We start from the raw sequence: 57,671 nt of genomic DNA, 5'->3' as shown, positions 1-57,671 counted from the left end.
TATTGTGGATGTCAGAACCCGTCCGGAGTATGTTCTGGTTGGACATCCGACTATTGCATATCATGTTCCGGTAAAATTTTGGACAGGAAAACATGCCAGCAAAGGGTACGGTATGGCAATTAATGAAAATTTTACAGAGGACCTTAAAAAACATTTCAATCCTGAAACCGATACGCTTATCTTTATGTGCAGAAGTGGCAGCCGCTCCTGTGATGCGGCAAACGTCGCGGCTTCAAATGCCAGCTGGCCGATTGATAAAATATATAACATGATGGGCGGGTTTGAAGGAGATAAAGTAAAAGACGAAAATAGTGTGTATTATGGGAAGCGTGTGCTGGGTGGTTGGAAGAATGAAGGGCTGCCATGGACGTATGAAATAGACCCAACGCTTGCTTATCCCGAGGCCGATTAAAAAATATAAAGGTTCTTATAGAATAATTCATGTCCGATTATCGTTATCAATACAGCTTGTGCAGTGTGCCGGCCTGGGTCATTGGTTCCCTGGAATTCAACGCCAATCCTACGTCGTTAAGTGTCCATGGTGTACGGACGACCCATGCCCATTTTTTCAAACAGTTGGACAACCTTTCCAGCTGGGAGGAAAGGGCAAGAATATTTCAAGATTATATGGAAGTTGCGTTTCATCTTCATCAATGGCAGGAAAAAAGTAACGTTGGTGAGCTACTCGGTATAAAACACAGCTACTTAAGATTTCTCCGGGGCTGGCTTTTTGATGCCGATTCCATTGAAGGGGCTGTTTTGAAGGGATGGGTGCAAACCCGGATGGGGTTGCCCCCAACCTATCATTGCGGCCGGATCAACGGGAAAGAGAGCGACGAGTATTTATCATATATGAAGGATCGCATGAAGGGTTCCGCGCGAACCAATGGCATATTTAACCAGCTTGATCTTCTTTATGAATTTGTTCAGTACGAGTTGAACCGCCGCGATCCCGACACCACTCACATCACCCTTTTCAGAGGTGTTCATGGGTTTTACGATCATGAACTGCTTGAATGGGATGCCAAGACGGGTAAGGGGGTGGTGCGGCTCAATAATCTAAATTCCTTTACCCATGATTTTGAGCGGGCCTGGGAATTTGGGACATTCGTTATTGAAGCCAAGGTGCCTGTTTCCAAAATTTTTTTTGATGGCGCTTTTCTTCATTCCGGGATACTAAAGGGGGAGGAGGAAGTGTTGGTCATTGGCGGTTTGTACGATATCTCCAGACGAATCATATAATAGGAAAGTCATCATGCAATCGGTTCGGGTACCTGACAGAAAGCAAATTGTGGAGAAGGCAAAAGGGGCCTTTGTCGGCCTTGCCATTGGCGATGCCTTGGGGGCAACGACCGAGTTCATGACGCCCGGGGAAATCAAATTACAATATGGTGTACATAAACAGATCATCGGGAAAGGATGGCTGTACCTCAAAGCCGGTCAAGTGACCGATGACACTGAAATGTCAATTTGTATCGCACGGGCCATTCGAAATTCCCAAGGATGGAATCTTACTGCCGTTGCCGATGAATTTGCCGATTGGGTAAAAGGCCGCCCGGTTGATGTCGGCTCCACATGTGCCAGGGGAATCAGAAATTACATTCTCCACCAAACCCTTGAAGCGGCACCAAGCCGTTGGAGTGCCGGAAACGGGGCTCTGATGCGCATGCTTCCCGTTGCCCTATATACCTTGGGAAATGACGACCTCCTTGCCCAATATGTGGTGGAGCAGGCTCATATTACGCACAATAATCCGTTGTCTGATGCGGCATGTATTTTTTTTGGCCGTCTGCTTCATGAGACCATGATGGGTGCCCAATTATTTGGTCAGCTTCTGATGCAGACCAAAGGTTTTGTGAATGAATATCCGGATTTTTGTTATGAACCGTATCCAGGTAAGAGCTCTGCCTTTGTTGTTGATACGGTGCAGACTGTTTTACATTTTTTATTTTCAACCGACAACTTTGAAGATTGCCTCGTCGGTACCGTAAACCAAGGGGGGGATGCGGATACGACCGGCGCATTGGTCGGTATGCTTGCCGGTGCGGTTTATGGGGTCGAGGGCATACCGAAGCGCTGGCTAAAACGACTGGATCCCCGTGTTTATGCTGAGGTCGATGAGCTTGCCGAATACTTGGTGGACCACTCGCCGGCGTTTTTGGCGTTGAAGGACTGATAACATTGTTTGGAAATGACGCCGAAATAACTTAACCTGGGAGCGAGGGCGTCCCGCCCGCATCTTTACTGCGGGCGGGACGCCCTCGCTCCAAAAGAACAAAAGGTAATTATGACATATCAGCATATATTTAACGACGGGTCTGTGTGCGGCCTGCCGGTGGGAAAGGTGGTTTGTGTCGGTCGCAATTATGTGGATCATATCAAGGAACTGGACAATCCCATGCCCACGGAACCAATTTTATTTATCAAACCGGCAACATCGCTGCAGTCGATCAGTCAGCCCATTGTTATTCCTGATTTTACTAAGGATTGCCACAATGAGACGGAATTAGCAGTGTTGATCGGCAAAAAGATCAGCAGGGCAAGCCGGGAAGAGGTTGAGGCCGCTGTTGCAGGTTATGGGATTGCTCTGGATTTGACCCTGCGGGATATCCAGAAATCGCTGAAAGAGAAAGGGCTGCCCTGGGAGAAGGCAAAAGCGTTCGACGGGTCCTGTCCGATCTCCCCCTTTATTGGACCTGACGACCTTGCAACCCCCCAGGATACACGGTTGAAACTGGAAGTGAATGGCCAGGTGCGCCAGGATGAAAGTACCAAGCTGATGATTAACGGGATCTTTGACTTGATTGTTTACATGTCCGGTTTTTTTACTCTGTTGCCTGGGGATGTGGTGCTTACCGGAACCCCGGCCGGTGTGGCGGGGTTGAAATCAGGTGACAAACTGGCGTTGGAACTTGACGGCCGGTTTGGCTTTTCCGCATCCGTTGCCTGAGATGGCTTTTCTTGTTCCCCATTGTAGGACGCACGTTCAAGAAACTCATTGAAATGAAAGAAGATTCAAAGCGAATCGTTTGAATCTTCTTTCATTTCAATATACCAGGCCTCTTTTCCATATAATTTGTCGCCGCAATTAGAACAAATACTATGGGTGAAAGATGAATACGAATATTTTTCAATATATGCTTCAAGGCTTTTCCAGTAACCGTTGACATCCCTGACTTTTTTACATACAGAGCAGATGGGAATAAGGTGTCTTAAATGTTTCATTTCTACATGGGTTTTGACCCGGGCCAGCAGCTCTTCGGGGATAAAGGGCTTGGAAACATAATCAACGCCGCCCACGTTGAATCCTTTTACAATATCACGGGTTTCTGTTTTTGCCGTTACAAAAATAACCGGTATGTGGCTGGTTCTTGAGTCCTTTTTCAGTTTTTCGCAAAATTTATAACCATCCATCTGCGGCATGATGACATCCAGTAAAATAAGATCCGGCAGTTTATTTTTACAAAAGGTCAATGCTTCAATACCATTATGGGCCACACCCACTTCATAATTATTGGACATTAATAAACTGCCTAAAAATTGGATGTTTTCCGTATTGTCATCAACAATCAGGATTAACGTGTTTTTATCACTCACTGGACGCCTCCAGGCTGCGGATGGATGTTTTTATAATCTTAGCATAATTGTTGAGACACGCTTGCATTTTTTTGATGTCAAAAGCGGTTAAAAGATCAAGCATATGATTGCCCATATCAGACATCTCTTGTATGTTAAACGCTTCACCAATTGTGCTGAGCATTTCACCAAGCATTTTGAAATCATTTGCGATAAAGGCATTTTTCAGGTTGTCAAAACAGGGCAATATGTCATGTTGCAGCTGCCGGTACAACAGATCCGGCTGATCAACCTGTTCCAGGGGAAGCAGCTTGTTGAATTTTTCCTTTTCAAAAGGTGTATTATCAATGATTTTATATGTCACATATTGGGAAATTACAGACAACAGTGAGCCCAGATGTAGAGGCTTTGTTAAATAACCGTCAAACCCTGAATTAAGGGCCGCTTTTTTTTCTTCTGTGGTGGGGGAGGCGGTTAAGGCGATAACAGGAATCCGGCCGGTATCCTGGCGCGTTTTTAATATGCCGGCAACCTTAAAACCATCTAACACCGTCATTTTGATATCCATGAGAATAAGTTCAGGTTGAAGTTCAATGGAAAGCAATATGGCTTCAGGTCCATTATTGGCCGTCATCACTTCCAGGTTCATTTTTGACAACGCCTCCTGGAGAAATAACCGGTTGGATTCTATTGTATCCACAACAAGAATTCTTTGCCGGTTAAATACGATGTTCTCAAGGGGGGTGGCGGATATTTCAGGTCCCGGATCCCGGGTTTTGCTTGCCTCCACATTAAAAAAACGGACCTCAAACCGGCTTCCTTGGCCGGGGGTGCTTGTGACCGATATGCTGCCTTTCATCAGCTTAACCAATCGCCGGGTGATGGCAAGGCCAAGGCCGGTCCCGCCATATTTGGCTGGGTCCTGTTTTTTTTGTTGTTCAAAGGATTGAAAAATCATTTCCTGATCCGCTGCAGGAATACCAATACCGGTATCCTGAACCGATATGGTTAATTCCAGTTTGTCTTCATTGGTTTTTTCAACATGAGAAGAAAGGGTCACCCCGCCGTTATCGGTGAATTTTACAGCGTTTCCCACAAGATTTAACAGAATCTGCCTGATCCTGATTTCATCCAGATAGAGCCGGTCCGGCAGATCCGTACAATGGGATATGACCAGTTGCAGTTTTTTTGCCTTGCATTTCATTTTAAAGATCTGTTCAATTTCCATGAATATGGTTTTCAGGTTCACCGGGGAAAAAGTGATGTCCATTTTCCCAGCCTCAATCTTGGACAGATCAAGCACATCGTTTACCAGGGTGACCAGATTTTTTCCGGCGGTTTTGATGGCGTCCAGATAGCTTTTTTGTTTGGGATCGGACACCAAAGTGGACAAAAGTTCACTGAAACCGGTTACGGCAATTAGCGGGGTGCGCAGCTCATGGCTCATGTTATTTAAAAATTCAGATTTGGCCTCATTGGCCTGATCCGCTTTTCTGCGGGCGATCTTAAGTGCTTCGTTCTGTGCAGCCAGTTCTTTGGTCCGTTCCTGGACACGCAGTTCCAATTGATTGTATATTTTTGCGTTGTTCAGTGAGATGGCGATCTGCGTGGACAACAGCCTGACCGTCTCCTGGCGGCTTGCCGTGAATATATTCTTGATTCGCCTATGTTCCAGGTAAATCACTGCAATAATTTGGGAACTGACAATTGCCGGAATCGCAATCAGGGATTTCGGCTTTACCCGGGTCAGATATGCACTTTCCGGCTGAACTGGAAACTGCTCGAGATTGGCGGGCTGACCGGTTCTAATCACGTAATTTACCATATCAACATAGAGCATCTCCCCGTGCAAGGGCAGGCTTTCCATGAAAATTTCTTTACCTTCTGTGTTTTTGAATGCTTCTACATACCAATCCTTTTTTTTAAGAATCAAAAAAACTCGTTCGGCACCGGATACCTCAAGAAGAATCTGCATCATCTGTTTTAACAATGCCCTTATATCGGTCTCCTGGGCCAGGATATTCTGGGCATTGATGACACTTAACAGATCCAGGTCATGAAACTGGGTTTCAAAATGGATATTATGGTATTTTTGCCGAAGCTGGTGACTTTTTCCTGTTGCGCCCCAGAGCTCATAATCTTGGATCGCCTTTTTAACGTAATACTCGCATAGCTCGGTGTTATCCTGTTCCTCCCAAAAAGAGGCAAATCGCTCATATATCAGGGCTTTTTCGTGTAGGAACCGGTTTTGCCTGACGGCTACAATCGCCTGGATATAACAACGGATGGCCAAAGGAAGATCATTTTTCCTTCTGGCACTTTCTGCTTCCAGAAAGTGAAATTTATGTTTGAAATTGTCGGCAGACCCCTGGCTCCATTGGTGCATCTGGTCCAATGCCCGGGTGACAATATCCCATTGTTCGTCGGCAGGATCCAGTACCGCACAGGCGCCTAACGCGGCATAGAAAAGCCCTGTCTGGGCTGAAACGAACCCGGTGATATAAAGCAGACGCGTGTTTGCTTCGCACCCAAGTGTATAGGCCTGTTTAAACGCACCACCCATATATGCAAGCTGGGTTTTATATACGAAAAACAAACTAAGGGCCATGGGATTTTTTTTATTTGTCTCAATGTAGTCCGCTTCATTGAATCCATCCTGGCGGAAATTGCATAAATCGCCATCGTCGCTCATCAATGTTTTTACCATCTGAAGAAAAGGTAAAATGATGGCGGTACCATGAAGATTTTGGGTTTTTTCATTAAACTCTATTGTTTTTTGAATTTCTGCCAGAACCTTTTGGAGGGTGTCTCCGCGCTCCCACATATATGAGACCGTATCAAAGTAGGTATATCCCGCCATCTGGATATCACCACCCTGCACCAGCAGGTGATGGGCGTCCATGGCAATTTCCAGGGCGGTATCATCTTTCATGGATTTGCACCAATGCCAGGTAAGCAGAACCAATATATGTTTGGCATTTCCCAGCGCCCGTTTATTGGCGGCGGCTACCTGCACTGCAAATTTTGCATATTGGTGTGCGGATTTGTAGTCGTTTCTGATCAGGATAAATGGCGTGGATACAATTGAAAGTGCATAGGCCATGCCCTCAAACACACCATTTTTTATGGCCAGCTGAACGGTGGCAAAGAACAGCAGGCATGAGATTCTGGGATTATAAAAAAAAGAGGCCGGCACCATGGCCATAATGATCTCGCAGATAAAGGCCATTTCATCCTTATTTTTCCGCTCAATTTTCAAAAGATCTGAAATGGTGGTCACCCCCGCCTGGGCCAACCCCAATGCCATCTCATCCAGATGCCGGTTCAGGTCATCAATACTGGGATCAATATCCAACTCAATCCCAAAGGGTTCTAAAACAGACATACCTAATTCCATAGCTTGTTTATACTTTTTGAGCATGCTGTCCTGGGAGACTTTGGCAAAATAATTTTCCCTGAGTGCCAGATGATTTTGAATCCGGGTAAGTTTTTCCGTGAAAAAGGCATCGGCCTCTTTAAACCGGCTGTTCAGGTAAAGGGCAATATGATATTGGCAGTATACGTGGTCCCGCACGGTATCGGGATGGCCCTTTCGCAGCAGAGACAGGGCTTTTTCAACATAATTCAACAGCTCATTGTATGCTGATATCTCTTTGCTTTTCATCGCGGCTTTCATGTAAATTCTGATATAGTTTTCAAAGTTACCGGATATATGCTCAAACCCTTTATCCAAATGGCCCACGAGGTTGAAAAGATCATCAGGTTGTTGGTATAGCTCATTATGCATGAGCGTGTTTGCAATGGTGAAATGTAAAAGGGGCAGTTCTTCAGGCGGATTGAGCTGGTAGCAGGCCTGCTGGATTTTATCATGGGTAAAATAGAGATGATTTTCTTTTTGGCATAATAACCCGTATTCAAAGGGCTGTTTTAGTATCCGGCGGATATCTTCCAGCCTTTTTTTTGTGACAATGGACAGCACACTAAAGTCCACATTGTGCCCCACAGCGCCTATAATTTTTATCAGATCCGTCACCTTGACAGGCAGGCGCTTCAGTCTGGTCTGCATAAGTTCCACCACGTTGCTGGAAATTTCTAATGACGAGACTTTTTTGAGATCAACCTGCCAGGTTTTATTTTTAACATCTCGGATAAAGCAGCTGTCATCTGCCATTTTGTTTAACAACTGATGGACAAAAAAGGCGTTTCCATTGGTTTTTTGACATGCGATTTTGCTTAATTCCGGGTTGGACCGGCCTAAACTGTCTGCCACAAGAGCTGAAACATCTTCCGGCCGTAAATCCGTTACTGTTATTTTGTCATACGGAATTTGAAGCGTGCCGACATCATGGAGCCATTGCCAAAAGGGGTGATGCTGATCCACTTCATTGGAGCGATAGCACAGAATCACGAGCAAAAAGCCTGCGTTGTTCTGGAGGACGGCACGCAGCACATTCAAGGAGACCAGATCTGTCCATTGAAGATCGTCCAGAAAAAGAACCAAAGGACGTTCCCGGGTGGCAATAATGTTGATGAATTTTATAAAAATATAATTAAAATGGTTTTGGGCGTTCTCCCCCATCAACGTTTCCACAGGTTTTTGTTTGCCCACAATCAGTTCAAGCCTGGGAAAGACGGATATCAGGATTTGTCCCTGATCCCCAATGGCCGTTTTAAAAGAGCTGCGAAATTCATCCAGCACCGCCTGTTTTGATAACAGCAGTATGTCAAAAAGGCTGTTAAAGGCTTCTATTAATGCGAAGTAGGGGGTGTCTTTTTTATATTGCTGAAATTTGCCTGAAATGAACCGGTACTCATGGGCTCCAAGGGATTTTTGAAACTCAAGCACAAGGGTGGACTTCCCCACGCCCGAATACCCTGAAATGCAGACCAAGCGGACTTTTCCAGCTTTAAGGGATTCAGCCGCCTTTTTCAGCCGGTCTGTTTCTTCTTTTCTGCCGTATATTTTGGCAGAGACCTTAAACTTCGGATCCATATCCATGCCAGCCGGCAGGAATTTGGGATCGGAAAAATGGTCTAAATCATATAAAATACCTTCAATGGATTTGTATCGGTTTGACGGTGCCTTCTCCAGCATTTTTTCAACGACCCTGGAGAGGTTTTCAGGGATTTGTGCATTTACAAGAGAAGGCCGGGTGGGTTGCTGGGCCACATGAAGTAGGATCAGTGCAGGCAGATCATCTGCAGTAAAGGGCAGTTTTCCGGTGAGAACCCGGTACATAAGGATGCCGAACGAATAGTAATCGCTACTGAAGGAAGGCATCCCTTCCATTCTTTCCGTACGTTCGGGTGCCATAAAAAGTGGGTTTGTCAGGTTGTCAAAGCCGGGGGAAGGTGAATCCTCCAACAGGATTGCCGGTAAAAAATTATGCAGCATGGCCTGGCCGGATTGATCAATGGTGATGTTCTCCAACGATAGGTTGTTGTAGATCACCCCGGTTTCATGAATTTTTTTAAGTATGGATAACACGGACCGGACAAAATGAATTTGTGCCTGCAGCAAATTCGGCTTCAAAGATTGATCGTTGAAATATTGGACTGCAGATAACCCTGTAAAGGGCTTTTGGACTAACAGGCTTTTTTCTTTATCTTTAAACGAATCTATGAATTGATCAACATGGCACCCTGTAAGACAGTCGGTTATTTTATGCTCATGATCCGCCATTGTTGAATTTGAATATTCATGTACGAAAAAAGTCTTTCGGCCGCATTTTGCCAAATATATTGTTTTATATTTTTCCGTTTTAAGAATTCTTAAGATCTTATATTTACCCAGCTTCATGGCGATCTTCCCGTATATTGATAGGCGTCTTTACCTGGCAACGCCTGTTGATTCCATGGCATGCAGTTTAAATCATTCAGATAATCATGTGGTTTTTATAAGAAAGTCTGGGTAAGTTACTCAGATCTTTCAAGCTTTGTTGTGGGCTATGCCTGGCAGTTGATATGTCAGGTCAGCCCATGGCTGTTATTCAGGCAGACTATCAAAAAGGACGGACTCTTTTCGATGATAGTGTTTGAGATGAGATCTCCATGTAAAGGTGGAATCTAAAGGTAGGATACAGAAAAAAATGCGTAATGCAAACAGAAGACGACAAATATTTCCCGAGCAATCACTAAAAAAACTTATCAATGATTGTTATAAACATACCCGGCCAAAGGATTGGCGCGCGACAATCCATTTGTGCTGTTTTATGTGAAAAACTTAAATTTTGTAAACTCTAACCTAACGCCAGGTGCACATAATCCCTTGTATGTGCAATAAAATTTACCAAAAATTCGGCCACTATTCTTTTCATGCGACATTATTATATAGGGATGATCTTTTGGGGGGCTCCAATTTAAAAAGGCCCTAAGACTGGTACCACCTAAGGCCCTGAAATACAACATGAGCCAACGTTTAATGCAACCCAACCGTTTCCAACAGGTAATGATTAATCATTTTACCCAGTTCATAAGAACTAAAGGGAATGCCCCGGGTTCCGAAATATAGGTTAAATTCCAGCACATATATTCCATGGCTTGTCACGGCAATATCAAATCCGGCATGGTTCACCTCCAGAGCCTGGGCAACCTGCAATACTTTATCTACAATATCTGTGGGAACATCTGTTCTGCAGATCATCCCGCCCCTGGATACATTATTATGAAAATGATCAGTCCCGCCCACCCGCCAATATGCGCTGACCACGCGTTCGCCAATAATAACGATCCTTAAATCACGCTCCATAGGAACATATTCCTGGGCATATATCACCGGATTCATCTGCGCATAACATACATAATCGTTTAAGGATCTGATCAGGAAAACCCCCAGTCCGGATGAACTTCTAATTTGCTTACAGACAAAGGGCAACCCAAATTGCGCTGCCAGTTCTTCAAAACAGATATTTTCATTTGAAAAAATACCTGTTTTAAGCACATTTTCCGGACACAGCATTTGGAGGCTTCTTGTCATTTCAACCTTGTCATGGCCGAGATGGTAAGTGGAAACACTTGGAAAGATCCTTTTTTTCAATGCATAGACCAACGGATTTATCTGCCAGTATTCCGGGAATAAAACGGCTATGGCATTTTTAACGGCATGTATGGAATGCACCATGTCTCCAGGTTTTAGATAAGCAACACACGGAATGCCAATGGAGCGTATGGGATTAAACGATATATATCTTGGTGTCATACTTACCCCAGGGTTGATTGTAAATGATTGCCTTCCTGTATCGTACAATTTCCCTTATCCGTTAATTGGGGTATGACTGTTTTGAAAAAAGGACTAAACGTTTTTCCGTTTCGTTCGGTATGTAATTCATTATAAAGCAAATGCTGCCAGCCAATAGCTTTTCCCATGGGCATGTTCAGTCTTTCCAAAATGGTGAATCCATCCTTTTCTTTGGAAATGGGACAGGTATCATCAATTCCTATGATTTCTGTTTCCGTATACATATATGGATGCAATTGACAGACAAGGGGTCTGGATTCAAAGGGTAAAATGCATCCTGTTTTTGTCAGCATTCCACAGCTTTTGTCCGGGTTTCGTTTAAGAACCCTGAATAGTCCTTCCGGATTCAATACCAGGGGCAGCCAGGCCGGATCGTAGAAAGGATCAAGATACCAGGGTTCCGGTTTCTCCATCACAAAAAAATTGTGGTGCCCTGCATAGGCACTGATTCGCTGTACATCTCCTAATGTCAAAACAATTTGCCTGTTAAGGCAGCAGGAACCGCCCGCCAACACACATGCGATACAAGGTATATCGTTCATCGAAGCAATTTAACTCCTGTATGGATATAACGGCCATGGGCCGTCCTTGGTCTATCTACACCCAGGCTTCGGCCCACAACAAAGATAGAAAAAATCCAGATAGTTGTTGGAGACTTTCATATAACAGCCATGGGCTGACCTGACATATCAGCACCGAGGTGTAGCCCACAACAAAGTAAGAAAGTAATTCAACAACTTATTGGAACTTTCTTATAAAAAAAGGGCACAATTCTCAAATGTGGCCTTGATGGGTCTATGCATCAGCAAAGTTTATACCAACACAGATTTGGGAGAAGAATCGGACTTCGAATGTCCTTAAAGCAATAATACTGTATGCTTTATTCGGACATCAGGCGTCTTTTGGGGGTTTGAATTGTTTTTTATCCAGCCTGTGCCGGGTCAGCAGGCGGTTGAGCTGCCGGGGAGTAATACCGGCTTTCTGTGCTGCTTCATTAATTCGGCCGTTGGTTTGCGCCAGCAGACTGGTCAGATAGGAAACTTCACAGGCATTGACCGCATACTGGCGCGCCTGGGTCAGGGTCTGTCCGGTGCCGGGGGCTGGGATATCCCGGATCACAGCCATCTGGGTTTCGATGGGTAAATTATCGGTCGTTAGCACAGTGGAAGTTTCGAGAATATAGGCACGTTCAAGGATGTTCTCAAGCTCCCGGATATTGCCGGGCCATTCATAGTGGCGGAATCCTTCCAGAACAGACGAATGAACCGTTTGAATATTTTTCCCGTACTTGACGTTTAATTTTTTTAAAAATACATCCACCAGATATTCCAGGTCTTCCATCCGTTCTTTGAGGGGCGGAATTTCAATGGGAAACACGTTGAGACGGTAAAACAGGTCTTTTCGAAATATCCTTTTGCTGACAGCGTCTTCCAGGTCTGAATTGGTAGCCGCGATGATGCGTACATTGGCTTTGAGGACGGCATCGCCTCCGATCCGGCTGAAGGTACCGTCCTGGAGCACCTGGAGCAACTTAACCTGGGCGGACGGGGATATTGTTCCAATCTCATCTAAAAAAATTGTGCCGCCCTCTGCCATTTCAAACCGGCCTGGTTTTTTTCGTTCCGCACCGGTAAATGAGCCTTTTTCATGGCCGAACAATTCGCTTTCAATGAGGGTATCCGGGATCGCACCGCAATGGATGGAGATAAAGGGCTTTTCGAATCGCCGGCTGTGCCAGTGGATCAGCCGGGCCAGGGTGCCTTTCCCTGTGCCGGTTTCGCCCAGCAGCAGGACGGTGGCAATGGTGGGTGCAACAGACCGGATATTCTCAAAAATCTTTTTCATGCCCGCATTTTGGGACCGGATGATGTCCAGCCATTCAGTCTTCCAGAAATGATCCCGCAGGTAATCCAGTTCAAAGTCCTTGGAACGGGATTGGTTTAAGGCGGGAAGCAGCAGATGGATATCCCGTTCCCGTACCGGAGACAGCAGGTATCCCACAGCACCGGCTTTCACCGCCTCAATGGTTTGGCGGGTGTTGGATCGGTTGCACAGTACAATAAACTGAACAAATGGATTGACCGAACTGAACGCCGGCATACCCGGATGGGCCGCCAGCAGTTCGATGTCGGCCAGGATCAGATCAAATGGGGACTGGGTATGCATTGCCAGCGCCGCATTGAGATCTGGTGCCCGGCGGATGTTGCCGACATCGGACAGGGCGTTTGAAATCAGGTGCCATTCATCTTCCGCATGGGTCAGAACCAGTATGTCTTTCATTTAAAACCCCACAAAGGATTTCTGCCGCTCTGCCGTAGGATAGATGCTGATCCGTCAGAGGTGGTATTTATTAACAACACCCAGTGGTTATGTCAACAGGGCCAAAGCAGGATCGGTATATACCGGTTTCACGTTTTTAACGTTGGTATTTTTATTGCATACCTTTGCGTTAAAAATATTTTCGGGGGGAAGGGTAATCATCTTTCTCAATAAGAAACCCGTCGTCTTTGATCGGGATTCTATCTGCCCTTCCCCCCTTCCTTTACTTTGATAAAAACAACCGGATCATCAAGAAAGAGGAAGAGAGGAGTTTGACAGAATGCGTGCTGTTCTTGTTTTCCCACCGAAAGCAGGTGCCACATACGTGCCATTAGGTATCGCATCGCTTGCACCCTATATTAAGGCCCGGGTGCCTGATGCCGACGTTCGATTAATTGATTTAAACATTGCACTTTGGCACCTCCTGGCAATAGAAGACCCTGAAGGCCATGATCTCCTTGCATTTACCCAAGGAAAGGCCGGGCAATTTCTCGACCACGGACAAACCCGATACTATAAACAAGTATGGGACCGGCTTCGGCGCCGGATGACCCATGTGGGTGAGCAAGCCAGGTTATATCTTGAGACCGGTGAAGCCGATCAAGAATTCCTGTCCATACTTGGGAGTCAGGTAGATCCGGTTCTCTCATTAGAGGCTGGATTCGTGGGGATTTCAGTTCTTTTTCCGGAACAAGTCTCGTTTGCTGCCGCACTTGCCAGAGCACTCAAACATACCCTGAATATCAAAGGGCTTTCCCGGGTCAGGATTGTTTTAGGCGGGGCTATGATGTCGGCGATGCCGGTAACAGAGCTACTTGAAGCGGTGCCTGAAATTGATGCCGTGGTCTGCGGTGAAGGAGAAGAAGCTGCTGCTGCGCTCTGTGAGGGTCGTCCATTAAATGCAATCCCCGGCCTGATTTACCGGGAAGGCGATCATATCCGTATCAATAAGAAAGCCCAAACCCTTTCATTGAAAGGATTGTCGGCCCCTGATTTCTCAGAACTTCCTCTTGACAGGTATTTTAATCCGGTTCCGGTACTCCCGGTTCTTTTCTCAAGGGGATGTGCCTGGCGGCGGTGCCGTTTCTGCTCACACAATTTTTCCTTTGGCGGGCATCGTAAAAAAGAGGTTCGTGACTTTGTGGCCGAGATGGCCATTTATACACAATCGCTTGGCGTCCGCCACTTTTATTTTGCCGATGAGTATATTACGCCCGACGATATGGATGCCATCTGCCAGGAAATCATGGCGCAGAAGCTCAATATTCATTTTCATATACTGGGCAAGCCGACTGCCGATTGTACCCAGGCGCGCCTTGCACTCTGGTTGGCCGCCGGTTGCCGCTGGATCGGCTGGGGAATTGAAACCGGGTCCCAGAGACTGCTTGATCTCATCAATAAAGGCACACGCGTTGAGGAGATAGAATCCGTGATCAACCATTCAGCGTCTGTCGGTATTTCAAACCTCGGTTTGATGATCTTCGGCCTGCCGACCGCAACAGATGAAGACCTGGACCTGACTCTGGATTTTTTGTCCCGGACATACCCAAGTTTCAGCGGGTTGACCGCCAGTGCTTTTGTTTTGTTTGAAAAAACGTATTTTGCGCGAAATGCCGGGCATTTCGGTATGCGCATTGAAGGCAGAACACCGTTGATTAACAGTCAGGGAAGGGTTGTCCGCAGTTTTCGGCTTAAATTCAAAGAAATCTCTTCGGACAGATCATTGAGGACACCGCGCGGAGCGCTCGAGGTTGCCCGGTGGCAGCGGTTCAGGAAATGGCTGGGAGATCTGCCGTTGTTTGAACAGCTTCCCACAGAGCACTATCTGATCCATGTGTCGGCATCCGAATCTCCTCTGAAAGATCCCTCACAGGATGAAACCGATGCCCAGCCCATTTGATCCAGGATAGGAGGTCTCGGGCATTCAAGTGTTGCCGAGGTCTCTGGATGTCCGGGGAAAAAATCCAATGTATGTTTTGAAGATTGAAGTCTTCCGCGGAAAACCGGAAGCAGACTTTTTTGAACCCGTACAGGCTCTATATCATGGTGGAGACATCCAACAAGGCCTTGTCCAGGCGTTTGGCTGAAATTTTGAACCGGGTTTTCAACTCCTGGGCATATACGGAAATTTTATACTCCTCCAGCATCCAGAAAAACGCTTCCACTGCGTTGGTTTTTTCCTTTGAAGAGGCCTGGTCAAGGCTTGAAATCAGGTGGGCAAGTTTTCGTTCATAGGGTGCGACAAGTTCTTTTTTCTGGGCTTCTTTGGCCGGGTTGTCAACCCAGCGCCTGGCACGGATGGAGAGGCATTCCAGATTTTTTGGCAGCAGTGCAATCCGGTTTAAATCATAGAGTTCCAGATAATTGGCCGGACACAGGTTTTTAAGTTCATTGAATATTGCTGTTAATGCTTCAAAAATCACCGGTCGGTCTTTGGCCGCAAGACTTAAGTTTTGCAGCAGATCAAAACAGGCGGCGTATTCCCGGCCAACAGTTAAAATGTTTTCCATGGCTTTCAGGCCAAGGGTATACAGCTTCGGACGAATCGTCTGCACATGGGCGTCAAACGCCGTTTGAGTAAAAATTTCTTTTTGAAAAAAGGCCTTTGCCATGGCATTGTATGCCATTGCGGCAAAGGTCGGGCGGTCATTGAAGTAGGGTGCGATCCGGCCTAAGCCCTCGGTTCTGTTTATATCTTTTTTCAATGCCTTGATATCATCGGGGAACATGATTTCAAACAGGCGGCCCACCCCTTGGAGGTGGCTTTCCAAGGCTGCTTCCCTTGTTTTAAATAAGGTTAACGTCACCCCATCGTTGTCTTGCCCGCAGCAAAGACCTGGAAAGGCTTTGCGCCGGGTGCCGTTGCCTTCGTCCAGCGGGATTTCCCGTTCAATGTCAGCAAAATTCCATTCCCGGATCCCTGTTTTTTCAAATGCCTTTTTTGCCTGTTCAAAGGCATTTGTCTTTGGGGCAGGGCGCTGGGTGGCAAATGCCCCTAGTTTGGATAAGTCCCTTAGGGATTTGATCTCCTTGTCTTTGTGGTCCCGGATGGAAATCCGCATTTTCAAGTGATCCGCAAGATCCGCATCCGACCAGGCTGAGGCGGGGATCACAAGGTTGAAATGTTTTCGAATGACACCGGAGAGCTTTGAGTATAAAGGCACATCCGAGTCGGGCAGATGGTCTGCAATAAAATCCGCCCGCTGCTGGATGGGCATCAGCTTTACCCGATGGGCTTTGGGCAGTGCTTTGATCAAGGCGGCGATCTTCTCCCTGAGCAGTCCCGGCACCAGGGTCTCCACCTGGTGGGGGGAGATCAGGGCCGCATCCTGGCTTGGCACTTTAAGGGTCACCCCGTCTGTCTTTGCCCCGGGGTTAAATTCGTAATCCAGGGCAAACTCCCCCTGGTCCGTGGCAAGGGTGTCTGGGAACCGGGCCAGCAACGCCTGGTCCACATCGGTTTTCTGCAGGTCTTCACGTGTCATGCGTAAGAAGGCATCATCTTTTTTATCTTTGATGAATTTGGCAAAGGTTCGGATGTTGTAAAAGGGTTTGGGCAACCGGGACTGGTAGAACAGATAGATTTCATCTTCCGAAGCCAGGATGTCCCGCTGCCGGGTTTTGTCCTCCAGGGTTGAGATCTCCTCAATGAGATTTTTGTTGTGGGCCATGAAGCCGAATTCCTGGAATATCTCCCCCTGGACCAGGGCATGGCGGATGAACAGTTCCCCGGACTCCTCGGGATTGATTTTGCCATAGGCTACGGATCTGCCGCTTGCAAGGATAAGGCCGAACAAAGAGACCTGTTCGGATGCCACCACCTCCCCGCGTTTTTTTTCCCAGTGGGGATCGCTGTAGGTTCGGGTGCAAAGGCTTTGGCCGATCTCTTCAATCCAGGCCGGGTCAATATTGCCCACACACCGGGCAAAAAGCTGGCTGGTCTTGACATATTCGGCAGCCACAATCCAGTTGCCGGCTTTATTAAACAGGCCGGAACCCGGAAAAATGACAGCCTGTCTTCCCTTGGCTGCCGTGAAAATGTTTTTCTCTTTTTTCTGGGCAATGCCGGCCAGATATCCATGCAGAAGGGCCTTGTGGATAGCAGCATACAAGGGACCGCCATGCTCAAACTGGCCGGCCTTGAGATCAGGGGAGGCTTGGGCGGCAACTGAAGGTTCGGTCTGTTCAATGCCATGCTCTTTGATCATCCTTGTAATCTGACCATGGATATCCTGCCACTCCCGCAGCCGTTTGAAGGAAAGAAAATTTTCAATGCACCATTTGCGTAGGGCCGAACGTGATTTCAGCCGCCTTCTGGCGTCTATGCATGCATTCCAGATATTGAGCAGGGTAATAAAATCTGATGCCGGGTCCTTGAACTGGGCATGTTTCTGGTCTGCGGCCTGGACCTTGTCTGTTGGGCGCTGACGGATGTCGGACACGGTCTGGGCCGTGGTAATGACGACCGCTTCTTTAAGTACACCCGTATCTCCGGCATTGAGCAGGATGCGGGACAGTTTCGGGTCCATGGGCAGCCTGGCCATCAGCCGGCCCGAGGGGGTGAGCCGGTATTTTTTGCCCGGCTTTTTGGAGGCACCCGTTTTTTTTCCGGGCCTGTTGGCTGCAATGGCATCCAGTTCCAACAGCGTGTCAAACCCATCCTTGATGCTTTTGGGGGCAGGGGGGTCAATAAAGGGAAAGGTGGACACAGCTTCAAGCCCTAGGGCGATCATGCGTAAGATAACTTCAGCCAGGTTGGAGCGCAAAATTTCAGGCGTTGTAAAAAAGGGTCGGCCATTGAAATCATCTTCATCATAAAGCCGGATACACACCCCGTTTTCCACACGGCCGCATCGGCCCATGCGCTGGTTGGCGCTGGATTGGGACACAGGACTGACCGGCAGTGCCGTGGTCCGGGTTCTTGGAGAATAGGCAGGAATCCGGGCAAGGCCTGTGTCCACCACATATTTTATGCCGGGGATGGTCAAAGAGGTTTCCGCCACATTGGTTGAGACCACCACCTTTCTGCCTGGGCCGGAAAGAAAGACCTTTGATTGTTCACCGGCAGACAGCCGGGCAAACAGCGGCAGAATCGTGACTCCGGAAAGGTTTTTGCCTTTAAGTATTTCCATGGTCTCTCCGATATCCTGTTCCGTGGGCATGAATATCAGAATATCTCCGGTATGGGTGCGCATTAACAGATCGGCGGTCTGTCGTGCGGCTGCTTCCACGTAACCCTGGTCATCCGGGGCACCGGTGCTGTCCCCATCATTATTCTCATCTTCAATGGGGGCATAGATCAGTTCAACCGGATACATCCGGCCCGACACCTCAATTACCGGGGCATTGTCAAAGGCCCTGGAAAATTTTTCCGTGTCAATGGTGGCACTGGTGATGATCAGTTTGAGATCCCGGCGCTTTTTGACAAGGCCGCGCAGAATACCTAACACAAAATCAATATTGAGGCTGCGCTCATGGGCCTCATCCACAATCAGGGTGTCATATTGATTTAAAAAGCGGTCCTGCTGGGTTTCAGCCAACAAAATGCCGTCGGTCATCAGCTTGATATAGGCGTTATCCGGCGTGTGGTCATCAAACCGGATTTTGTATCCCACGGATTGCCCCAAAGATTCGTTGAGTTCAAAGGCAATGCGTTTGGCCACGGTCATGGCGGCAATGCGCCGGGGCTGGGTGCAGCCGATCATGCCCGAAATTCCCCGGCCCGCTTCCAGGCATAATTTGGGAATTTGGGTGGTTTTACCTGAGCCGGTTTCACCTGAAATGATGACCACCGGATGGTCCTGTATGGCCTTAATGATTTTGTCTTTTGCCGCATTGATGGGCAAATCCTGGTCAAACCGGATATTTTGGGGCATATTGTCCATGCGCCGCTGCCTGGTATCAGCCGAGGCCTGGGCTTTTGACAGAAGATTTTTTAAAAAATTTTTGCCTGGCTCTTTGCCGGATTTGCCTTTGCTGCGCAAGGCCCTGGTCAACATATACCGGTCCCGGCACATGGCCTTTGGAATAAGCACTTTAATCTGATCTGTAACTGACATAATACCGCCAATAGTAGCCAAGGTTTTGAAAATGTCAAATAAACCGTTGGGCACGCACAGCTATTTTTTTTATTGACATGCATTTTGGAATAGGGGAATAAAAGCATTACCCCAATCGTTGGGGGATATTTCCGGGGCAACAGGGGGCGTGCTGTAGTCAAATCAAAGCTTGTGATCCTGCCGTATCCTCAAAAAGCAACCCAATCGCCGACAGGTCGAATGGCTATATGTTTGCCTCTCTATTTTAAATATGATAAGAAAATCGGATTATGACTCAGATCATCAGTATTGCCAATCAGAAGGGTGGGGTGGGTAAAACCACCACAGCAGTTAATCTGGCGGCTTCCCTTGCCCAACTGAAAAAAAAAGTGCTGCTTGTGGATTGTGATTCCCAGGCCAATGCCACAACTGCTCTTGGGGTGGATAAACCCTCCCTGCAAGCATCTTTGTATGACGGTTTGATAGGAGAAACCGGCATTGAGGATATGCTTTTGCCCACCATGCTCAAGGGAATGACCCTGGTGCCGGCCAATGTTGATCTCATTGGATTTGAAGTGGAAATGATGTCGTCCTCAAAAAGGGAGGCTCGTCTCAAGGAACTTTTGGTTCCTGTGGCTGATCAATTTGATTTCATTCTCATTGATTGTCCGCCTGCGTTAAGTCTTTTAACGTTGAACGCTTTTTCCGCAAGCCATTCCGTCGTCATACCATTGCAAAGTGAATTTTTTGCCCTGGAAGGATTAGGGCAGCTTTTAGATACAATCAAGCGGGTTAAGAATGCATTTAATTCAAGTCTGACCATCAAAGGTATTTTGCTGACAATGTTTGACCGCAGGACCAATTTATCCCAGAATGTGGTGGATGATGCCAGGCAGTATTTCAAAGATCTGGTGTTCAAGACAAAAATTCCCCGCAATGTGAAGCTTGGAGAAGCCCCAAGTTATGGTTTGCCGGTTATTCTGTATGATAAAACATCACCAGGCGCTAAAAGTTATATGTCCTTTGCCAGGGAACTTTTAAAGCGATCATGAATAAGAAACGCAAAAACACCGGTCTAGGCCGGGGCATATCAGCGCTTATCCCCGATATGGAAGGCCCCGAAGCCAATTCGGATTTTTTCTTTTGTAATGTTGATCAGTTAGCTCCTAACCGCTACCAGCCGAGAACCCGGTTCAGTGAGGAGGAACTTGAACGGCTTACCCAGTCCATTGCCGAACAGGGCGTGCTCCAGCCCCTTTTGGCCCGGAAAATGGATGGCGCCTATGAGCTGATTGCCGGGGAGCGCCGCCTGCGGGCCGCAAGAGCGGCCGGACTTGCCCAGGTACCCGTCATTATCCTCAACCTGACGGATGAGCAGGTTCTTGAAGTTTCGATCATCGAAAATATCCAAAGGGAAAACCTCAACGTGCTTGAGGAGGCCGAAGCGTATTACCGGCTCATTGACGAGTTTGGATACACCCAGGAAAAAGTGGCCGAGAAAATCGGCAAGAACCGGTCCACCATTGCAAACCTGCTGCGTCTGCGCAGCCTGCCCGAAGAGATTAAAGAGGGGCTGATTGCCGAAAAGATCAGCATGGGACATGCCCGGGCACTGCTGGGGGCAGGCGCTGTTGATAATCAGCTTTATTTGTTTAAGCAAGTGATGGAAAAACATCTGTCGGTGCGGGAAACCGAACGTTTGGTGAATCAGGCTAAAAAACAGCCCCAAAAAATCGCAAAAAAAATTACTGCGGACGAAAAAAAATTTCTGGAAGAGACTTCGTCCCAAATATCCTCCCGGATCAATTCTCCGGTCCTCATCAAAAAAAGTGGGGGCCGTGGACGCATCGAAATCAAATTTTCCTCCGGGTCTGAATTTAACCGTCTTGTGGAGTTGCTGAGCAGAATTTCATGAAAATTTCAATTGCTAAAACCGCCGGTTTTTGTATGGGCGTCCGCCGGGCTGTGGACATGGTGCTGGATGAATCCAATAAGGCCAAGGAACCCATTTATACCTATGGCCCTTTAATCCATAATCCCCAGGTTCTGGAGATGCTGGAAAGCAAACATATTTTTCGGATGGATACAATTCCTGAATCCGGAAAAGGCATTGTGCTCATCCGGGCCCACGGGGTACCGCCCCAGGATGAAAAAGCCCTGGCTGATGCCGGATTCACCGTGGTCAATGCCACGTGTCCCCGGGTGGTACGGGTTCAGGTGATCATCGATAAATATTCAAAAAAAGGTTACGACACCATTATTCTGGGCGATGAAAAGCATCCTGAGGTGATCGGGCTTCTGGGATATGCCCGGGACAAGGGGCATACAGTCACCAGCTTGGATGAGCTTAAAGCGCTTCCCAGGTTCGAAAAGGCAGTGGTAGTGGCCCAAACCACCCAGAATACTAAAATTTTTGCGGATATTAAGGCCTGGTGTCTCAAAAACGTTTCCCATTACGAAATCTTCAACACCATCTGCGATTCAACGGAAAAGCGTCAGGATGAAGTCAGGCAAATGGCCGGTACCCATGACGCAGTGATTGTTGTGGGAGGAAAATTTTCCGGAAATACAAAGCGCCTGGCCCAGGTTGCTGCGGAAACCGGTAAGCCGTCCATGCACATTGAACAGGCATCGGAAATCGACTATGAATCCATTTCCCATGCACAATCCATTGCCATTACCGCAGGGGCCTCCACCCCTAATTGGATTATCAATGATACCTGCAGCAGAGTGGAACAGGCGTTCAGGGAAAAACAACCCGGCCGGGGAAAAGTGTTGGCCGTGCTGGATGTGTTGATGAAAACCAACATTATTCTGGCCGCAGGCGCTGCCTGCCTGACCCTGGGAACAGCCATGATTTCCGGCGCCCAAAATCCGGGTATACCGGCTGTCATTGCCATGTTTTATATTCTTTCCATGCAGATCATGAACAACATGATGACCATCGGGTCCGACACCTACAACAAACCGGACCGGGCAGCCCTTTATAAGCAAAACAAGGGATGGCTTTTGTTGGTGGCGTTTCTGTCCGGTGCGATTGGGCTTTACCTTGCCTGGACAAGGGGATGGGGGTACTTTGGTGTGCTGCTTATCATGATGTTGTTGGGCATGTCCTATTCCCGTGCCATTTTTCCCTCTTTTTTCTCCGGACGTAAAATTTACCGGCTTAAAGATGTGCCCGGATCAAAAACCATTCTTATTGCAGCGGCATGGGGGATTGTCACAAGCCTGATGCCCGGAATCAGCCTTAAGGCAAATCCGGGGCTGACCCTGGTCGCCTTTGTGTTTGCCACAGGACTTTCGTTTGCCAGGACCGCCTTTATGGATATCCTGGCTGTCCAGGGAGACAGAATTACAGGCAGAGAAACTCTTCCCATTCTTCTGGGTAAAAAGAAAAGCCTTAAATTTGTTCATTATACTCTTGTGGCCACAATGATCATCCCTTTAATTTTATCTGTCTGGATGTCGCCTGTTGTCTGCGGCCTTGCCCTGATACCGGCTTTTATGTTTATATTAACCATACGATATAATAAAGACAGTGGTATTTCCGCCAACTTTTATGAGTTCTGGTTCGAGTTCCCCTTGTTGTTTGCAGGCATCATTGCTGTTGCCGGTTGACGATTGTCCTGATAGTGAATAGGAATTTTTATTTCCTAACAACTAACAGCCGTCCGAAAGGCGACAATTTAAGGAGGATGTTGGGAAAATATGGCAGACGATGGGTCAAAACAAGGGAAGACTGCGCCGCTGATTGGAATCCTGGCTGTTAAAAACGAATTCATCAGTGAAGAACAGTTGCAAAAGGCCCTTGCCCAATGCACAGGGGACAATGATGTCGAAGAAAAGCTTAAGGCATATTTCCTTGCCGAAAATTTAATTTCATCCCAGAATATTCACCGGTTGACGATGGCAGTCAAGGCCGTTTCCATCCACCAGCAGGAATATCAGTTCGGTGCCATTGCGCTGGCCAGGAAGGTTGTGAATAAAAGCGTCCTGGATTTGGCCTTGGAGGAACAAAAAGAGCAGTTTAAAAAAGGACAAAAGCCCAGGCGTATTGGTGATGTGATGGTGGAAGCAGGTATGATCACCATAAAACAGCGGGATGAAATACTCAAACTTCAAAACCGGTCCTGCAAGCCGCCCGATTTGGCTGACAAACCGTTGTCACCACCAAAACCCGTGGCGGACGGTCTGATGCTCGGCCATGAAGCGCATCCCGCACCTGCAAATAATATCACGGGGGAAACCCTGCAATCCGATAATGGCCTGGTCCTTGACCGGCTGGAACAGGTGACACAGATCTGCGGTGGCATTTTGCTCCAGGTCTCCTGCGATCATCTCTGTGCATTTTTATCAAAACTCTGTGACATGGATCCGGATATCCCGGCCGTGGTCATTAGAACGGCCCTGGCGGAAAAAGGCGTTGTTTTTGGTCTGGCAGCGGATGACCGGATAGAGGCCTTTATCAAATCCCCCATTGCGGATTCGGTACTTTTCAATGTGGCCCAGGGGATAGAGCCGTCCCCGGGTAAAGATACCAAAATTGAGTTTTTTTTTAATACGGATTATCTGAGAACCGGTGGCATGGATGATTCCGGCAATATTGATTTTAAACACTGGGGCCCAAGACCGTCGGTGGAAAAAGGCACGGTGCTGGCTGAAAAAATTGCGGGGAGCACCCCCCAGCCCGGCAAAGATGTCTTCGGCAATGCCGTTTCGGCAATGAAACAAGCGGATGATCCCTTTCGTGCCGGCGTCGGCGCAGAGCTGTCCGAGGACGGTAAAAAAGTGTTGGCCACGGTCCGTGGGGCCCCCAGGATCACCCTGGCCGGGTTGATTGTTGTCAATGAAGAATCCGACATTAACGGGGATATCGAGAAAGAGACCGGGCCTGTTGACGTTGGCTGCAACATACGTGTCACCGGAAGCATAAAAGCCGGGGCCAAGGTTTGCGGTGCTGATGTTTCCGCACAGGAAATATCCAACAGCATTGTGGAAGCCGACGGAGATTTGACCATTGCCCGTGGCATCAATGACGCCCGGGTGTACGCCCGGGGAAATGTGTATGCCCAATCCATCAGCAATAGCGAAATTGTCTGTATGGGTGATGTGTTTGTTAAAAAAGAGATTGTGGATTCAAAAATTGAATGCTCCGGGGCTTGTTCCATTATCACTGGTATGGTGGTTTCAAGCCGGGTGTCCGCTAAAATGGGATTCATGGCCCAGCGTGTGAGTTCCGGAACATCCGGCCCTTCCAGGATCAGGGTCGGGCATGATGCGTTTACCGCCCGGGAACTTGAAAAAAACAGTGCCGGTACAATGCGGTTGGACGAAGAAATCCTGAACTTTGGCAAGAAAAAGAATGCCGTTCGCAGTCAGGCTTTTGGTCTTAAAAAGCAGATGAGCGAACTGGAGCGGGTCAGGGATCGGCTACTGGCTGAATACCGGGAAATAGATTCCCGGTCGGACCTGCCTTGGGGTGACCGGGAATCTTTGGGTAGTCGTTTGACGGGACTTAAAAAAAATCTAACGGTTTCAGAAACCAAAATACAGACATGTGCAAAAAAAATTAAAGACTTTGTAAAACAGGCCGCAAAAATAGACCAGCAGATTTTCGAACCTGCGGTGTTAAAAAAGGCTCTGGAAGATGAGAAAAAAAATCTGATCCGCTGGTCAGAGCATATCCCCGGAAAAGCCCGGGTGGTAGTGGTTGATGAGATCGTCTCCGGCACTGTTATTATGGGGCTGCACAGCACATTCGTGCCAAAGACTGATCTTTACCATGTCCGGATCACCGAACGGCCTGTTAAATCCGATGATGGGGAAGACTCCCAGATATTTTACCAGATGCAGGTGGACGATCTTTGATCGCGCGCCCTGAGTTGTTCATCTGTGTTGCCGGATTGTTTAGATCCCCTGGCGATGATTTCCTTTGGATGTTAGACATCCAAGATCCCTTTTTGTTGCACGCCGCCCCCACACATCAGGGTCAACGCACGTAAACATTCTAGCTATAGTCTTGTTGTGCCAGCCATCATCTTTTATCCGAACACCACATCCTGCAAATGTTGTTTATTCATTTCAGATGGATGGCCTACTGTCCGCTGGTTCGCAAAGAAGCAGTTCTTCTATTTTTTTGTCCTTTTCTTGCCAGATTTGATTGAGCCAATCACAGAATTGTTGCTTGTACCCGTCATTATTAAAGTAATCACCGATCATTTGTTTGCTTACAGGGAATACATCAACGTCCACAATAATCCGTTTTGTTTTGCCTGAAATGTAATCCCAGAAGGTCGGCACTCCGCCCGGATAGGCAATGGCAACATTAACAATATTGTGAAGGTATTCGCCCATGGAGCCCAACACAAAGGCAATACCGCCGGCCCGGGGCAAAAGGAGCCGGTCAAAGGGCGAGTTTTGGCGTTCATGTTTTTCCGGGGTAAACCGGGTGCCCTCCACGAAATTCATCACCGACACCGGGGTGTGCTTGAATTTTTCACACGCCTTGCGTGTACGTTCGAGATCTTTGCCTTTCAGGTGGGGATGGGCCTCAAGAAATTTTTTTGAATACCGTTTCATAAACGGAAAATCCAGGGCCCACCAGGCAAGGCCCAGAAAAGGGACCCAGATCAGCTCTTTTTTTAAAAAAAATTTCAGCATGGGGATTTTGCGGTTAAAAATTTTTTGCAGCACCAGGATGTCCACCCAGGACTGGTGGTTGGATATGACAAGATACCAGTCCTTTTTTTTCAACCGGGTCAACCCGTTCACCTGCCAGTCTATTTTGTTGAACAAATCACAATTTATGCCGTTGATGCTGATCCAAAGGGTTGCAATCCAGATAAGGAATTTGTCCAGCCATACAATCATCCCTTTAAAGGGTATGATAAATTTTAAAATAGATGTTAAAATCAAAGGCACAGTCAAACAAATGGTGTTTATTAAATATCCGGTAAATGAAAGCGCCCCCTTAACCGGGGAGGGAAGAAAATCCAGCATGACTGATACACCCTTTTTATAAAATTTTTATGGCATTCATAATGTTTTTCTGCATATAAGGTCAATATCTTAATTAAAATTAAGGGGGACGCTATGAGTGAAAATTCCCATCACTTGATTCTGGGTGAGCTTGTTGATTTTTTAAGTGGCAAAACCATTACGGACACCCACGATGAACGGTACCGCCAGCAAATTGCCCGGCATCTGGTAAACGGGCTTGGGTTTGATAAATCAGATATTGAGGCGGGGCGGGAAATAACCATCCACACCGGTGAACGCAGTTCGGTTGTAAATGCCGATTTTCTGGTTTACATGAATCAGCGCGCGGTCATGATGATCAATTATGCCCCGGGCTCCCTTGTGACCCGGCGTCTGCCCACTCTGGCATTGTCTCGGCTGATCTTTGATTACCAGATCCCTTTTGTGGTAGTCACCAATGGCCAGGATGCCGAACTGATTTCAGGAAAAACAGGCAAGGTCGAAGGGGAGGGGATGTCTGCCATTCCCGGGCCTGATCATCAAATAATAAAAACACTACCGGATGAATTTGAAACGGTGTCCGCCAAACGGCGCGCTCAGGCAGAAAAGATCGCGTTTGCCTGCTTGGTGGACGGGTCCTGTATTGTGGAAAACTATTGTGACGAATGTTGATTTGATAAAACCCGCTTCAGGTAAAAACCCGTATGGGACAATGGTGAACAGGCCACTTGTTCCGGGGTGCCCCGGGCAATGATCTGCCCGCCCTGGTCTCCGCCTTCCGGGCCAAGATCAATCACATAATCCGCACATTTAATGACATCGAGGTGGTGTTCAATGACCACCACGGTGTTGCCTGCACGCACAAGTCTGTCCAGCACAGCCAATAGCCTTTTGATATCATCTGTATGCAGGCCTGTGGTGGGTTCATCCAGAATGTAAATGGTCTTTCCCGTACTTTTCTTGGACAGTTCCTTGGCAATTTTTATGCGTTGGGCTTCCCCGCCGGACAGGGTTGTGGCTGCCTGGCCCAGCTTGATATAGCCCAACCCTGTTTCCACCAGCGTGGCAAGGGTGTGGCGAATGGATGATATATTTCCGAAAAATGCAAGGGCCTGATTGACAGTCATATCCAGGACCTGGGCGATGTTTTTTCCTTTGTACTTTATTTCAAGGGTTTCTTTGTTGAATTGCTTGCCTTTGCACACATCACAGGTCACATAAACATCAGGCAGAAAATGCATTTCAATTTTGACGATGCCGTCCCCTTTGCAGGATTCGCACCTGCCGCCCTTGATGTTAAAACTGAACCGCCCGCCTTTGTACCCCCGGGCCTTTGCCTCGGGTGTCTGTGCAAACAATTCCCTGATATGGGTGAGAACCCCTGTGTAGGTGCCTGGATTGGATCTCGGGGTTTTACCGATGGGGGACTGGTCAATGTGGATAACCCTGTCGATGTATTCCATACCTGAGATGGCTGCATGTTTTCCCACAGGTTTTTCGGATCTGTTAATTGCGCTTGCAAGGGCCTGGTAAAGGGTTGACAGAACCAGGGTCGATTTGCCTGATCCGGATACGCCTGTGACACAGGTTAAACACCCTAAAGGAAAGGAGACATCAATATTCTTCAGGTTGTTTTCACTTGCCTTTTGCACGGTTAAAAACTTTTTGATTCCGATACGTCGGGTTTCCGGTACAGGAATATTTCGTTTTCCGGACAAATACTGTCCGGTGAGACAAGTTGCCTTGAGCAGCTCTTCGGGCGGGCCTGAAAACATCACCTGTCCGCCGTTAACACCTGCCTTTGGACCCACATCAACAATGTGATCTGCAGAGCGCATGGTTTCTTCATCATGCTCCACCACCAGCACGGTATTGCCCAGACTTTTTAAGTGCATCAGCGTACTGAGCAGGCGGGCATTGTCCCGCTGGTGAAGACCGATGCTGGGTTCATCAAGCACATAAAGGACCCCTGAAAGTTTGGAACCGATCTGGGTTGCCAGCCGGATACGCTGGCTTTCTCCACCCGAAAGGGTTGCTGCGGACCGGTCAAGCGTCAGATAGTCAAGGCCCACATCTTCCAGAAAGGAGAGCCGTTGGGACAGTTCTGCAAGAATGGATTTAGACACAGCCTTTTCCCTGCCGGTCAAATGAAGTGTGTTTATAAAATGAGCTGCCCCCTTGACGGACATGGCCGTGATCTGCTGGATGGTTGTATCCGCCACCTGTACTGCCGAAGCACCGGGATTCAGGCGGGAGCCGTTACACTTGGAACAGACGTTATGGCCCATGTATTTGCCGAGGTCTTGTCTGACAGATGCTGATTTTGTATCCCTGAAACGGCGGGCAAGCTGCTCAATTACACCTTCAAAAGGTTTTTCATAGACGATTTTTTTGCCGGCCTGTTCAACATAAAAGGGGATTTTATGGGTGCCGGAACCAAAGAGAATAACCCGCTGAAAGTCTGCGGAAAGGTTTTCAAAAGGGGTGTAGATATCTTGATTATAATGGGTCACCAGGGCATCTAAAAATTCCATATGACGAACGGAATCCTTTCCGGCCCAGGGCAGGACTGCCCCCTGGCGCAGGGACAAATGATGGTTTGGAATAATTTTTCCAGGGTGAAACTCCCTTAAATGGCCTAGGCCGTCACAATGGGGGCATGCACCCTGGGGGGAATTAAAGGAAAAGCTTGCCGGATTAAATTGTGGATAAGAGATACCGCAGGTGTGACAGGTGGCGGTTTCACTGAAAAGGGTCTGTGTTTTTAGGTCCAGATTGTCAATGATCACCTGTCCTTGGGCAAGATTCAATGCGGTTTCAACGGAATCGGTTAGCCGTTGTTCGATCCCTTGTTTTAAAATCAGCCGATCCACCACAACATCTATGGAATGCGCTTTTTTTTTATCAAGCTTTGGTGCCTCTTCAATCAAGCAGACATGCCCGTCAATTTTAATTCGGGCAAATCCTTCTTTTTTCAGGTGATGGATAAGTTTTTCGTGCCCGCCTTTTTTGTTTGATACCACAGGGGCCAGCACCATTATTTTCTTTGCTTTGTCCGGCAATGGAGAAAGAATGCCTTGTATGATCTGGTCTATGGATGAAGATGAGATGGGTTTGCCGCAGATATGGCAGTGGGGGCTGCCGGCCCTGGCAAAAAGAAGCCGCAGGTAATCATAGATTTCCGTGACGGTCCCCACCGTGGATCTCGGGTTGTGGGAGGCGGTTTTTTGTTCAATGGCAATGGCGGGAGACAGTCCTTCTATGGCATCCACATCCGGTTTGTCCATCTGGCCTAAAAATTGGCGGGCATAGGTGGATAAAGATTCCACATAGCGTCTCTGGCCTTCGGCATAAAGGGTGTCAAAGGCCAGGGTGGACTTGCCTGAACCTGACAGTCCGGTGACCACGGTCAGGCTGTTTTTGGGGATGCTGACATCAATATTTTTCAGATTATGGGTTCTGGCACCTTTAATTATGATGTGATCAATTGCCATTACGATTGCCATGCCTTTTTTGATTAACCGCCTGGAGAGCTGCCATTTTAATGGCCTCTTTCATGCTTGAGGGGTCTGCTTTTCCTGTCCAGGCAATGTCATAGGCGGTACCGTGGTCCACGGATGTGCGTATAATGGGAAGACCGATGGTGGTGTTCACCCCGTCCCTGAAATGTACCAGCTTGAAAGGGATCAGTCCCTGGTCATGGTACATGCAGATTACGCTGTCAAACCGCCCTTCAACAGCGTGGAAAAATACGGTGTCCGGGGGTAAAGGTCCGGTAATATCAACCCCTTCTTTTTGTGCCTTTATCACTGCCGGTAAAATGATATCCGCTTCTTCGTTGCCGAACATACCCTGTTCGCCTGCATGGGGATTGAGGCCTGCCACGGCAAGTCTGGGGGTTTTGATGCCGAATCTTGTGATCAATGTGTCCCGGGTCAGATTGATGATTCTTGTTATTTCATGAGTGGTTAGTTGCGCCGGTACCTGGGACAAAGGAATATGAATGGTCGTTAAAACCACTTTTAGGCGCGGTCCTGCCATCATCATGGCAAAATTGTCCGTGCCTGTTTTATGTGCAATTAATTCAGTATGACCGTGAAAGGATGATCCGGCCAGTTTCAGGCCAGTTTTGGTAATGGGTGCTGTGACCAGGGCATCAATGGCACCGGACAGGGCAAGATCCACCCCGGTATTGATATAGGTTTCCATGGCGCTTCCGGTCTCCGGGGTGGGGCCCCCAAGCTTAGTGACATCCGGGTTCAGGCTGGAAAGGCAAACCAGAAACCCCTTGGGACAATTAGAGAAATCGTAATTCAAATCGTCTGTCATGACTAACTCATGTAGCGCAACCGAATTTACATCTGCCTTTTTGAGTATTTCGGCATCTCCTAAAAGAACAGGCGTGCATAAATTTATAATTTCAGGGTCGGTAAGGCTTTTTATAATAATTTCAGGGCCAATACCTGTAGGATCTCCCATGGTTATGCCAAGAAGCGGCCGGTGTGAATGGTTTTTCATGATTAGAGATTGCTTTCGTTTATATGTTAAAGCTAAATATATACTATTGACTAAACTGGGTGTAAATAAAATTTAGGGACGAATTTGTGAAACCCTTATAAATTTTAGGATTGATCGTTTTTTTAGAATTTTGTTTAATTCGGAGGAATTCAAAGAAAATCGTTAAAAACCGGAGGATTTTTTTTTTACATTCTTTGCGAATATTTTGTTTTTAAAAAAATACCTTTTGAAAATAGGGATTTGTCGAACCCATTGTAATCAGAAAGAATTTTGTTTGTTTCACAAAAAATACCCTGTAAAAACAAGTTATTGAAAAAATATACCACACGTTATTCTAACTGGGACCTAACTATCGTTATTCCATTTGACCAGAAAATCAGATTCGCATAAAAGGGACTTCAACATACTAAACTCACTATAACCACTGTTAATATCAAACCTCTTAAGCCGCTTTACTTTGCTTAGTATTGTCTGGAAGGCTGTGTATTGTTTAATGGATTCATTTATCAAAGAAGTCAAATCTCATATTAAAGAATTAGTTCCAGACCATTGCTATCGAATGTGGATCGAACCTGTAAGATTATCCGCCCACGATGCTGAAACTATTGTCTTGTCAGTGCCCAATGACTTCTATGTCAAACGGCTCAAAGAGAACTATCTGGGCTATTTTGAAGAAGGTTTTTTGCGTTTAGGCAAAAAAGCCCGCATTGAATTCAAGGTCTGCCAAAAAAAATCAGGTAAATCAAAATCAGGCACCGGCCAGACTCAAAAAGGCCGGACACAAAAAACACCCGGAGTGCTGCCCGTCATTCCGGTGGCTGACGGTGTTCCTCCCGAATTTCATCCCCAGCTTCCCGGCATGACACCGGCATTCAATTGCGGGCGCATGTTGAAAAAAAATTTCACATTTGATGATTTTGTGGTGGGGGATAATTCGAGCTTTGCATATACAGCATCTTTATATCTGGCCCAAGGCAAACTTAACGGGACCGGGGTGCTTTTTCTTTTGGGCAAGACAGGTCTTGGTAAAAGCCATCTGTCCCAGGCCGTGGGCCACCATATGCTCGCGCACGATGGGGGCCAGCGGGTTTTTTATGTCACGGCCGAAGATTTTACCAATGAAATGATCTATTCCTTGAGAAATAATAGTATTGATCAGTTCAAGGAAAAATACCGTCTTAAATGTGATGTGCTGATCCTGGAAGATGTCCATTTTTTGACGGGAAAGTCTGCAACGCAGAAGGAGCTTGCCATGACTCTGGACTATCTGATTGATGCAGACAAGAAGATTATTTTTTCAGGCTGTGAACGGCCTGATGAGATCCCCAAATTAAATGAAAACCTGAAATCCAGGCTGAATATGGGGGTTGTCACGGAGATCAAGGCACCTGATTTCGGCACCCGGGTAAAAATTTTAAATAAGAAATCCAAGGCCATTCAGTGTGTTTTGCCCACACCTGTGACCGAATATATTGCCCAGGAAGCGTGTAATGATGTCCGCCAGCTTGAAAGTGCTATGTTAAGCGTTGTTACCAGGGGACAGTTGATGAAACGGAACATTGACATTGAGCTTGCCAGGAGTGTGCTTGAAAAAATGAATGGAACACAAAAACGCATAACCATTGACTTGATCAAAAAACTGGTCTGTGAAGCGTTTGATGTGTCTGAACAAGAACTTCTGTCTAAATCCAGAAAACAACGCATTGTTAAACCCCGCCAGGTGGCAATGTTTCTATCAAAGAAGTATACCGATCAGCCCATAAAGCAAATTGGAGCCAGTTTTAAACGGTACCATGCAACAGCCATCTATTCCGTCAATGCCGTTGAAAAGGAATTAAAGCAAAAAGGTCAACGCTACGAGCAGGTCCAGTATTTGACCAACAAGCTTGAATCAGGCCGCTTTTAATTAATCAGTTGGGTTTTACGGCGTAATCATTGTAAATCAAAAGTTTTTCCAAGATATCAATTTTGGGGTGGCGGGACTGCATAACGCAGCATTTTATGGATATCGCGCAATAATTAAAACAGAGCCGGCAGTTTTTATCAAACTCTCCAAAGCAGTCCGGAATGTCCATTGAGTCTTCTTTGATATTCTCTTCTTCCATTAACCGGTCTAATCGTAATTCCATATGAAATTCCAAGGCAAGTGGTTTTTTTATGTTAAATTAGGTTAAAGTATTCGTCTCTTTTTTTCAACCCGGGTTTTGGTAAAAATTGATCATAGGCATTTATACCATGGCCTCAAGTTTTTCCACCAAAGGAGCAAGACTTGATTTTTTATGTGCTGAAACCACAATTCCCTGGTTTAACAACCAGGGTGAATCAAAATTGTCCAAATCAGCCAGATCCATTTTGTTGAATACATACAATGTGGGGATTTTATTCAGATGCAAAGATTTGAGCAACTGGTCCACGGTCTCTTTTTGCTGCATATACCTGGGGTTTGAAATGTCAATGACATGAAGAATAACGTCTGCTTGCTCAAGCTCTTCCAACGTGGCGTGAAATGCTTCTAAAAGCTCCTTGGGCAGATTCTGGATAAAGCCAACGGTGTCGGTGATAATAACTTCCTTATCCCGGGGAAATCTCAGTCTTCGTGAGGATGGGTCCAGTGTGGCAAACAGCCGGTTTGCAGCGATAATGCTGCTCTGGGTCAGGGTATTGAGCAGTGTTGACTTACCCGCATTGGTATACCCCACAATGGAAATGACCGGCAGGTCTCTTCTTTTTCGCCTTGCTTTTTGCTGGGTGCGCTGTTTGCGGATTTTTTTAATCTCTTTTTTCAGGCGGGTGATGCGCTCCCTTGCACGGCGGCGGTTCACCTCAAGCTTGGTTTCCCCGGGGCCCCTGCCGCCAATGCCGCCGGTCAGCCTGGACATGGCCGTATTTTTGGTGATCAGGCGGGGGAGCATATATTCAAGCTGGGCCAGTTCAACCTGGTATTTACCTTCACTGGATTTGGCCTGCTTGGCAAAAATATCCAGTATAAGCTGGGTGCGGTCAATGACCTTCATCTCCACAAAATCTGTGATGGAGCGTATTTGGGAGGGGTTCAGTTCCCGGTCAAAGACAAGCAGTGTCGCATAGTTTTGGATCGCTTTGATAATCAGTTCAGATAATTTGCCTTTTCCCACCACAAATTTGGGATCAATTTTTTTTCTTTGCTGGATGGCCGTGCCCACCACGTTGATCCGGCTTGTCTTGCACAATTCCCTGAGCTCATCCATTGAGACCTGTGCGGAACTGATGCCTTCGGTTGCCGCATTGATCAAAAAGGCATTTTCCCGGCCGGTTTCCGGGCTGTACCGGCGGTTGTGCCGGGAAAGCTCCGATTCAAGTTCAAGAATTTGGGCCTGGCAGTCAATATCCAGATGGTCAAGGGATGTGCCGGGAAGGACTCTGTAAGGCTCCGCTTCAGGATCAGGCAGAATATGGGCAGAGTACACAGGGCCACAAGATCCATCGGCATTCAGGCAGATGGCAGTGATGTAATCCAGGCGCAGAAGGGCAAGGTCGGTGAGGTCATCCCGTGTCAAGGTCTCGTGAGATAAATGTGTGTGAATGCAGCGCAGCCCCTTGAGCCGGCCCGGACCAGGCCGATAATCCGGTGTTACGGGAATAAGAATACGGTGGGGCTCTCCTGCAATGACACAGATGACTTTTCCGTTGCGATCCAGAAGGAGGCCGATCTGGCGGCGGATATCCCGGCTGATGGCAACCATTTCAGTGGCAACCTGCCGGGAAATGATATATTCCGGCGGTGATTTGAGGTTGTAAAGATCTTCAATCCGGTTGATCTGGGCTTTATTCAGCCCGTCAAGGGTGCCGTAGACAATGCGTTTCATTTAAATCCCTGATAAGCTTCGGGTGCCAGTTCCTCAAACCGGGTGTACTGGCCGTTAAATACCATGTGGGCGGTACCAATGCTGCCGTTACGGTTTTTGGCAACAATGATCTCTGCGGTTCCTTTTTTAGGATTGTCCGGCTCTTTATTGTAAACCTCGTCCCGGTAAATAAAGGAAATAATATCCGCATCCTGTTCAATGGCGCCTGATTCGCGTAAGTCAGACATCATGGGCCGTTTGTCCGAACGCTGTTCAAGGGCACGGTTCAACTGGGATAACGCGACAACCGGAACGCTGAGTTCCTTGGCAAGGGATTTTAACGCCCTGGATATTTCGGCAATTTCAAGATCTCTTCGGTCGGAACGAATGGATGATTTCATTAACTGGAGGTAGTCAATGATTACAAGGCCGATGTCTTTGTTGATCTGGAACAGTTTCCTGACTTTTGCCCGAAGGTCCATCACCGATATGGCAGGGGTATCGTCAATGAAAATGGGGATCTCATTGAGAACACCCGCGGCATCCGTAAAATTCTGCCAGTCTTCCGGGCTGAATACCCCACTGCGCAAACGGTTGGCATCCACCCGGGCTTCGGATGTTAACAGCCGCATGGATAATTGTTCTTTGGACATTTCAAGGGAAAATACAGCCACGGGTCTGCGGTAGTGGAACGCGACATTTCTGGCAATGTTCAAGGCAAAGGCCGTTTTTCCCATGGAGGGTCGGGCAGCCAGGATAATAAGGTCCGAACGTTGCAGGCCGGATGTGATTCTGTCAAGCCTTGGATATCCGGTTGAAAGCCCGGCAAGTCCGCCTTCCTTACCCTGCAACTCCTCTAGCTGGTCGATGTTCAGATTGATCAGTTCGGATAGCGGCTTAAAAGAACTGCCGGACTGACGGTCGGCAATTTTCAAGATAGATGCCTGGGACTCGTCAAGTATGTCTTTAAAATCACCTTTGTCTTCAAGGCAGCGTTCAATGGTCGCAGAGCACGCATTGATAAGCTGCCGCAACGTGGATTTCTCACGGACGATCCTGGCATAATGCACGGCATTGACCGCAACCGGGGCAGCATCGGAAATGGCGGCAAGAAAAGCAGGGCCCCCAACGCCTTCCAACTCATCTGTTTCATTGAGTTGGTTGGCAACGGTCACAAGGTCGGCAGGTTCCTCTTTTTTGGAAAGTTCGATGATGGCCCTGAAGATTTTTTTATGCGCCCCTTTATAAAAGTCATCAGGTTTGAGGATCTCAATAATGTCAAGCAGGCTGTCGTTATTGATAAAGATGGCGGACAGAAGTGATGCCTCTGCATCTGTATCATGGGGAGGGGTGCGGTTGAGCAGGTGGTCTGATTTAACGGATTCTTTTTTTGCCATCAATGTCCTTTAAAGAATGCCGGCAGACCTTTGGATTCCAAAGGTCTGCCGGCATAGCCGGAACTAATTTTCCTGTTTTTCTTCTGCGACTACTGTTACGGTGATTTCCGGTTCAACATCCTTATATAAACGGATAGGCACCTTGTATTCACCGGTCTCTTTGATGGGTTCTGCAAGCAGAATGGAGCGGCGTTCAACTTCAACATTCTGTGCATCCAGGGCATCTTTGATGTCATGGGAGGTCACAGAACCGTAAAGATAAATTTCTTCGCGGACCTTAGCCTTGATTGTGATCGCAACTTCTTTGACTTTTGCGGCCATCTCTTCGGCAATTTTTCTTTCTTTGGCAATCTGAAGTTCAAGTTTAGCCCGGGCCTGTTCCATAACCTTGCGATTGGCAGGGGTGGCAAGAACCGCTTTACCCTGGGGCAGCAGATAATTGCGTCCATAGCCTTCGGCCACCTTGCACTCGGTACCGGCGATACCCAAAGTGTCGATGGTTTCCTTTAATATTACTTTCATTGTAAACCTCCAATCCGGCCGCAGTTTTACGGTCCGGCATATATTTTATTTTCGTGATGCAGAAAGTTTCCTGAAATCAATCCAGTTGTCAAAAAAACCAAGACCCACGACAAGGATTAAAACATACACCTGTACGGCAATGAGAAAATAGCAAAATCCTTTCAGTGCCATGGGTACGTTTTTTTTCTGAAAAAAAAAGGAAACAACTGCAATTCCTTGAAAAAAATAAACAAGCATTAAAACAATCAGGCAGTTAATGCCAAAGATTTTCACGGGACCTGCGGGAATCATCAAAGTCATTGCACAGCCGATAAATGCCCAGACCAGTATGTCCGGTGCTTTATACAGATTTAAGCGTTCAATGCTTTTGATGGTGATGCCCTTGCTTTCTAAAAGCTTTCTGATAATCAGGATGTTCAACCACAGGGTTGTCACAAAAGAAATCATGAACATGCCCGGCATGACAATCATCATGGATGATATCAGCTTTTGGGTCATGTCCTGATCCATTCCGATATCAGGAGAGAGCTGTTTGGCAATATTTAGCGACTGATTTATGTAATCGGTCATTAAGGCAGATAATGTTCGTCCCTGGCTGGTGGTGTAGACCATAAGCGCTAAAAAAACAGCGCCTGCGGCTGTTAGGGCGGTCAGTCCCATGGTTTTTTGAATACTCATATGCCGCTCAAGGCATTCTCCTAAAACCATACCGGTTGCCAGAAGCAGCCCAAAGTAAAGTGTGTCAAAAGCGACGCCTTTGGCCATGAGCACGAGTATAAAAAAACTAACCCCCGCAATCAGAGCCCCGCTGTTTCTGCCGAGTTTAAGACGGTAAAAAAGCACCGGCAGGGGCAGAAACAGAAGAACAAATACACCAAGCAGGGGGGCTGCAAACACCACACCATAAATTAGCAGACAGAAAATAATGCCTGTCAAAGTCTCCCTAATGAAAATCGGGTGTGTGATGGATAACGGCATATCCCAAAAACCTGTGAAAACCTTTTTTTTGTTTTAATTTAAGGGGCGACCCACAAAAGGCAGAAGTGCGATCTGCCGGGCCTGCTTGATGGCCACTGTCAGCTTGCGCTGATGTTTGGCACAGGTCCCTGTGATGCGGCGGGGAATGATTTTGCCCCGTTCAGTAATGAACTGCTTGAGTGCTTTGGGATTTTTATAATCAATTTCCATGGAGCTGTCCACGCAGAACCTGCAAATTTTCCGGCGCTGATAGAATCTGTTTTTTCCGCCGCCTCTATGACCTTTAAACATACTTGATCTCCTTTGTGCTTGAATTATTCCTTGGATGCTTCGGCAGGTTCAGATGTCTGTTCAGATTCGGTTTCTTGCGTATCATCCTGATCATCTGCGCTTTCTTCAGCCTCATCATTGTTTTCTTCTGCGTCCTCTTCATCTTCCTGGGATGCAGCTTCTTCTTCCTTGGCGGCTTCGGCAGTTATCCGGGCCGCTTCTTTGGCTTCTTCAGCTTCTTGTTTAAGAGATTCTTCGGTAACGTGTTCCGTGATAAGGATGGTCATGAACTTCATGATAAGATCACTTAAGCGAAAATTTCTTTCAAGCTCTGTGACAAGCGCTCCGGTTCCGCCGTAGGTCAGGCAGACATAGTACCCGCGCAGTTTCTTTTTGATTTCATAGGACAATTTTTTTAAGCCCCATTCATCAATGTTCAGAAGAATACCATTTTCCCTGTCAATGATACCTCTGACTCTTTCGAGCAGCTCTTCACGGGCCTGATCCGACATGTCCGGATCAGCAATGAATACGGTTTCGTACTTCCTCATTTTTCCTCCTTGTGGATATAAAGCCCCGGATCAACCTCATTGTAGAACCCGGAGCAAGGATATAATAATTACGCTTATTGCCCAGCTTTAGGACAACAAAACCATTTTCTATATCATCTTGGGTATATGTGGTCAAGATAATTATCTGAATTTGCCTGGACAATTGCGTGTCGCTTACCTCTGGTTTGATGTGAATTCTTAAACGGATCATGCGGATAATAAGTATTCAGTATCGACGTTTAAATCGAAGTGTCTTCAATTCCCATTTTTCTGGCACGCTTGATCCATTGTTTTCTGGCCAAGATGCGCATGTCTTCCACGTGGTCAGTCTCATCAACGATCTCCATGCCGATAATGCTTTCAATCAGATCTTCAAGGGTCACCAGACCTTCGGTGCCGCCATGCTCATTAACGACAACGGTAATATGGCGGCGATTCTTCAAGGATTGTTCAAAAAGAGATGTCACGGATATGGACTCCGGCACAATGAGTATCTCCCGTTTTAGAACCTTGAGCGTGGCTGCGGTTGGCAACGATGAATTGTCATTCCGGGGGTATTCTGCAGATGTCGGCATTTGGGTTTCATTATTTTCTTTTGTATCGTGAATTTCAGTGGAGATACAATCCTTTGTCGAGTGGATCAAAACCTCATCCTTGAGAATAAATCCGGTGATACTGTCCACGCTATCCGTATAAAGGGGGATTCTTGAAAAGGGTTTTTGGCTGATGACGGGCCGGGCATCCGTGATTTTCATATCTTCGGGCAGGGCAAAAATTACGGTTCTCGGGGTCATGATATCCGATGGTTTCAGTGTTTCAAATCTAAGGAGGTTTTCAATAATTTTCGACTCTTTGCTGTGAAGCTGTCCGGTTTTTACCCCCAGGGAGGCCATGGCAATCAACTCATCTCTGCTGGAATTGTTGACAACCTTCCTGTCGGAAATAAAGGTTGTCAATTTTTGCGAAACCCAGACCACAGGGTAGAGGATTATAATCAGTGATTGAACGAACCGCGCGGTCGGCACTTCAAGGATGGACCAGTAAACCGCTCCGATGGTTTTGGGGACAATCTCGGAAAGAAAGAGAATCATCAGCGTCATGATCGCTGAAAACAGACCGAACCAGGCGTTACCGAACACCATGGTGGCTTTGGCACCTGCACCGATGGCACCCACTGTATGGGCAATGGTGTTTAAAGTCAAAATGGCGGAAAGGGACTGATCCACCTTGTCGTTTTTCAGCTTGCGCAAACGTGCTGCATGTTTTGGGTTTCGCGTTTCCAATACTTCGATGTAGGAAGGCGTGATGCTTAACAGCACCGCCTCGGCAACAGAGCAAAGAAACGAACACACCAGTGCCAACAGCACATATGCGGCCAGCATCATTACATCTTCAGGGGTATGTGGCATATCACTCATATTCAACCTTAGGCTTTGGTTTTAGTTTGGTGGTTCATTATAGCAGCCACGGGTTGACTTGGTCTATCAATACCAAACTCGGCGGGGCTAATAAAAAATTTAAATCTTTTGCCATAAATACCTTTGCTATTTCGCCTGTCTTGTGGCATCTAAAAAGGTTCAACTATAAATATAGATGTTTTTCGAAAGGAATTAAAATAATGGAGGAACGGTACATCCCTTCCCAGGTCGAGCCCAAGTGGCAGGAATACTGGAATAACACCCAGCTTTTCAAGGTAAAAGAAGATTCGTCCAGGGAAAAATATTATCTGCTTGAAATGTTTCCCTACCCTTCGGGAAAGATTCATATGGGGCATGTGCGCAACTACACCATCGGAGATGTGGTGGTTCGGTATAAACGCATGAGAGGCTTCAATGTCATTCATCCCATGGGATGGGATGCCTTTGGTATGCCTGCTGAAAATGCCGCCATTGACAACAACACCCATCCGGCTGCCTGGACCTATGACAACATCCGGTCCATGCGGGCCCAGCTTAAGAAAATGGGGTTTTCCTATGACTGGGACAGGGAAATTGCCACCTGCCGGCCGGAATATTACCGCTGGGAACAATGGCTGTTTTTGAAAATGCTTGAAAAGGGCATGGCCTACCGCAAGGAGTCCTATGTAAACTGGTGTGAAAAATGTCAGACGGTACTGGCCAATGAGCAGGTTGAGCAAGACAAGTGCTGGCGGTGCTCCCAGGTGGTTCAGCAAAAAAAATTATGGCAGTGGTTTTTCAAAATTACCGATTATTCCGAAGATCTTCTGGTACATTGCGATAAGCTTCCGGGCTGGCCGGACAATGTCACCACCATGCAGAAAAACTGGATCGGCAAAAGCGTGGGGGCAGAGCTTGATTTTAAGGTGGACGGCAGTGACGAGGTGATCAATGTATTCACCACCCGTCCTGACACCATTTTCGGTGCCACCTTCATGTGCCTGGCACCGGAACATCCTTTAGTGGAGACCCTGTCAAGGGGCACGGACCAGGAGACGGCCGTATCCGAGTTTGTAGCAAAGGTCTCCCGGCAGGAGCGCTCTGCCGAAGGCATTGAAAAATATGAAAAAGAAGGGGTGTTTACCGGTGCCTGCTGTATCAACCCTGCCACCGGTGAAAAGATCCCTGTCTATACGGCTAATTTTGTTTTAATGGGCTATGGCACAGGCGCTATTATGTCCGTGCCCTCAGGAGACCAGCGGGATTTTGATTTTGCCAGAAAATATGGGCTTGAGGTTCGGGTGGTGGTGCAGCCGGAAGGGGAAGCCCTTGACGGGGCAACCATGACCGAGGCCTATGCCGGTCGCGGCGTCATGACCAACTCCGGACAATTTAACGGCATGGACAGCAAGGAAGCCATTGAAAAAATGGCGGACTGGCTTGAAGAATCCGGCATCGGCAAGCGTGCGGTTTCTTTTCGTTTGCGTGACTGGGGTATTTCCCGCCAGCGGTATTGGGGGACGCCCATTCCGGTGATCCATTGTCCCTCATGCGGTGTGGTGCCGGTGCCGGAAGCCGATCTGCCCATTACTCTGCCCGAAGATGCCAATCTGCTGGATAAAGGCGGATCTCCATTGCCGACCCTGGATTATTTTGCAAAGACCACCTGTCCTGCCTGCGGCAGGGAAGATGCCAAAAGGGATACCGACACCATGGATACCTTTGTCGAGTCTTCCTGGTATTACCTTCGCTATTGTTCTCCCCGGTATGATAAGGGAATGTTTGATCCTGCCGCTGTGGAATACTGGATGCCTGTGGATCAGTATATCGGTGGTGTGGAACATGCCGTGTTGCATCTTCTCTATTCCCGGTATTTTATGCGGGTTCTCAACACCCTGGGACTTGTACCTTTTAAGGAGCCCTTTACCCGGCTTTTGACCCAGGGTATGGTGTGCAAGGAGACCATGACCTGCCCCGAGCACGGATATCTGTTCCCGGAGCAGGGCGAGAAAAAAGACGGAAAGCTTGTCTGTACCATGTGCGGCAAGGATGTGGATGTCGGACGTGTAATCAAGATGTCCAAGTCCAAGAAAAACGTAGTCAATCCCAATGAACTTCTTGAAAAATACGGGGCCGACGTAACCCGGCTGTTCTGTCTGTTTGCCGCCCCCCCTGAGCGGGATCTGGAGTGGAGCGAAGACGGTGTTGAAGGCAGTAACCGTTTTGTTAACCGTGTCTGGCGTCTGGCGTTGACCTGCATGGAGACCATCAAGGATATTGATGCATACAATGGGCCGGCGGGTTCACTTAAGGCGGACCCGGCAAAAGAACTATATATCAAGGCCAATCAGACGATCCAGAAGGTGACTGCGGATATTGAGACCAATTTTCATTTCAATACGGCCATTGCCGCTGTTATGGAACTGGTCAATGCCATGTACACGGTTGAATTTGAAACGGCGGACGATGAACTCAAATCCGTGGTCTGGTTTTGTCTTGAAAATGTATTGCTTCTGCTCAGCCCTATTATTCCCCACTTCTGCGAGGAGTTGTTTGCCCAGATGGGGAACAAGGACTCTATTCTTGAACAGCCCTGGCCTGAATTCAGAAAAGATTCCATGCAGACCGACGAGGTGCTTGTTGTGGTTCAGGTGAACGGTAAACTGCGGGCAAAATTTCCCATGGGCGCTGATGCAGATGAAGAAGATATTAAGTCTGCCGCTCTTGGGGATTCAAGGATTACCAAGTACATCGACGGAAAAGAGATCCGTAAACTTATTGTGATTCGTAAAAAACAGACCCTTGTTAATATTGTGGTGTAATTTATGAAAAAAAGTCTTGCATGGTTGATGGTTATCTTATTGTTGATAATTGGTCCGGGGTGTGGATACCGGCTGGCCGGCGGTGGTTTTATCAATAATGATGTCGCCCGGGTGTCTGTGGCTATATTTGACAACAAAACTTCCGAATCCAGGGCGGGGATATCTTTTACCAACGAACTGATTAGGGAAATTACCGCCAAAACGGATACTATTGTTGTGGGTGACGGCAATGCCACCCGCAAGATAACCGGTACCATTCGATCCATCAGTTTTTCCACATTGTCCAGATCTTCCACGGAAGACGTTACGGAAAGGCAGGTTTATGCCGTAGTAGATGTGGTTCTGACCGGGGCCGGAGGGAAGGTTCTCTGGTCAGTGAAAAGTTTTTCAGCCACGGAATCCTATAAAGTATCGAACAGTTCCGTGGATGATGAGGCCAATAAGCGGGAGGCCGTTGATCTCATTGCAGAACGTGTGGCCGAGCGTATAATCAGCCAGATGACAAACGACTTTTAAATGCATTAAAACGAACCGGCGTCTGCTCCTTATACAGACCAGGCGCCGGTTTATAGTCTGGAGCGGCTGAGCTTAAATGGTGCAAAAAGCGCGTGACTCATGCGTTCGCAAATTTAAACAGTCTTGAGATCTTCCTTGAAGCCATTTTTTTGTGAACGATGCCTTTTTTAGCCGCCTTGTGAATGGCCGACTGGGTCTTTTTCATCAGTTCGTCGATACTTTCACCTGCTTCTTTGGCTGCGCGAAGTTTCTTTTCAAGGGTTTTAAGAGAGGTTTTTACGGATTTGTTTCTCATCCGTCTGACCTGATTTTGTTTTGCGCGTTTTTTTGCTGATTTATGGTTCGCCAACTTGGTATAGCTCCTTCATAAAATAGAGAATTAAAAATAAATAATAAAACTTATATCAAATTCGGTAAAATATATAAAACTGATATGCATGTCAAGGAAAACCTGTGACCCACTTCATTAAAAAAGCAGTATCCATCAGTTCTATTACGCTGATTTCAAGAATACTTGGCATGATAAGGGATGCGGTCATTGCTTTTATCTTTGGTGCAGGTATGGTTTCCGACGCTTTTTTCATTGCATTCAGGCCCTTTGATCTAATTCGGAAAATGATGTCCGACGGCATTTTAAGCATCTCTTTCATCCCGTTGTTTGCAAAACAGTTTGCCCAAAACAAGAAAGACCAGGCCGTGGCCATGTTTTTAAATGCCTTGTTTTTTATATCCATTGCAGGGGCGCTGCTGGTGGGTTTTGGGATCTATTTTGCGCCTTTTTTAATAGATTTTTTTGCCCCGGGGTATGGTGCTGGTTCTTATTCTCATATATTGTCCTGCCTGCTGTTCAGGATCATGGCACCCTATATGTTTATTATTTTTTTTGTGGCCCTGTCCATGAGCGTGCTCCATGCAAAGGGAAATTTTTATGTGCCTGCAGCCACGCCAATTGTGCTCAACCTTTGTATGATTACGGCCGCGGTACTGTTTTCCAACCGGTTTACGCCAAAGATTGCAGTTCTGGCCATTGGGGTAACCGCCGGTGGCATTGTTCAACTTGTCTTTCAACTTCCAAGCCTTGCAAGGCTTGGTATGTTTGATTTTAAGGCCTTTGTCAGGATGCACCCCCATGTAAAAAAAGCCTTTATTGCTCTTGGCCCTTCCATGATAGGGGCTGCGGCGTTTCAGATTAATCTGTTGGTGGCGGGACTTACCGCCTCAACGCTTGATCCGGGTGCGGTCTCTTATCTTAATTATGCTGAACGCCTGGTTCAGTTTCCTTTGGCTTTGGTGGCCTCTCCCGTTGCCACGGTTTTATTGCCCATGCTGTCTGCAATGGCAGGTTCGGGTTGCCTGGAAATCGGTAAACATGCCCAGAGGAGGGTGGAATTTAGTTTTCTTGATCAAACACATGGAACCCAGGATTTCAGCCTTGTGTTTGATGCCGGTGTACGCATGGTTTTTTTTTTAATTATTCCTGCAACAGTCGGCATCATCGCCTTAAACCGTCCCATTGTTTTGTTGCTGTTCGGCAGAGGGGCCTTTGATCTGACAGCCGTCGACCAGACCGGCCGGTGTCTTGTGTTTATGGTTCTTGGGCTCTGGGCTGTTGCCGGAACCCGGCTCTTTGTGGCGCTTTACTATGCGTTATCCAATATCCGGTTGCCGTTTATGGCAGGCCTTGTGTCCATTGTGTGTAATGTTTTGCTGTGCCAGTTTTTTGTGCAACACATGGGGGTAACCGGGCTTAGTTTGGCCGTATCCCTGTCCGGTATAATCGGATTTGTCCTGCTTGTCGCATCCGGGCCCTTCGGGCTTCGGGGCAGGGCAGTGCTGGTTTGCGCTTGCAGAGCGGTTTTTATGTCTGTTATAATGTATTTTCTGGTAAAATGGATATGGAATTTTTGGACTGACTATTCAAAAATAATTCAGGCGGCAGGCATTGTTATCAGCATTGGTGCCGGTGCCGGATGTTATTTGTTGGCGGCCCACCTTACATCAAATCCGGAAATGGCAATGCTCACAAGGATTTTTTTAAAACAAAAATGACCCGTATGGAAAAAATATGCCTTTATCTGGCCATAGGAGGGGTAGTTCTTCTCTTATTTATGTTTTTCTTTTCCACAAAAGGGGTATTGGACTATAGTCGGCTTAAGTCCAGGCAGGAGCAGCTTGAAGCCCAGGCGACCATTGCCGTTAACCAAAATTCAAAAATGGAAAAAGAGATACTGAAACTTAAGACTGATATTGAATATATTAAGCACCTGGCCAAACATGAGCATGAAATGGCCGCCCAGGATGAATTGGTTTTCAAAGAGAACTCCAAGAATCAAGGAGCTGAAAAATGACCCGTAATTTTGCAAGCTTATCCCTGGCCCGCCTGTATGAGAAACAGGGGTATATAGACGATGCCCTTGAAATTTACAGGGCAATTGATACAAACCAAAACCATGATGACGAGGATATCCTCAAGGCCATTTCCCGCCTTGAACTGCAGAAGGAAACTGCGGATTCCAAAGAAAACGTAAAAGAACCCGGCCGTGACGGTTTAAACTCTGATCCGGTTCAAGGCCGCACCAACGAGGCCGGGATGGCCCATATGCTCGAAGTCTGGCTTAGGCTTATTGTTATGCGAAAACGGGTGGATATATTCAAGACAATTAAAGCCCGATTATGATTCTTAAACGAGATATTCTAGGATGCTTTTTTCTTTTAAGTATCTGTGTCATGCTAAGCCTTGGCATTAATGCCCTCTCCCCCAACGGTATTGCCCTCATGGGGCAGTGGAATCCGGATCAGGGCGTGGTCATGGCCGGGGCAAACAAGGCCCACGCCGTTGATGTGACACAGATCAACAATCCCCTTAAAGTTAAGCGACTGGTGGAATCCGGGACAGTGATCGTGCTTGATGTCCGCTGGCCGGAGATTTATGACCTAGGGCATATTCCAGGGGCATTGAATTTCCCTTTGGGGGATTTTGAAGAAGAGAAAAAAGAGCTGATGTCAAACATAACCCCCGAAGATGATATCCTTGTCTATTGCGCCGGCGTGACCTGCCACGATTCCCATACATTTGCCACCCGTTTGGTTGAAATGGGCTTTGCCCATGTGGCGGTTTATGCCGGCGGGTTTGCTGAATGGGAAGAAATGGGATTTGATGTGGCCGCCCAGGAAATTGACCCATGAGCAATTCGGCCCGTGTCAAATATGAATCCGAAAATTGTGCTGATTTTTCATTCATGAATCTGAATCGCCAAGCATACTTTATTGAATGGGCATTGCGTCTCTTTCTGGGAGGCACATTTATTTTTGCGTCCTGGCACAAAATTTTGTCACCGGATCAATTTGCCACTATCTTGTACGGCTATGCCGTTTTTCCCCACCAGATCATAAATGTGTTAGCCATTGTCATGCCTTTTGTTGAGCTTGTCTGCGGTATCACCTTGATAACCGGTATACTCAAACGTCCGGGGCTGTTATTAATTAATGCCATGCTGGTGGGGTTTATTTTTCTGATCGGTTTTAATCTGATACGGGGCCATGAATTTGACTGCGGATGCTTTTCTTTAGGGGAAACCAAAGGAATCTGGTCCTCAGTCTGGCTGCTTGTCAGGGATTTTGTAATGCTTGGGGCAGGGGTTTATCTTTTCAGGCTGTTCAATAAAACTCGATGATCAAGTTTTTGTTAATTTGCCCAACTTCGGCGTTGGAAACAATTTTTAATCCTCAAAATATGTTGTATATTCCTCCGGTTAAAAATTGTTTCCGCCTTGAATTTGAACAAATTACCTAAAAACTTGATGATCGATTAAAAAAACAGAGTTTGAACTTGCCCGTTCACTGTTCCCGGACGATTCTAAACCCAAGGCTGTTGCGGCGGGCCACGGGCTTGTAATTGGTGCGGTAGGCGCATCGCTGGTATTTGCTGTTCTGGAACCATCCGCCGCCCCTGACCACCCGGTGGCCACCTTTTGTTTCCAAAGGATCCCGAATGCCGTCAACATAGGTCTGGGTGATGGTTCCGGTTCCCGCACTCCATATGGTGCGCCACTCACAGGCATCCTGGACCCACTCCTGAACATTGCCGTGCATGTCGTAAAGTCCCCATTTATTGGGTTTAAGTAGTTTGACCGGGTGGGGTTTGAAGTCCCCGACCGGCGAAAAACCACCGGAATTAAAGCAGTACCAGGCATGATCAACAAGCGCTGCTTCCGGTTCTTTGCAGGAAAAGGTGGTAACGTCCCCTGTGGCAAAGGCCGTTTGACTGCCGGCCCGGCAGGCATATTCCCATTCCGCCTCCGTGGGCAAACGGTATTTACTTGTTCCTTCTCTTTTATTTAAAAACCGAATAAATTCAACTGCGTCATACCAGGATACGGTATCCATGGGGTAGTATTTACCTAATTTAAAGGATGACGGATTCGGAGATACAAGGCGGTCCCATTGACCCTGGGTTACTTCGGTTTCCGACATGTAAAAGCTTTTGGTGATGATCACCTTGTGTTGTTTCTCGTCTTTCTGCCGCCCCATCTCCGAGTCAGGACTTCCCATAATAAAAGACCCTGCCGGAATCAGAACAAATTTCATTCCGATTTTATTAATAAAAGAGTCTTGGGCAAATGCATCCAAAGCCACAGACTGGTTCATTAGTGTGAAAACAAAAAGAAAAAACGGTATAGTGAATGAGGACTTCAACCGCATAATAAATTCCTGATTTTTTGTCTGGTTTTAAATTATGCCAAGTGAATAATATCTTAAATATTAGCACATTTGAAACCCGGGGTTCAAGGTTATATCCTTGTGCATAAAATGATATATTGACGCTGGGTTTAATAAAAAATATTGTTTGGGCTTGAAATAACAGACTGAAATGCTATTTAAGAGAAATTGAGACATCATCTTCTTCCAGGAGCCAACAAATGAAAAAGAATCCCTCCTCTGAATCCCAAATTTATAATTCCGGCAAAGAGACAAACCAGAAAGAAAATGAACCCAGGGTGTCCGCCATTGAGCAGGGCTCTTCATTGCTGAAAAAAAATGAATTTACCATGATTCTCATCGCTGCCCTGATGGTTACGGTCTTGGTTTTTTTCTTTTTTTTCAAGGGCTCATCAACACAGGAAAGCCGTGAACATAAGGCCGTTTCAACTAACGGCGAAGATCAGACAGCCCCGGGTTTCGAGGACCGCATCTCCGCCCTTGAGATCTCTTTGGCAAAGATAGCATCATCTTCGGATCGGAATGAAAACCAAGGGGCATCACGGGCCGTGTCCGGCCTTGATGAACGGATGACGCGCGTTGAGACGGCAGTCAACCTAAAGCTTGATACCCTGATTGAGCGTGTGGACAAACTTGAAGGCCGATTACGCAAATTGGCTGTTGTTGCCGCGACGCCCCCGCCTCCACCTCCGCCCCAAAAGGCCGTTGTCAAATCCGAGCCTAAAGTAAAGAAACCGGCACTTGCACCCAAGAAAAAAGTTCAGGTAACACAGAAAAAAACGGTGAAACCAAAAGTTGTGAAACCCGAAAAGACCAACCAGTTTCATACGGTTCAAAAGGGTGAAACCCTGTGGTCAATTTCCCAGAAATATAAAACCAGTGTCGCAGCAATACGCAAACTGAATAATTTGACGCCCGAAGATAAAATATATCCCGGGACCAATTTATTGGTCAGATAGAGACCGGCACGTCAGGGCTGCAAATGGATAGATTTTGCAGCCCTGATAAAGTCTTTGACCTTTGCGATATCCTTGATTCCTTTTGCTTCTTCCACACCCGAAGAGACATCAACGGCATGGGGGCGTATCCTTGCAACCGCATCCGCCACATTCTCCGGGTCAAGCCCGCCGGCCAGCATCAAACGCACTTTTTGTGCCATCTCAAGGGCCTGGCCGTAATCCCAGGCTTCTGCATTTCCCCCGGGAAGTATTCCCTTGCCGTATTCCGCCAGACAAAAATCGGCTGATCCGTATTTTTCCGTGTCACAGAGCCCAGGGGGCCTTGCAGCAAAAAACGCTTTGGTCACTACAAGGTTTTGGGCTGATAAGCGTTTAGCAAGTTCAGGCGTTTCTGCACCGTGCAGCTGTACGATTTCAAGCCCGCAGTCAGAAACGGTCTGCATGATCGTATCAAAGGTTTCGTTGACAAACACCCCGCAGGCCGGCACCTCTTTGGGAAGAGCCCGGGCAATCTCCCGGGCCTGGGCATTGCTTACATGCCGGGGACTTTTTTCAAAAAAAACAAGTCCGATGATATCGGCCCCGGCGCTCACGCAGTCAAGGGCATTATCCACAAGGGTCAGGCCGCATATCTTTACCAGAACCTTGTGCCGTTGGTCTGGTATCTTCCATTTCGATGCAGGGAATTGATCCATGGCTGTCAGGCGTCCTCCGCTTTGATGCCGATAAGGGTTTTGATAAACTGGGCCGGGTCCTCTGCGCGGACAATACTTTCTCCCACAAGAAAATTGAAAATACGGTTTTCAATGCCGGCTTCAATACCGGGGCGGCCGGAAATGCCCGAGGCCTCCACGGGGATGATTTCATCGGGAAAAATTTTTGCCACACGTTTTGCTACACTTGTGTCCACCTCAAGAGTGGCCAGGTTTCTGTTGTTAATACCCACCACCCGGGCCTGGGCTTTATATGCCTGCTCAAATTCAAATTCTGAATTGATTTCCACCAGCGGCTCCATGCCAAGTTCCCGGGTAAGAACGGTCAGCTCTGCCTGCTGGGCCGGGTCGAGCAGGGTGGTGATCAAGAGAACTGCAGATGCCCCTGCCTTTTTGGCTTCATAAATTTGGTATTCGGAAAAGATAAAATCCTTTCGAAGTACGGGCAGATCCGTGTTTTGACATACAAGTTTGAGATCAGACAAGGTGCCTTTAAAGTACTTTGATTCCGTGAGCACCGATATGGCCCTTGCTCTGCCCTGGGTGTAGGCCTTGGCATAGGCAGCCACGTCAATATCGGTTCTGATGTCCCCCTTGGAAGGCGATGCTTTTTTGACCTCGGCAATGATACCCACAGCCTTTGGGGTAGAATGCGCCATTGCATCGGCAAAAGAGGCCGGAACCGGTGTATGTTCGGCATCATGGCGAATGGCGGTTAATGGCACCTTGCTTTTGGCCTGGTTTATTTCCTCATTTTTAACATCAACAACAGCGTTGAGAAATCCTTTCATTTATCTGCCTTTCGGGTTAAGCGTTTTCCCTGGTATAATCGGCCAGCAACTCAAGTTTTTCCATGGCTGCTCCGGTTTCAATGGATCTTAAGGCCATCTCAATGCCCTTTTCAATGGTGGGGGCAGCATCAGCGGCCACAAGACCTGCACCTGCATTGAGCAAGACAATATCCTGTTTCGGGCCCTTTCCCCCGGACAGAATGGCCCGGGTGATGGCGGCATTATGTTTTGCATTACCGCCCAAAAGATCCTTGGGGTCGGCGTATTCGTCAAAATAGGTCAAGGGATCCACATCATAGGTTTTAATCATGCCGTCATTGAGTTCCGTCACCCGGGTCAGGCCTGTGGTGGTCATCTCATCCATGCCGTCATGGCCGTGGACCACAAAGGCCTTTTCCACACCCAGCAGATTCAATGCCTTTCCAAACATTTCCGTTAATTCCGGTGCATATACCCCAAGGATCTGGCATGAGGCGGCTGCCGGGTTGGTCAATGGGCCGAGCATATTGAAAATACTTCTGATTTTGCATTCAGTGCGGGCTTTCATGGCGTATTTCATGGAGCCGTGGTACAGGGGCGCAAACATGAAACCAATGCCGATTTCATTGATGGCCTCTTCCACAATTTCAGGGTCTACACTCAAATTAATTCCAAGTTCTTCAAGTACATCAGCAGACCCGCATTTACTGGTGACGGACCGGTTGCCGTGTTTTGCCACGGTTATGCCGGCGCCGGCAATGACAAAGGCTGTTGTGGTGGAAATATTAAATGACCCTAAGGCGTCACCGCCTGTACCGCAGGTATCAATGACCTTTTTGGCAAGGGTTTGAACACGAACCGCCTTGGTGCGCATGGCCCGGGCCGCACCGGCAAGTTCCTCAAATGTCTCCCCCTTTGTGGCCAGGGCGGCCATGAATGCGCCGACCTGTGCTTCGGTGGCCTGTCCTGAGAATATGGTATCCAGCATTTCGGCCATCTGATCCTGGCTAAGATTCTGTCCGCTTACTATGGTATTCAGATAATCTGTAAAATCCATATCATGCTCCTTTGATGAAGTTTCTGATCAGCCGTTTTCCCACGGTGGTCATGAAAGATTCCGGATGGAACTGAACCCCCTGGGTGGGGTGTTCTTTGTGTCTTATACCCATGATTTCCCCGTCCAGGGTTCTGGCCGTCACTTCCAGACAGTCGGGAAGGTCCGATTCCTGGACCGCCAGGGAGTGGTAACGCATCACATTAAAGGGCTTGTTGATGCCTGAAAAAATATGTTTGCCGTCTGCTTCCACCATGGATGTTTTTCCATGCATAATGGATTTGGCATGGATAATGGTGCCGCCAAAACTTTGGGCAATGGTCTGATGCCCTAAACAGACACCCAGGATAGGAACTTTTCCCGACAGCTTTTGTACCAGTTCAAGGCAGATGCCTGCATCCTCGGGCCTGCCTGGTCCCGGTGACAGGATAACGGCATCAAATCCTAACTCCTCAAGTTCGGCCACGCTGATCTTATCATTTCTGAAAACCTCTGCCTGGGCCCCTGTATGCAGCACATAATGCACCAGGTTAAAGGTAAAGGAATCGTAGTTGTCTATTATTGCTGTTTTCATATTTTAACTATCCTTTTGTGCTTTGTGACAGCGCAAGTTTTAATGCCATTTCAACGCTTTTGGCCTTGTTGATGCATTCGTTCAATTCGGTTTCAGGATCTGAATCATAGACAATACCTGCCCCTGCCTGTACGGTCAGTTTATCGTTTTCCATGACCGCGGTTCGGATGGTGATGGCAAAGTCCATGTTGCCGGTAAAAGAGATGTACCCTGCAGCCCCGCCATAGACACCCCGTTGACGGTTTTCAAGCTTGCCGATGATCTCCATGGCCCGGATTTTGGGGGCTCCGGACAAGGTGCCTGCCGGAAAGGTGGCCTTGAACAGATCAAAGGCGTCGCACTCCTCTTTTAAATCACAGGTGATGTTGGAGACCAGATGCATGACATGGGAGTAGCGTTCAATGACCATGGTGTCGGTCACCTGTACCGTGCCGGCCTGGGCCACCCGGCCAAGGTCATTTCGGCCAAGATCAATGAGCATGACGTGTTCTGCCTTTTCCTTTTCATCATTGAGCAGATCATCGGCCAGGGTCCGGTCTTGTTGTTCGCTCTTTCCCCGGGGTCTTGTTCCGGCAATGGGGCGCAGGGTGGCCACCCGGTTTTCCAGGCGTACCATGGTTTCAGGAGAAGAGCCTGCAATGATCCGGTCCGTGAAATTCATGAAAAACATGTAAGGTGACGGGTTGATGTAGCGCTGGGCCCGGTAGATCAGTATGGGGTCAACCGTTGTTTTGCATGAGAACGGCTGGGAATATACAGCCTGGAAAATATCGCCTTCCACAATATGGTCCTTAATGGTTCTAACCCCTTCCATGTACTCTTCGGCCGGTGTTTCAGGTACAAGCTGCGTATCGGCAACATAAGGCGCGGCCTTGGGAGCAAAGGGTTTTCCTAAATCTTTGACAAGTGTGTCAACGTTTTCCCTGGCATGATCATAGACCGTGGCCGGATCATCGGTTTCGGACAGGTAACAGATGTTCAGGCAGGTCAAGGTCTGTTTGATATTGTCAAAAATGATCATCTGCTCAGGAATAATAAAATGGCCGTATGGGGTGCCCTCGGGCAGGGAAACGTCAATGTTTTCGAAAAAAGAAACGATTTCATAGGCAAAGTAACCGGTGATTCCGCTCCAGAACCTTGGTAAATCAGGGATATCGGCAGGGGTAAATTTTTTGATAACATCCCGCATGACACTTAAAGGATCATTGTCATGATTGATTTTTTTTGTATCATGGCGGGTCTCCACAAGGACATGGGTTTTAAAAATTTTGATGTGCCCAAAAGCGGATACCCCAAGAAAGCTGTAACGGCCCCACCGCTCGCCACCTTCCACACTCTCTAAAAGGAAGCACGCCTTGTCCTTTTCATAGCATTTCTGCAGAATGGATACGGGTGTATCACTGTCTGCAAGCACCCTTGTGGCCACAGGTATGACATTGGCGGATTGGGCAAGTTTGATGAATTGGTCTTTATCCGGCAGTCTGTCTAATATCATTAAAAAATCCTTTATTAAGAAAGTCTGTGTCACCGACACAGAACTTTCAACTTTTTTGTGGGTTAAGATCGTCCCATGGCTGTTTAAAATAAAAAAAGGCCGACATGGATGTTGTCAGCCTTGGGTCCGCAACAGCCATGAATTTACGTAAAAGCTGCTGCAGCGATATGTCACAAGAATCTAAAGCATCTTCGATAACCGGTGCAACAGCCATTGCCATATTGGCCATGAACGCCAATGCCATAAAGTTTGTTTCTGGTTGGTTGCAAAAGTTTTCATACGTGCCCTTATCTGTATAGATTTTTTAACGGTCAAATTAAATGGTTTTAATAGTAGTGTCAATAAATAATAATGGTGTCAATAAAAATGTTTCTGTTGGTAGAAACAAAATTTAAAATTTATAAACAAAGACCGGACAAAGATGAAAAAAAAGCTGGCACTATTGGGCACCGGCATTTATATATTGACTGTTTTATTTAACCATAAAGAACATGAAGGACATGAAGATTATATACCGAAAATCAATCTTCATGTCCTTCATGGTTTTAATTGGGACGTATTTTAGCTTAAGATTTATTTATGATAAAGGCTTGGGATTGATTTAAATGCTTTTGCTTTTCCCCCCTGTGGCAAAACCCTGTGAACCGCCCGCCGGCATTGCACTTTTGTCATCTGCATTAAAGGAAAACGGTATTGACTGTAAATGCATTGACGCTAATGTGGACGGTCTTTTATGGTTGATAACTTCCGTGGGAAAAGACAAGGCAACCGATTCCTGGACCCGGCGGGCTTTGAAAAACAGGGCAGCCATTTTAAACGACCTTTGCAATCCTGATCTGTACACCAATTTTGACCGCTACCACCAGCGGGTCTATGATCTGAACCGGCTGGTGGCTGTATCCGTGGACCGGTCACGATTCAGAATCAGTTTAAGCGACTATTCGGACAATCAACTCTCTTCGGTGGACTCCAAGGCCTTGCTTGACAGTGCTGCATCATATCAGGAAAATCCTTTTTTTTCATATTTTGAAGAAAAACTTCGTCCCGTGATGGAATCCTGGGATCATCCCTGGATCGGCATCTCCCTTTGTTATCTCAACCAAGCCCTGGTTAGTTTTGCCCTGGCCGGATGGATCAAGGATAATTTTCCTGGTAAAATACTTGTCATGGGCGGGGGATTGATCTCTTCCTGGATGAGCCGCCCTGATTTTAATAACCCCTTTTCAAACCTGATTGATCATCTGGTCAAAGGGGAGGGGGAATCTCCTTTGCTTGCGCTGCTTGGAAAACCCGGCATTGAAAAAAAACATTATGTGCCGGACTACGGGTTTGCCGATAACCATGATTATATTGCGCCGGCAAAAATTTTGCCTTTCAGAGGATCCATCGGGTGTTACTGGAGCAAATGCAGGTTCTGTCCTGAAAAGGCTGAAACACGTCCCTACTCGACCCAGCGGGCCGATCGGGTGCTTGGGGATCTTGACTTAATGGCCCAAAACCATAATCCTGAGGTTGTGCATTTTATTGACAATGCGGTGACGCCTGCATTTTTGCGTGCGCTTTCCAGGCAGACGTGTGCGTTTAAGTGGTATGGATTTGTTCGGTTTGAAAAGGATTTTGCCGATCTCCAATTTTGCAGGGCTCTTAAGCAAAGCGGGTGTGAGATGCTTAAACTCGGACTTGAATCCGGCGATCAGAAGGTTCTGGAGGATATGGGAAAGGGCACGGATCTTGAGCTTGTGTCAGCCACCCTTGCCAATCTTAAGGCCGTAGGAATTCTGACTTTTGTCTACCTGCTTTTCGGCACCCACTATGAAGATGAGGCTGCCGCCCACCGAACATTAGAGTACATCAAGACGCATAAATCAGATATTGACTATCTGAATCTGTCCGTGTTTAATTTGCCTAAGTTCAGTGAAGATGCCCAAGGGCTTGTGACCCATGAATTTTACCATGGTGATCTCTCCTTATATCTTAATTTTGAGCACCCCTGGGGCTGGACCCGTCGTAATGTGAAATCGTTTATTGATAAAGAGTTTAAAAAACAGCTGGGTGTAGGGTCCAGATTTAGGAAAAATCCGGCCTTTTTTTCATCCAACCATGCCATGTTTTTCAACAACTTAATGTGATTCAAAAGGACTTTCCCATGACCAAAGGCCATGTTTTTTCCACAGGCAATGAGGTGCTGCTTGGCGATATTGTAGACACCAACAGCGCTTTTTTATGCCGGCAGCTTAAACGTTTAGGCGTAACCGTAATAAAGACAAGTGCTGTGCGCGATGATATGGCAGCCCTTGTCAGTGAGATTAAAAGCATCGCATCCACCGCAGATGTCTGTGTCATGACCGGCGGCCTTGGACCTACGTCCGATGATTTAACGACCCAAGCCATTGCCAATGCTGCCGGGGTGAGACTTGATTTGGATGCCGCAGCTCTGCGCTCTATGGAAAAGTATTTTGATAAACGCGGGTTCGATCTAACACCCGCCAATGAAAAACAGGCCCTGCTGCCCAACGGCGCAACGTTTATGGAAAATCTTCACGGTACTGCGCCGGGGTTTTCCATGAGTATCGGCAATTGCCGTTTTTTTTGTATGCCTGGTGTCTCAAGGGAAATGGAGCGGATGTTTGATCTGAACGTCAGGCCCCAATTAAATGAAATAACCGGGCATGCCGGTGAGATCCAGGTCATACGCCTGATGGTGTTCGGCATGCCTGAATCCAGGGTCGAGGAGTCGCTTTCGGGTTTCAATGAGCAGTTTCCCGAAATTCATCTGGGGTTCAGGATCAGATTCCCTATTATTGAGGTCAAGCTCTCTCTGATTAAAGAGACGATTTCCAAGGCACAACAGGACCTGGATAGTGCCACACAGATGAACCAGGCAAAACTATGGGTAATGGATAGGATAGGATCAAAAGTTATTTCAGACCAGGGGTTGACCCTGGCCCAGGAAGTCGGGCGGATTCTGGCAACGCACGGCCAGACACTCAGTGTAGCTGAATCCTGTACCGGCGGACTTGTGGCCCACCTGATAACGGATGTGCCGGGTGCTTCTGACTATTTTTTATTTTCAGCCACCACCTATGCCAATTCTGCTAAAGAAGCGATTCTTAATGTGTCCCATGAAACGTTAGAAAATAATGGGGCGGTGGATGAGACCACGGCACTTGAAATGGCAACCGGCGTCAAAGCCGCCGGCGGATCTGACTGGGCTGTGTCTACCACAGGCATTGCAGGCCCTTCAGGCGGCAGTGAGGATAAACCTGTGGGGACCGTATGTATTGGAGTGGCAGGTCCGTTTGGGGCGCATTCCCAACGTTTTTTGCTGGATCGCGGCGACCGTCAGCGCAACAAACAACTGTTTGCCGCCATGGCCCTTGAGATGCTGCGACGAGAACTTGTGAAAAAATAAGGCGGATCCAGACTTGTTCTCTTTTAACATCATGAAATTTCAGATTTAATTTGCCTAAGCCGGTCCTTGATTTCAATAGAAGACATCTCTAATTATAGACTTATATTGTAGGGTGTTATATTCCTAATTGAAAATAATGACGTTAATAAACGTCATGCATTGGTCTGTCAACCACCAATATATCCCTATATAGCAATGGCAAATGTAACGCCGGGGGAGATAATCGATGTTCATCTTTATATTTAAAATACCAATAACGAACATGGGTTTTAACAGGGAGAATCAACACTACCTCATGAATTTGAAAAGAGGCGTTCAGTTTAGCAACCAACTATTTGTCCCCCAGACCGTTTTTCCAAATCCCTCAACCGGTTGATATATAAGATAATGATGTAAAATCAATACGTTATTCGTTTTTGGAACAACCGATTTAACTTGAATTATTGTATTTTAGATGTATATTTACTCTATGCTGAGAGCGCAGTTGTTTTCAGCGAAATGTTTTAATTTAGTGATTGAATTTTTAAATAGGGAGGCGAATATGGCTCTGAGTGCAAGAAACGTTCTGAAGGGAACAGTGAAGGAAGTAAAAAAAGGCATGGTTATGGCTGAAGTTGTTATCGAGATCGCACCCGGCGTTGAGAGGTTGTTTCATCTATTACCACAAGTTCTGTAGAAAAACTTGGGTTGGATGCAGGCAAATCCGCTAACGTAGTTATCAAAGCAACTAGTGTAATGCTTGACGCTTAATTGTTTTAACGGGACATCCATATTCTGGAGATTTATCAAGTATCCATAAGATATGAGATAAATTGTTTTTTTTTTTTTTTTATATGAAACACTCCCCTCAAAAAAGGGAATAGCGTTCCATTGGTTGTATGGCTTTTTGTTCCACAACACTTTTATTACCGTTACAAATTGAAGGTATCAAATCAATAAAGCTATCTCTTTCGGATAACAATTCAAGCACAGAAGACAACTTTTTAAATCATCAGCGGCGGTCGGTTTATACTATAAAAGTTTTATATACGT

47 protein-coding genes (1 of these 47 running past the window's edge) are annotated in these 57,671 nt (G+C 47.1%); 22 read left to right on the top strand and 25 right to left on the bottom strand.

All coding sequences use genetic code 11. The features are described from left to right. The 4 genes from B147_RS28855 to B147_RS0118335 form a co-directional block, all read left to right on the top strand. Positions 1-412, top strand: partial view of a rhodanese-like domain-containing protein gene (locus tag B147_RS28855; RefSeq protein ID WP_020588666.1) — the 3' portion only. The gene continues 176 nt to the left of window position 1, outside the view; 412 of the gene's 588 nt are visible here — the last part of the coding sequence; the start codon falls outside the window, past its left edge; it ends in the stop codon at positions 410-412. A gap of 29 nt (positions 413-441) precedes the next feature. Further along, positions 442-1,242, top strand: coding sequence for an NAD(+)--dinitrogen-reductase ADP-D-ribosyltransferase (locus tag B147_RS0118345; protein ID WP_020588665.1), 801 nt, complete (start codon positions 442-444; stop codon positions 1,240-1,242). A 13-nt stretch (positions 1,243-1,255) separates the two neighbouring features. Continuing rightward, complete coding sequence (gene draG, locus B147_RS0118340) at positions 1,256-2,176, top strand: ADP-ribosyl-[dinitrogen reductase] hydrolase (RefSeq protein ID WP_020588664.1); 921 nt, start codon at positions 1,256-1,258, stop codon at positions 2,174-2,176. 111 nt (positions 2,177-2,287) lie between these two features. Continuing rightward, entirely contained in the window at positions 2,288-2,950 is a 663-nt protein-coding gene (locus B147_RS0118335) for a fumarylacetoacetate hydrolase family protein (RefSeq protein ID WP_020588663.1), read from the top strand. Positions 2,951-3,015: 65 nt separating this feature from the next. Here B147_RS0118335 and B147_RS0118330 read toward each other — a convergent pair whose 3' ends face one another. From B147_RS0118330 to B147_RS0118310, 5 genes are all read right to left on the bottom strand, one after another. Continuing rightward, positions 3,016-3,597: a response regulator gene (locus tag B147_RS0118330; protein WP_020588662.1), complete on the bottom strand. Its 582-nt coding sequence runs from the start codon at positions 3,595-3,597 to the stop codon at positions 3,016-3,018. Beyond that, positions 3,590-9,376, bottom strand: a complete 5,787-nt coding sequence (locus B147_RS0118325; RefSeq protein WP_020588661.1) for an AAA family ATPase — start codon at positions 9,374-9,376, stop codon at positions 3,590-3,592. Before B147_RS0118325 ends, B147_RS0118330 begins: the two co-directional genes overlap by 8 nt. Before the next feature lie 618 nt (positions 9,377-9,994). Continuing rightward, complete coding sequence (locus B147_RS0118320) at positions 9,995-10,774, bottom strand: ATP-grasp domain-containing protein (RefSeq protein ID WP_033397610.1); 780 nt, start codon at positions 10,772-10,774, stop codon at positions 9,995-9,997. Positions 10,775-10,776: 2 nt separating this feature from the next. Beyond that, complete coding sequence (locus tag B147_RS28850) at positions 10,777-11,355, bottom strand: YkgJ family cysteine cluster protein (protein WP_020588659.1); 579 nt, start codon at positions 11,353-11,355, stop codon at positions 10,777-10,779. Between the two features lie 349 nt (positions 11,356-11,704). Next, entirely contained in the window at positions 11,705-13,093 is a 1,389-nt protein-coding gene (locus B147_RS0118310) for a sigma-54 dependent transcriptional regulator (RefSeq protein WP_020588658.1), read from the bottom strand. Between the two features lie 319 nt (positions 13,094-13,412). Between B147_RS0118310 and B147_RS0118300 the strand changes: the two genes are divergently transcribed. Next, positions 13,413-15,032, top strand: a complete 1,620-nt coding sequence (locus B147_RS0118300; protein WP_020588656.1) for a B12-binding domain-containing radical SAM protein — start codon at positions 13,413-13,415, stop codon at positions 15,030-15,032. A gap of 136 nt (positions 15,033-15,168) precedes the next feature. Here the strand turns inward: B147_RS0118300 and hrpA are convergent, their stop codons facing one another. Continuing rightward, positions 15,169-19,191, bottom strand: coding sequence for an ATP-dependent RNA helicase HrpA (gene hrpA / locus B147_RS0118295; RefSeq protein ID WP_020588655.1), 4,023 nt, complete (start codon positions 19,189-19,191; stop codon positions 15,169-15,171). Positions 19,192-19,460: 269 nt separating this feature from the next. On the opposite strand from hrpA, the gene B147_RS0118290 reads away from it, so the two are divergent. The 4 genes from B147_RS0118290 to B147_RS0118275 all read left to right on the top strand — a co-directional run bounded on the left by B147_RS0118290 (position 19,461) and on the right by B147_RS0118275 (position 25,038). Beyond that, positions 19,461-20,222, top strand: a complete 762-nt coding sequence (locus B147_RS0118290; RefSeq protein WP_020588654.1) for a ParA family protein — start codon at positions 19,461-19,463, stop codon at positions 20,220-20,222. Continuing rightward, positions 20,219-21,085: a ParB/RepB/Spo0J family partition protein gene (locus B147_RS0118285; protein ID WP_020588653.1), complete on the top strand. Its 867-nt coding sequence runs from the start codon at positions 20,219-20,221 to the stop codon at positions 21,083-21,085. The genes B147_RS0118290 and B147_RS0118285 overlap by 4 nt, the downstream gene beginning before the upstream one ends. Further along, entirely contained in the window at positions 21,082-22,788 is a 1,707-nt protein-coding gene (gene ispH / locus B147_RS0118280) for a 4-hydroxy-3-methylbut-2-enyl diphosphate reductase (protein WP_020588652.1), read from the top strand. Before B147_RS0118285 ends, ispH begins: the two co-directional genes overlap by 4 nt. 90 nt (positions 22,789-22,878) lie before the next feature. Continuing rightward, entirely contained in the window at positions 22,879-25,038 is a 2,160-nt protein-coding gene (locus B147_RS0118275; RefSeq protein ID WP_020588651.1) for a flagellar assembly protein A, read from the top strand. A gap of 213 nt (positions 25,039-25,251) precedes the next feature. On the opposite strand, the gene B147_RS0118270 is transcribed toward B147_RS0118275, so the two are convergent. Further along, positions 25,252-26,169 carry an acyltransferase gene (locus B147_RS0118270; RefSeq protein WP_020588650.1) on the bottom strand — a complete coding sequence of 306 codons (918 nt, stop codon included), beginning with the start codon at positions 26,167-26,169 and terminating at the stop codon, positions 25,252-25,254. A gap of 93 nt (positions 26,170-26,262) precedes the next feature. On the opposite strand from B147_RS0118270, the gene B147_RS0118265 reads away from it, so the two are divergent. After that, complete coding sequence (locus B147_RS0118265; protein WP_020588649.1) at positions 26,263-26,820, top strand: type I restriction enzyme HsdR N-terminal domain-containing protein; 558 nt, start codon at positions 26,263-26,265, stop codon at positions 26,818-26,820. Here B147_RS0118265 and uvrA read toward each other — a convergent pair. Both uvrA and pdxA read right to left on the bottom strand, forming a co-directional pair. After that, positions 26,802-29,642 (bottom strand): excinuclease ABC subunit UvrA, encoded by a 2,841-nt coding sequence (uvrA, locus tag B147_RS0118260; RefSeq protein WP_020588648.1) that lies wholly within the window; start codon positions 29,640-29,642, stop codon positions 26,802-26,804. The genes B147_RS0118265 and uvrA overlap by 19 nt on opposite strands. Further along, entirely contained in the window at positions 29,632-30,666 is a 1,035-nt protein-coding gene (gene pdxA, locus B147_RS0118255) for a 4-hydroxythreonine-4-phosphate dehydrogenase PdxA (protein WP_020588647.1), read from the bottom strand. Before pdxA ends, uvrA begins: the two co-directional genes overlap by 11 nt. A gap of 493 nt (positions 30,667-31,159) precedes the next feature. On the opposite strand from pdxA, the gene dnaA reads away from it, so the two are divergent. Beyond that, a complete protein-coding gene (gene dnaA / locus B147_RS0118245; protein ID WP_020588645.1) occupies positions 31,160-32,572 on the top strand; it encodes a chromosomal replication initiator protein DnaA in 1,413 nt (470 codons plus the stop codon). A gap of 4 nt (positions 32,573-32,576) precedes the next feature. On the opposite strand, the gene B147_RS0118240 is transcribed toward dnaA, so the two are convergent. From B147_RS0118240 to B147_RS0118205, 8 genes are all read right to left on the bottom strand, one after another. Further along, positions 32,577-32,795, bottom strand: coding sequence for a hypothetical protein (locus B147_RS0118240; protein ID WP_020588644.1), 219 nt, complete (start codon positions 32,793-32,795; stop codon positions 32,577-32,579). Positions 32,796-32,894: 99 nt separating this feature from the next. Continuing rightward, positions 32,895-34,511, bottom strand: a complete 1,617-nt coding sequence (gene hflX, locus B147_RS0118235) for a GTPase HflX (RefSeq protein ID WP_020588643.1) — start codon at positions 34,509-34,511, stop codon at positions 32,895-32,897. Further along, on the bottom strand, positions 34,508-35,887 hold the full coding sequence (gene dnaB, locus B147_RS0118230; protein ID WP_020588642.1) for a replicative DNA helicase: 1,380 nt from the start codon (positions 35,885-35,887) through the stop codon (positions 34,508-34,510). The genes hflX and dnaB overlap by 4 nt, the downstream gene beginning before the upstream one ends. Before the next feature lie 63 nt (positions 35,888-35,950). Beyond that, entirely contained in the window at positions 35,951-36,409 is a 459-nt protein-coding gene (rplI, locus tag B147_RS0118225) for a 50S ribosomal protein L9 (RefSeq protein WP_020588641.1), read from the bottom strand. A 45-nt stretch (positions 36,410-36,454) separates the two neighbouring features. Then, the gene (locus B147_RS0118220; RefSeq protein WP_020588640.1) at positions 36,455-37,345 is read right to left on the bottom strand and encodes a DUF2232 domain-containing protein; all 891 of its coding nucleotides are present in this window, start codon (positions 37,343-37,345) and stop codon (positions 36,455-36,457) included. A 75-nt stretch (positions 37,346-37,420) separates the two neighbouring features. Then, positions 37,421-37,678, bottom strand: coding sequence for a 30S ribosomal protein S18 (gene rpsR / locus B147_RS0118215; protein ID WP_020588638.1), 258 nt, complete (start codon positions 37,676-37,678; stop codon positions 37,421-37,423). Between the two features lie 23 nt (positions 37,679-37,701). Further along, positions 37,702-38,208, bottom strand: a complete 507-nt coding sequence (gene rpsF, locus B147_RS0118210; RefSeq protein WP_020588637.1) for a 30S ribosomal protein S6 — start codon at positions 38,206-38,208, stop codon at positions 37,702-37,704. A gap of 239 nt (positions 38,209-38,447) precedes the next feature. Further along, positions 38,448-39,626, bottom strand: coding sequence for a CNNM domain-containing protein (locus B147_RS0118205; protein WP_020588636.1), 1,179 nt, complete (start codon positions 39,624-39,626; stop codon positions 38,448-38,450). Positions 39,627-39,826: 200 nt separating this feature from the next. On the opposite strand from B147_RS0118205, the gene leuS reads away from it, so the two are divergent. Next, positions 39,827-42,427 carry a leucine--tRNA ligase gene (leuS, locus tag B147_RS0118200; RefSeq protein ID WP_020588635.1) on the top strand — a complete coding sequence of 867 codons (2,601 nt, stop codon included), beginning with the start codon at positions 39,827-39,829 and terminating at the stop codon, positions 42,425-42,427. A 3-nt stretch (positions 42,428-42,430) separates the two neighbouring features. Further along, positions 42,431-42,943, top strand: coding sequence for an LPS assembly lipoprotein LptE (gene lptE / locus B147_RS0118195; RefSeq protein ID WP_020588634.1), 513 nt, complete (start codon positions 42,431-42,433; stop codon positions 42,941-42,943). A 97-nt stretch (positions 42,944-43,040) separates the two neighbouring features. Here the strand turns inward: lptE and rpsT are convergent, their stop codons facing one another. Continuing rightward, complete coding sequence (rpsT, locus tag B147_RS0118190) at positions 43,041-43,292, bottom strand: 30S ribosomal protein S20 (protein WP_020588633.1); 252 nt, start codon at positions 43,290-43,292, stop codon at positions 43,041-43,043. A 104-nt stretch (positions 43,293-43,396) separates the two neighbouring features. Here rpsT and murJ point away from each other — a divergent pair, with 104 nt between their 5' ends. The 5 genes from murJ to B147_RS0118165 are packed head-to-tail and all read left to right on the top strand — an operon-like array spanning position 43,397 to position 46,617. Next, entirely contained in the window at positions 43,397-44,992 is a 1,596-nt protein-coding gene (gene murJ, locus B147_RS0118185; protein ID WP_020588632.1) for a murein biosynthesis integral membrane protein MurJ, read from the top strand. Then, complete coding sequence (locus B147_RS0118180; RefSeq protein ID WP_020588631.1) at positions 44,989-45,291, top strand: FtsB family cell division protein; 303 nt, start codon at positions 44,989-44,991, stop codon at positions 45,289-45,291. The genes murJ and B147_RS0118180 overlap by 4 nt, the downstream gene beginning before the upstream one ends. After that, positions 45,288-45,620, top strand: coding sequence for a hypothetical protein (locus tag B147_RS0118175; protein WP_020588630.1), 333 nt, complete (start codon positions 45,288-45,290; stop codon positions 45,618-45,620). The genes B147_RS0118180 and B147_RS0118175 overlap by 4 nt, the downstream gene beginning before the upstream one ends. Continuing rightward, positions 45,617-46,129, top strand: a complete 513-nt coding sequence (locus tag B147_RS30525; protein ID WP_020588629.1) for a rhodanese-like domain-containing protein — start codon at positions 45,617-45,619, stop codon at positions 46,127-46,129. Before B147_RS0118175 ends, B147_RS30525 begins: the two co-directional genes overlap by 4 nt. Beyond that, positions 46,126-46,617, top strand: coding sequence for a MauE/DoxX family redox-associated membrane protein (locus tag B147_RS0118165; protein WP_020588628.1), 492 nt, complete (start codon positions 46,126-46,128; stop codon positions 46,615-46,617). Before B147_RS30525 ends, B147_RS0118165 begins: the two co-directional genes overlap by 4 nt. A gap of 163 nt (positions 46,618-46,780) precedes the next feature. Here the strand turns inward: B147_RS0118165 and B147_RS0118160 are convergent, their stop codons facing one another. Beyond that, positions 46,781-47,644 carry a formylglycine-generating enzyme family protein gene (locus B147_RS0118160; protein WP_020588627.1) on the bottom strand — a complete coding sequence of 288 codons (864 nt, stop codon included), beginning with the start codon at positions 47,642-47,644 and terminating at the stop codon, positions 46,781-46,783. A 218-nt stretch (positions 47,645-47,862) separates the two neighbouring features. Between B147_RS0118160 and B147_RS0118155 the strand changes: the two genes are divergently transcribed. After that, on the top strand, positions 47,863-48,621 hold the full coding sequence (locus B147_RS0118155) for a LysM peptidoglycan-binding domain-containing protein (protein WP_020588626.1): 759 nt from the start codon (positions 47,863-47,865) through the stop codon (positions 48,619-48,621). A gap of 11 nt (positions 48,622-48,632) precedes the next feature. Here the strand turns inward: B147_RS0118155 and B147_RS0118150 are convergent, their stop codons facing one another. From B147_RS0118150 to B147_RS0118125, 6 genes are read right to left on the bottom strand one after another with little or no spacing between them, the layout of a single operon-like run. Further along, entirely contained in the window at positions 48,633-49,316 is a 684-nt protein-coding gene (locus B147_RS0118150; protein ID WP_020588625.1) for a phosphoribosylanthranilate isomerase, read from the bottom strand. 5 nt (positions 49,317-49,321) lie between these two features. Next, on the bottom strand, positions 49,322-50,125 hold the full coding sequence (gene trpC / locus B147_RS0118145) for an indole-3-glycerol phosphate synthase TrpC (protein ID WP_020588624.1): 804 nt from the start codon (positions 50,123-50,125) through the stop codon (positions 49,322-49,324). 16 nt (positions 50,126-50,141) lie between these two features. Further along, on the bottom strand, positions 50,142-51,161 hold the full coding sequence (gene trpD / locus B147_RS0118140) for an anthranilate phosphoribosyltransferase (protein ID WP_020588623.1): 1,020 nt from the start codon (positions 51,159-51,161) through the stop codon (positions 50,142-50,144). Position 51,162: 1 nt separating this feature from the next. Next, positions 51,163-51,732 carry an anthranilate synthase component II gene (locus B147_RS0118135; protein ID WP_020588622.1) on the bottom strand — a complete coding sequence of 190 codons (570 nt, stop codon included), beginning with the start codon at positions 51,730-51,732 and terminating at the stop codon, positions 51,163-51,165. 7 nt (positions 51,733-51,739) lie between these two features. Next, positions 51,740-53,227 carry an anthranilate synthase component I family protein gene (locus tag B147_RS0118130; RefSeq protein ID WP_020588621.1) on the bottom strand — a complete coding sequence of 496 codons (1,488 nt, stop codon included), beginning with the start codon at positions 53,225-53,227 and terminating at the stop codon, positions 51,740-51,742. A 46-nt stretch (positions 53,228-53,273) separates the two neighbouring features. Beyond that, positions 53,274-53,471 carry a hypothetical protein gene (locus B147_RS0118125; RefSeq protein WP_026259720.1) on the bottom strand — a complete coding sequence of 66 codons (198 nt, stop codon included), beginning with the start codon at positions 53,469-53,471 and terminating at the stop codon, positions 53,274-53,276. A gap of 361 nt (positions 53,472-53,832) precedes the next feature. Between B147_RS0118125 and B147_RS0118115 the strand changes: the two genes are divergently transcribed. The 3 genes from B147_RS0118115 (at position 53,833) to B147_RS33565 (ending at position 57,389) form a co-directional block, all read left to right on the top strand. Then, positions 53,833-55,356 carry a B12-binding domain-containing radical SAM protein gene (locus tag B147_RS0118115; RefSeq protein ID WP_020588618.1) on the top strand — a complete coding sequence of 508 codons (1,524 nt, stop codon included), beginning with the start codon at positions 53,833-53,835 and terminating at the stop codon, positions 55,354-55,356. 17 nt (positions 55,357-55,373) lie between these two features. Continuing rightward, positions 55,374-56,639 carry a CinA family nicotinamide mononucleotide deamidase-related protein gene (locus tag B147_RS0118110; RefSeq protein WP_020588617.1) on the top strand — a complete coding sequence of 422 codons (1,266 nt, stop codon included), beginning with the start codon at positions 55,374-55,376 and terminating at the stop codon, positions 56,637-56,639. A gap of 687 nt (positions 56,640-57,326) precedes the next feature. After that, positions 57,327-57,389 carry a hypothetical protein gene (locus B147_RS33565; protein ID WP_425387035.1) on the top strand — a complete coding sequence of 21 codons (63 nt, stop codon included), beginning with the start codon at positions 57,327-57,329 and terminating at the stop codon, positions 57,387-57,389. The last annotated feature ends 282 nt before the right edge of the window (positions 57,390-57,671 follow it).

This window comes from Desulfobacter curvatus DSM 3379 (genome assembly GCF_000373985.1).
GTDB classification, from domain to species: Bacteria; Desulfobacterota; Desulfobacteria; order Desulfobacterales; family Desulfobacteraceae; genus Desulfobacter; species Desulfobacter curvatus.
This window is presented reverse-complemented; position numbering and strand designations above follow the sequence as displayed.

What these genes read in the sequence shown, in the direction of transcription:
- B147_RS0118290 (WP_020588654.1), top strand. Translation starts at nt 19,461, where the DNA reads ATGACTCAGATCATCAGTATTGCCAATCAGAAGGGTGGGGTGGGTAAA.
- B147_RS0118335 (WP_020588663.1), top strand. Translation starts at nt 2,288, where the DNA reads ATGACATATCAGCATATATTTAACGACGGGTCTGTGTGCGGCCTGCCG.
- B147_RS0118150 (WP_020588625.1), bottom strand. Translation starts at nt 49,316, where the DNA reads ATGGATCAATTCCCTGCATCGAAATGGAAGATACCAGACCAACGGCAC.
- B147_RS0118240 (WP_020588644.1), bottom strand. Translation starts at nt 32,795, where the DNA reads ATGGAATTACGATTAGACCGGTTAATGGAAGAAGAGAATATCAAAGAA.
- B147_RS0118205 (WP_020588636.1), bottom strand. Translation starts at nt 39,626, where the DNA reads ATGAGTGATATGCCACATACCCCTGAAGATGTAATGATGCTGGCCGCA.
- rplI (WP_020588641.1), bottom strand. Translation starts at nt 36,409, where the DNA reads ATGAAAGTAATATTAAAGGAAACCATCGACACTTTGGGTATCGCCGGT.
- B147_RS0118160 (WP_020588627.1), bottom strand. Translation starts at nt 47,644, where the DNA reads ATGCGGTTGAAGTCCTCATTCACTATACCGTTTTTTCTTTTTGTTTTC.
- lptE (WP_020588634.1), top strand. Translation starts at nt 42,431, where the DNA reads ATGAAAAAAAGTCTTGCATGGTTGATGGTTATCTTATTGTTGATAATT.
- B147_RS0118110 (WP_020588617.1), top strand. Translation starts at nt 55,374, where the DNA reads ATGACCAAAGGCCATGTTTTTTCCACAGGCAATGAGGTGCTGCTTGGC.
- trpD (WP_020588623.1), bottom strand. Translation starts at nt 51,161, where the DNA reads ATGGATTTTACAGATTATCTGAATACCATAGTAAGCGGACAGAATCTT.
- B147_RS0118130 (WP_020588621.1), bottom strand. Translation starts at nt 53,227, where the DNA reads ATGATATTAGACAGACTGCCGGATAAAGACCAATTCATCAAACTTGCC.
- B147_RS0118310 (WP_020588658.1), bottom strand. Translation starts at nt 13,093, where the DNA reads ATGAAAGACATACTGGTTCTGACCCATGCGGAAGATGAATGGCACCTG.
- ispH (WP_020588652.1), top strand. Translation starts at nt 21,082, where the DNA reads ATGAAAATTTCAATTGCTAAAACCGCCGGTTTTTGTATGGGCGTCCGC.
- B147_RS0118345 (WP_020588665.1), top strand. Translation starts at nt 442, where the DNA reads ATGTCCGATTATCGTTATCAATACAGCTTGTGCAGTGTGCCGGCCTGG.
- B147_RS0118275 (WP_020588651.1), top strand. Translation starts at nt 22,879, where the DNA reads ATGGCAGACGATGGGTCAAAACAAGGGAAGACTGCGCCGCTGATTGGA.
- B147_RS0118285 (WP_020588653.1), top strand. Translation starts at nt 20,219, where the DNA reads ATGAATAAGAAACGCAAAAACACCGGTCTAGGCCGGGGCATATCAGCG.
- B147_RS0118115 (WP_020588618.1), top strand. Translation starts at nt 53,833, where the DNA reads ATGCTTTTGCTTTTCCCCCCTGTGGCAAAACCCTGTGAACCGCCCGCC.
- rpsR (WP_020588638.1), bottom strand. Translation starts at nt 37,678, where the DNA reads ATGTTTAAAGGTCATAGAGGCGGCGGAAAAAACAGATTCTATCAGCGC.
- leuS (WP_020588635.1), top strand. Translation starts at nt 39,827, where the DNA reads ATGGAGGAACGGTACATCCCTTCCCAGGTCGAGCCCAAGTGGCAGGAA.
- B147_RS28850 (WP_020588659.1), bottom strand. Translation starts at nt 11,355, where the DNA reads ATGAACGATATACCTTGTATCGCATGTGTGTTGGCGGGCGGTTCCTGC.
- B147_RS0118135 (WP_020588622.1), bottom strand. Translation starts at nt 51,732, where the DNA reads ATGAAAACAGCAATAATAGACAACTACGATTCCTTTACCTTTAACCTG.
- B147_RS0118175 (WP_020588630.1), top strand. Translation starts at nt 45,288, where the DNA reads ATGACCCGTAATTTTGCAAGCTTATCCCTGGCCCGCCTGTATGAGAAA.
- trpC (WP_020588624.1), bottom strand. Translation starts at nt 50,125, where the DNA reads ATGAAAGGATTTCTCAACGCTGTTGTTGATGTTAAAAATGAGGAAATA.
- dnaA (WP_020588645.1), top strand. Translation starts at nt 31,160, where the DNA reads ATGGATTCATTTATCAAAGAAGTCAAATCTCATATTAAAGAATTAGTT.
- dnaB (WP_020588642.1), bottom strand. Translation starts at nt 35,887, where the DNA reads ATGGCAAAAAAAGAATCCGTTAAATCAGACCACCTGCTCAACCGCACC.
- B147_RS0118125 (WP_026259720.1), bottom strand. Translation starts at nt 53,471, where the DNA reads ATGGCATTGGCGTTCATGGCCAATATGGCAATGGCTGTTGCACCGGTT.
- uvrA (WP_020588648.1), bottom strand. Translation starts at nt 29,642, where the DNA reads ATGGCAATTGATCACATCATAATTAAAGGTGCCAGAACCCATAATCTG.
- B147_RS0118155 (WP_020588626.1), top strand. Translation starts at nt 47,863, where the DNA reads ATGAAAAAGAATCCCTCCTCTGAATCCCAAATTTATAATTCCGGCAAA.
- hrpA (WP_020588655.1), bottom strand. Translation starts at nt 19,191, where the DNA reads ATGTCAGTTACAGATCAGATTAAAGTGCTTATTCCAAAGGCCATGTGC.
- B147_RS30525 (WP_020588629.1), top strand. Translation starts at nt 45,617, where the DNA reads ATGATTCTTAAACGAGATATTCTAGGATGCTTTTTTCTTTTAAGTATC.
- hflX (WP_020588643.1), bottom strand. Translation starts at nt 34,511, where the DNA reads ATGAAACGCATTGTCTACGGCACCCTTGACGGGCTGAATAAAGCCCAG.
- B147_RS0118165 (WP_020588628.1), top strand. Translation starts at nt 46,126, where the DNA reads ATGAGCAATTCGGCCCGTGTCAAATATGAATCCGAAAATTGTGCTGAT.
- B147_RS0118320 (WP_033397610.1), bottom strand. Translation starts at nt 10,774, where the DNA reads ATGACACCAAGATATATATCGTTTAATCCCATACGCTCCATTGGCATT.
- pdxA (WP_020588647.1), bottom strand. Translation starts at nt 30,666, where the DNA reads ATGAAAAACCATTCACACCGGCCGCTTCTTGGCATAACCATGGGAGAT.
- draG (WP_020588664.1), top strand. Translation starts at nt 1,256, where the DNA reads ATGCAATCGGTTCGGGTACCTGACAGAAAGCAAATTGTGGAGAAGGCA.
- B147_RS0118180 (WP_020588631.1), top strand. Translation starts at nt 44,989, where the DNA reads ATGACCCGTATGGAAAAAATATGCCTTTATCTGGCCATAGGAGGGGTA.
- B147_RS0118265 (WP_020588649.1), top strand. Translation starts at nt 26,263, where the DNA reads ATGAGTGAAAATTCCCATCACTTGATTCTGGGTGAGCTTGTTGATTTT.
- B147_RS0118325 (WP_020588661.1), bottom strand. Translation starts at nt 9,376, where the DNA reads ATGAAGCTGGGTAAATATAAGATCTTAAGAATTCTTAAAACGGAAAAA.
- rpsF (WP_020588637.1), bottom strand. Translation starts at nt 38,208, where the DNA reads ATGAGGAAGTACGAAACCGTATTCATTGCTGATCCGGACATGTCGGAT.
- B147_RS0118270 (WP_020588650.1), bottom strand. Translation starts at nt 26,169, where the DNA reads ATGCTGGATTTTCTTCCCTCCCCGGTTAAGGGGGCGCTTTCATTTACC.
- B147_RS0118300 (WP_020588656.1), top strand. Translation starts at nt 13,413, where the DNA reads ATGCGTGCTGTTCTTGTTTTCCCACCGAAAGCAGGTGCCACATACGTG.